The sequence below is a fragment of the Cellulophaga omnivescoria genome (genome assembly GCF_027915275.1).
Taxonomy (GTDB): domain Bacteria; phylum Bacteroidota; class Bacteroidia; order Flavobacteriales; family Flavobacteriaceae; genus Cellulophaga; species Cellulophaga omnivescoria.
In genome coordinates this window covers 1,210,172-1,267,842 of record NZ_CP115819.1, presented here as the reverse complement: position 1 = coordinate 1,267,842, position 57,671 = coordinate 1,210,172, and the positions used below count along the sequence as shown (strand labels likewise).

56 protein-coding genes (2 of these 56 running past the window's edge) are annotated in these 57,671 nt (G+C 32.5%); 17 read left to right on the top strand and 39 right to left on the bottom strand.

The window, feature by feature from the left end:
- From rimK to PBN93_RS05600, 14 genes are all read right to left on the bottom strand, one after another.
- Positions 1 to 888, bottom strand: the 5' portion of a protein-coding gene (rimK, locus tag PBN93_RS05665) for a 30S ribosomal protein S6--L-glutamate ligase (RefSeq protein WP_271081642.1). The gene continues 504 nt to the left of window position 1, outside the view; the window shows 888 of its 1,392 coding nt (coding positions 1-888); its start codon is at positions 886 to 888; its stop codon lies off the left edge, out of view.
- A gap of 71 nt (positions 889 to 959) precedes the next feature.
- Positions 960 to 1,355 carry a hypothetical protein gene (locus PBN93_RS05660; RefSeq protein WP_271081641.1) on the bottom strand — a complete coding sequence of 132 codons (396 nt, stop codon included), beginning with the start codon at positions 1,353 to 1,355 and terminating at the stop codon, positions 960 to 962.
- Positions 1,356 to 1,378: 23 nt separating this feature from the next.
- Positions 1,379 to 2,398, bottom strand: a complete 1,020-nt coding sequence (gene pheS, locus PBN93_RS05655) for a phenylalanine--tRNA ligase subunit alpha (protein ID WP_077405317.1) — start codon at positions 2,396 to 2,398, stop codon at positions 1,379 to 1,381.
- An 81-nt stretch (positions 2,399 to 2,479) separates the two neighbouring features.
- Positions 2,480 to 4,345 carry a SulP family inorganic anion transporter gene (locus PBN93_RS05650; RefSeq protein WP_271081640.1) on the bottom strand — a complete coding sequence of 622 codons (1,866 nt, stop codon included), beginning with the start codon at positions 4,343 to 4,345 and terminating at the stop codon, positions 2,480 to 2,482.
- Positions 4,346 to 4,615: 270 nt separating this feature from the next.
- A complete protein-coding gene (locus tag PBN93_RS05645; protein ID WP_077405148.1) occupies positions 4,616 to 4,891 on the bottom strand; it encodes a hypothetical protein in 276 nt (91 codons plus the stop codon).
- Positions 4,892 to 4,950: 59 nt separating this feature from the next.
- Complete coding sequence (locus PBN93_RS05640; protein WP_271081639.1) at positions 4,951 to 5,703, bottom strand: tetratricopeptide repeat protein; 753 nt, start codon at positions 5,701 to 5,703, stop codon at positions 4,951 to 4,953.
- A gap of 2 nt (positions 5,704 to 5,705) precedes the next feature.
- Positions 5,706 to 7,484 (bottom strand): BatD family protein, encoded by a 1,779-nt coding sequence (locus PBN93_RS05635; protein ID WP_077405142.1) that lies wholly within the window; start codon positions 7,482 to 7,484, stop codon positions 5,706 to 5,708.
- A gap of 8 nt (positions 7,485 to 7,492) precedes the next feature.
- On the bottom strand, positions 7,493 to 8,380 hold the full coding sequence (locus PBN93_RS05630; protein ID WP_077405139.1) for a tetratricopeptide repeat protein: 888 nt from the start codon (positions 8,378 to 8,380) through the stop codon (positions 7,493 to 7,495).
- A complete protein-coding gene (locus tag PBN93_RS05625) occupies positions 8,381 to 9,427 on the bottom strand; it encodes a vWA domain-containing protein (protein WP_077405136.1) in 1,047 nt (348 codons plus the stop codon). It abuts the gene before it with no gap.
- Between the two features lie 15 nt (positions 9,428 to 9,442).
- The gene (locus PBN93_RS05620) at positions 9,443 to 10,441 is read right to left on the bottom strand and encodes a vWA domain-containing protein (RefSeq protein ID WP_077405133.1); all 999 of its coding nucleotides are present in this window, start codon (positions 10,439 to 10,441) and stop codon (positions 9,443 to 9,445) included.
- Positions 10,442 to 12,115, bottom strand: coding sequence for a BatD family protein (locus PBN93_RS05615; RefSeq protein WP_271081638.1), 1,674 nt, complete (start codon positions 12,113 to 12,115; stop codon positions 10,442 to 10,444).
- Positions 12,115 to 12,981 carry a DUF58 domain-containing protein gene (locus tag PBN93_RS05610; RefSeq protein ID WP_013620716.1) on the bottom strand — a complete coding sequence of 289 codons (867 nt, stop codon included), beginning with the start codon at positions 12,979 to 12,981 and terminating at the stop codon, positions 12,115 to 12,117. The genes PBN93_RS05615 and PBN93_RS05610 overlap by 1 nt, the downstream gene beginning before the upstream one ends.
- An 82-nt stretch (positions 12,982 to 13,063) precedes the next feature.
- Positions 13,064 to 14,065, bottom strand: a complete 1,002-nt coding sequence (locus tag PBN93_RS05605) for an AAA family ATPase (RefSeq protein ID WP_077405127.1) — start codon at positions 14,063 to 14,065, stop codon at positions 13,064 to 13,066.
- A 221-nt stretch (positions 14,066 to 14,286) separates the two neighbouring features.
- Positions 14,287 to 14,643 (bottom strand): hypothetical protein, encoded by a 357-nt coding sequence (locus PBN93_RS05600; RefSeq protein ID WP_077405124.1) that lies wholly within the window; start codon positions 14,641 to 14,643, stop codon positions 14,287 to 14,289.
- Positions 14,644 to 14,832: 189 nt separating this feature from the next.
- Between PBN93_RS05600 and PBN93_RS05595 the strand changes: the two genes are divergently transcribed.
- The 7 genes from PBN93_RS05595 (at position 14,833) to PBN93_RS05565 (ending at position 21,789) form a co-directional block, all read left to right on the top strand.
- The gene (locus tag PBN93_RS05595) at positions 14,833 to 15,708 is read left to right on the top strand and encodes an aldo/keto reductase (protein ID WP_077405121.1); all 876 of its coding nucleotides are present in this window, start codon (positions 14,833 to 14,835) and stop codon (positions 15,706 to 15,708) included.
- 16 nt (positions 15,709 to 15,724) lie between these two features.
- Positions 15,725 to 16,483: an SDR family NAD(P)-dependent oxidoreductase gene (locus tag PBN93_RS05590; protein ID WP_077405118.1), complete on the top strand. Its 759-nt coding sequence runs from the start codon at positions 15,725 to 15,727 to the stop codon at positions 16,481 to 16,483.
- A 30-nt stretch (positions 16,484 to 16,513) separates the two neighbouring features.
- Positions 16,514 to 17,650 carry an ATP-binding protein gene (locus PBN93_RS05585; protein ID WP_077405115.1) on the top strand — a complete coding sequence of 379 codons (1,137 nt, stop codon included), beginning with the start codon at positions 16,514 to 16,516 and terminating at the stop codon, positions 17,648 to 17,650.
- Positions 17,651 to 17,756: 106 nt separating this feature from the next.
- A complete protein-coding gene (locus PBN93_RS05580; protein ID WP_077405112.1) occupies positions 17,757 to 18,893 on the top strand; it encodes an SPFH domain-containing protein in 1,137 nt (378 codons plus the stop codon).
- Between the two features lie 57 nt (positions 18,894 to 18,950).
- On the top strand, positions 18,951 to 20,033 hold the full coding sequence (locus PBN93_RS05575) for a DNA helicase PriA (RefSeq protein ID WP_077405109.1): 1,083 nt from the start codon (positions 18,951 to 18,953) through the stop codon (positions 20,031 to 20,033).
- Positions 20,030 to 20,755, top strand: a complete 726-nt coding sequence (locus PBN93_RS05570) for a metallophosphoesterase family protein (RefSeq protein ID WP_077405106.1) — start codon at positions 20,030 to 20,032, stop codon at positions 20,753 to 20,755. Before PBN93_RS05575 ends, PBN93_RS05570 begins: the two co-directional genes overlap by 4 nt.
- 38 nt (positions 20,756 to 20,793) lie before the next feature.
- A complete protein-coding gene (locus tag PBN93_RS05565) occupies positions 20,794 to 21,789 on the top strand; it encodes an acyl-ACP desaturase (protein ID WP_077405103.1) in 996 nt (331 codons plus the stop codon).
- A gap of 74 nt (positions 21,790 to 21,863) precedes the next feature.
- Here PBN93_RS05565 and PBN93_RS05560 read toward each other — a convergent pair whose 3' ends face one another.
- The 6 genes from PBN93_RS05560 to PBN93_RS05535 all read right to left on the bottom strand — a co-directional run bounded on the left by PBN93_RS05560 (position 21,864) and on the right by PBN93_RS05535 (position 27,163).
- Positions 21,864 to 22,463: a hypothetical protein gene (locus tag PBN93_RS05560; protein ID WP_077405100.1), complete on the bottom strand. Its 600-nt coding sequence runs from the start codon at positions 22,461 to 22,463 to the stop codon at positions 21,864 to 21,866.
- A gap of 22 nt (positions 22,464 to 22,485) precedes the next feature.
- Positions 22,486 to 23,403 (bottom strand): OmpA family protein, encoded by a 918-nt coding sequence (locus PBN93_RS05555; protein ID WP_077405097.1) that lies wholly within the window; start codon positions 23,401 to 23,403, stop codon positions 22,486 to 22,488.
- A 383-nt stretch (positions 23,404 to 23,786) separates the two neighbouring features.
- Entirely contained in the window at positions 23,787 to 25,340 is a 1,554-nt protein-coding gene (gene amaB, locus PBN93_RS05550) for an L-piperidine-6-carboxylate dehydrogenase (RefSeq protein ID WP_077405094.1), read from the bottom strand.
- A 114-nt stretch (positions 25,341 to 25,454) separates the two neighbouring features.
- A complete protein-coding gene (locus tag PBN93_RS05545) occupies positions 25,455 to 25,997 on the bottom strand; it encodes a 3-hydroxyanthranilate 3,4-dioxygenase (protein WP_077405090.1) in 543 nt (180 codons plus the stop codon).
- Positions 25,998 to 26,063: 66 nt separating this feature from the next.
- The gene (locus PBN93_RS05540) at positions 26,064 to 26,525 is read right to left on the bottom strand and encodes a CAP domain-containing protein (protein WP_271081637.1); all 462 of its coding nucleotides are present in this window, start codon (positions 26,523 to 26,525) and stop codon (positions 26,064 to 26,066) included.
- A 167-nt stretch (positions 26,526 to 26,692) separates the two neighbouring features.
- Complete coding sequence (locus PBN93_RS05535) at positions 26,693 to 27,163, bottom strand: CAP domain-containing protein (protein ID WP_271081636.1); 471 nt, start codon at positions 27,161 to 27,163, stop codon at positions 26,693 to 26,695.
- A gap of 183 nt (positions 27,164 to 27,346) precedes the next feature.
- Here PBN93_RS05535 and PBN93_RS05530 point away from each other — a divergent pair, with 183 nt between their 5' ends.
- On the top strand, positions 27,347 to 32,857 hold the full coding sequence (locus PBN93_RS05530; RefSeq protein WP_271081635.1) for an alpha-2-macroglobulin family protein: 5,511 nt from the start codon (positions 27,347 to 27,349) through the stop codon (positions 32,855 to 32,857).
- Between the two features lie 71 nt (positions 32,858 to 32,928).
- The gene (locus PBN93_RS05525; protein WP_271081634.1) at positions 32,929 to 33,435 is read left to right on the top strand and encodes a DUF5004 domain-containing protein; all 507 of its coding nucleotides are present in this window, start codon (positions 32,929 to 32,931) and stop codon (positions 33,433 to 33,435) included.
- 67 nt (positions 33,436 to 33,502) lie between these two features.
- On the opposite strand, the gene PBN93_RS05520 is transcribed toward PBN93_RS05525, so the two are convergent.
- Entirely contained in the window at positions 33,503 to 34,012 is a 510-nt protein-coding gene (locus tag PBN93_RS05520) for a CvpA family protein (protein WP_271081633.1), read from the bottom strand.
- Positions 34,013 to 34,106: 94 nt separating this feature from the next.
- Here PBN93_RS05520 and PBN93_RS05515 point away from each other — a divergent pair, with 94 nt between their 5' ends.
- Together PBN93_RS05515 and pbpC are read left to right on the top strand one after the other, a co-directional pair.
- Positions 34,107 to 34,463, top strand: a complete 357-nt coding sequence (locus PBN93_RS05515; RefSeq protein WP_013620696.1) for a hypothetical protein — start codon at positions 34,107 to 34,109, stop codon at positions 34,461 to 34,463.
- A gap of 23 nt (positions 34,464 to 34,486) precedes the next feature.
- Complete coding sequence (gene pbpC, locus PBN93_RS05510; RefSeq protein ID WP_271081632.1) at positions 34,487 to 36,859, top strand: penicillin-binding protein 1C; 2,373 nt, start codon at positions 34,487 to 34,489, stop codon at positions 36,857 to 36,859.
- 35 nt (positions 36,860 to 36,894) lie between these two features.
- On the opposite strand, the gene PBN93_RS05505 is transcribed toward pbpC, so the two are convergent.
- From PBN93_RS05505 to PBN93_RS05495, 3 genes are all read right to left on the bottom strand, one after another.
- Positions 36,895 to 37,743, bottom strand: coding sequence for a hypothetical protein (locus PBN93_RS05505; RefSeq protein ID WP_271081631.1), 849 nt, complete (start codon positions 37,741 to 37,743; stop codon positions 36,895 to 36,897).
- A gap of 12 nt (positions 37,744 to 37,755) precedes the next feature.
- Positions 37,756 to 38,424: a hypothetical protein gene (locus tag PBN93_RS05500; RefSeq protein WP_077405066.1), complete on the bottom strand. Its 669-nt coding sequence runs from the start codon at positions 38,422 to 38,424 to the stop codon at positions 37,756 to 37,758.
- A gap of 133 nt (positions 38,425 to 38,557) precedes the next feature.
- Complete coding sequence (locus tag PBN93_RS05495; RefSeq protein WP_077405063.1) at positions 38,558 to 38,932, bottom strand: nuclear transport factor 2 family protein; 375 nt, start codon at positions 38,930 to 38,932, stop codon at positions 38,558 to 38,560.
- Positions 38,933 to 39,035: 103 nt separating this feature from the next.
- Between PBN93_RS05495 and PBN93_RS05490 the strand changes: the two genes are divergently transcribed.
- Entirely contained in the window at positions 39,036 to 39,665 is a 630-nt protein-coding gene (locus PBN93_RS05490; protein WP_271081630.1) for a 2OG-Fe(II) oxygenase, read from the top strand.
- A gap of 14 nt (positions 39,666 to 39,679) precedes the next feature.
- Here the strand turns inward: PBN93_RS05490 and PBN93_RS05485 are convergent, their stop codons facing one another.
- From PBN93_RS05485 to PBN93_RS05445, 9 genes are all read right to left on the bottom strand, one after another.
- Complete coding sequence (locus PBN93_RS05485; protein WP_271081629.1) at positions 39,680 to 40,150, bottom strand: hypothetical protein; 471 nt, start codon at positions 40,148 to 40,150, stop codon at positions 39,680 to 39,682.
- Positions 40,151 to 40,192: 42 nt separating this feature from the next.
- Positions 40,193 to 40,741 (bottom strand): hypothetical protein, encoded by a 549-nt coding sequence (locus PBN93_RS05480; RefSeq protein ID WP_077405054.1) that lies wholly within the window; start codon positions 40,739 to 40,741, stop codon positions 40,193 to 40,195.
- 286 nt (positions 40,742 to 41,027) lie between these two features.
- Positions 41,028 to 41,606 (bottom strand): hypothetical protein, encoded by a 579-nt coding sequence (locus PBN93_RS05475; protein WP_077405051.1) that lies wholly within the window; start codon positions 41,604 to 41,606, stop codon positions 41,028 to 41,030.
- 22 nt (positions 41,607 to 41,628) lie between these two features.
- Positions 41,629 to 42,012, bottom strand: a complete 384-nt coding sequence (locus PBN93_RS05470; protein WP_077405048.1) for a DUF3037 domain-containing protein — start codon at positions 42,010 to 42,012, stop codon at positions 41,629 to 41,631.
- Positions 42,002 to 42,781: a HipA family kinase gene (locus tag PBN93_RS05465; protein ID WP_271081628.1), complete on the bottom strand. Its 780-nt coding sequence runs from the start codon at positions 42,779 to 42,781 to the stop codon at positions 42,002 to 42,004. The genes PBN93_RS05470 and PBN93_RS05465 overlap by 11 nt, the downstream gene beginning before the upstream one ends.
- Before the next feature lie 43 nt (positions 42,782 to 42,824).
- Positions 42,825 to 43,406 carry a hypothetical protein gene (locus PBN93_RS05460; protein ID WP_077405042.1) on the bottom strand — a complete coding sequence of 194 codons (582 nt, stop codon included), beginning with the start codon at positions 43,404 to 43,406 and terminating at the stop codon, positions 42,825 to 42,827.
- Positions 43,407 to 43,418: 12 nt separating this feature from the next.
- Positions 43,419 to 43,835, bottom strand: coding sequence for an MFS transporter (locus tag PBN93_RS05455; protein ID WP_077405039.1), 417 nt, complete (start codon positions 43,833 to 43,835; stop codon positions 43,419 to 43,421).
- Between the two features lie 53 nt (positions 43,836 to 43,888).
- Complete coding sequence (locus PBN93_RS05450) at positions 43,889 to 44,476, bottom strand: hypothetical protein (RefSeq protein ID WP_077405037.1); 588 nt, start codon at positions 44,474 to 44,476, stop codon at positions 43,889 to 43,891.
- Positions 44,477 to 44,675: 199 nt separating this feature from the next.
- Complete coding sequence (locus tag PBN93_RS05445; protein WP_077405035.1) at positions 44,676 to 45,677, bottom strand: NAD(P)H-dependent glycerol-3-phosphate dehydrogenase; 1,002 nt, start codon at positions 45,675 to 45,677, stop codon at positions 44,676 to 44,678.
- A gap of 252 nt (positions 45,678 to 45,929) precedes the next feature.
- On the opposite strand from PBN93_RS05445, the gene PBN93_RS05440 reads away from it, so the two are divergent.
- A complete protein-coding gene (locus PBN93_RS05440) occupies positions 45,930 to 46,850 on the top strand; it encodes a nicotinic acid mononucleotide adenyltransferase (protein WP_077405032.1) in 921 nt (306 codons plus the stop codon).
- A gap of 74 nt (positions 46,851 to 46,924) precedes the next feature.
- On the opposite strand, the gene mqo is transcribed toward PBN93_RS05440, so the two are convergent.
- On the bottom strand, positions 46,925 to 48,406 hold the full coding sequence (mqo, locus tag PBN93_RS05435) for a malate dehydrogenase (quinone) (RefSeq protein WP_077405029.1): 1,482 nt from the start codon (positions 48,404 to 48,406) through the stop codon (positions 46,925 to 46,927).
- Positions 48,407 to 48,560: 154 nt separating this feature from the next.
- On the opposite strand from mqo, the gene PBN93_RS05430 reads away from it, so the two are divergent.
- Positions 48,561 to 50,129, top strand: a complete 1,569-nt coding sequence (locus PBN93_RS05430) for a SulP family inorganic anion transporter (protein ID WP_077405026.1) — start codon at positions 48,561 to 48,563, stop codon at positions 50,127 to 50,129.
- A 1-nt stretch (position 50,130) separates the two neighbouring features.
- Here the strand turns inward: PBN93_RS05430 and PBN93_RS05425 are convergent, their stop codons facing one another.
- Together PBN93_RS05425 and PBN93_RS05420 are read right to left on the bottom strand one after the other, a co-directional pair.
- Positions 50,131 to 51,192 (bottom strand): aldose epimerase family protein, encoded by a 1,062-nt coding sequence (locus PBN93_RS05425; protein ID WP_077405023.1) that lies wholly within the window; start codon positions 51,190 to 51,192, stop codon positions 50,131 to 50,133.
- Between the two features lie 21 nt (positions 51,193 to 51,213).
- The gene (locus tag PBN93_RS05420) at positions 51,214 to 51,978 is read right to left on the bottom strand and encodes an exodeoxyribonuclease III (protein WP_077405019.1); all 765 of its coding nucleotides are present in this window, start codon (positions 51,976 to 51,978) and stop codon (positions 51,214 to 51,216) included.
- A 125-nt stretch (positions 51,979 to 52,103) separates the two neighbouring features.
- Here PBN93_RS05420 and PBN93_RS05415 point away from each other — a divergent pair, with 125 nt between their 5' ends.
- Positions 52,104 to 52,622 (top strand): hypothetical protein, encoded by a 519-nt coding sequence (locus PBN93_RS05415; RefSeq protein ID WP_077405016.1) that lies wholly within the window; start codon positions 52,104 to 52,106, stop codon positions 52,620 to 52,622.
- A 77-nt stretch (positions 52,623 to 52,699) separates the two neighbouring features.
- On the opposite strand, the gene PBN93_RS05410 is transcribed toward PBN93_RS05415, so the two are convergent.
- The gene (locus PBN93_RS05410; RefSeq protein ID WP_077405013.1) at positions 52,700 to 54,241 is read right to left on the bottom strand and encodes a glycine--tRNA ligase; all 1,542 of its coding nucleotides are present in this window, start codon (positions 54,239 to 54,241) and stop codon (positions 52,700 to 52,702) included.
- Positions 54,242 to 54,277: 36 nt separating this feature from the next.
- Entirely contained in the window at positions 54,278 to 55,174 is an 897-nt protein-coding gene (locus tag PBN93_RS05405; protein ID WP_077405010.1) for a coiled-coil domain-containing protein, read from the bottom strand.
- A 49-nt stretch (positions 55,175 to 55,223) separates the two neighbouring features.
- Between PBN93_RS05405 and PBN93_RS05400 the strand changes: the two genes are divergently transcribed.
- Both PBN93_RS05400 and PBN93_RS05395 read left to right on the top strand, forming a co-directional pair.
- Positions 55,224 to 55,904 carry a ComF family protein gene (locus PBN93_RS05400; RefSeq protein ID WP_333780839.1) on the top strand — a complete coding sequence of 227 codons (681 nt, stop codon included), beginning with the start codon at positions 55,224 to 55,226 and terminating at the stop codon, positions 55,902 to 55,904.
- Between the two features lie 47 nt (positions 55,905 to 55,951).
- Positions 55,952 to 57,562 (top strand): Ig-like domain-containing protein, encoded by a 1,611-nt coding sequence (locus tag PBN93_RS05395; RefSeq protein WP_077405005.1) that lies wholly within the window; start codon positions 55,952 to 55,954, stop codon positions 57,560 to 57,562.
- On the opposite strand, the gene PBN93_RS05390 is transcribed toward PBN93_RS05395, so the two are convergent.
- A protein-coding gene (locus PBN93_RS05390) for a nitrilase family protein (protein WP_077405001.1) crosses the window boundary here: on the bottom strand, positions 57,552 to 57,671 show its 3' end. 657 nt of this gene lie beyond the right edge of the window; the window shows 120 of its 777 coding nt (coding positions 658-777); the start codon falls outside the window, past its right edge; it ends in the stop codon at positions 57,552 to 57,554. The genes PBN93_RS05395 and PBN93_RS05390 overlap by 11 nt on opposite strands.

Sequence of the window (57,671 nt, the reverse complement as noted above, 5' to 3'; positions counted from 1 at the left end):
GTCTTTGGTATCCATAGGAGATTTTGCAAAACCAGTAATAGGTATGTCAATATCGTTTTTAGAAAATAACTGAGAAGCAAACAACTTATCTCTAGACTGTGTAATTGCTTCTGCGGTGTTTAAACAATACACACCAAGATTATCAAACTGCCTAATTAAAGCACAACCATAAAACGTAACTGATGGCTTAATTCTAGGGATTACCGCATCAAACTTATTTAAAACATTACCACCTCTGTAACGTATTTGCGGCGATTTTGTATCTAGTTTCATGTAAGCGTTTTCTACATTTAAAAAAACTACTTCATGACCTCTAGCTTCACCAGCCTCTATTATTCTTTTGTTGCTATATAAATTAGGGTTACTAGCTAATAAAGCAATTGTTAAACCAGATTTTTCGGCCATATGAGATGCGTACTTTTCTTGAACTTCTTCTTCAGAAAAATTTTGCATACAATAGCTTTCTGCAGGATTTACAATATAACGCTGGTTTATAGCTTCGCGCCCTAATAACATGCGGTATTCCATAGTGTCTCTGTTGGCCAGCGTAAGCTCTACACTATGTATATTATTACCTAACTTAATGGTAGTTTTTACCACTAAACGCTCTTCAGAAATACCAACAGAGCTTTTTACAGTTCTGCGGTCTACCAAAGGAGCCTCACAAGTAATTGTTACACTTCTGTTTTCTTGTATTGGGTTTACCTCAAATTTTACCCATTCTTCTAAACCTTTGTTGTATACTTTTACATTATTGGCTTGTATAGATGATGTTTTTGCGCCAGAATCTACACGTGCTTTTATAGCAGGTATTCCTAGTTCTTCAAAAACGCACCATTCTTCTCCGCCAATAACTTGTAATCCTTCAAATTTAGTAGTGTTGCTCATAGGTAAAATCTTAATTTTAAAAAGTGCGAATGTAGCTTAAAAATAAATAAGCTTATGTTTCCTTAAGGCTATTATTTTGCTAAAATTCCGTCTTTTTCTATTAACGGTATTGTGGTTAAATTTGCCTTAGTTACTGTGTTTTTTTCAAAAATAAAACGCTTTTCAAAAAGCTTATTATCAGCAAAAAAAGTTACAAAAAACTCGTTATTTAACTGTAAAACATCTTCTTGTACCATTTCTACTTTAGCATAAGATTTACCATCTAATTTGGTAATAGAATGTCTCATAGTTGAGGTAAGTTTTTCACCATCGTACCCTTTAGAAACAACAAGTACCATTTCTATGGTTTCTGCTCTATTGTTAATTACATAAACATTCCATTCTTTATCTAAAAACTCTTTGTTAAACTCGTGTATAATAGCAACGTGTACATCTTTAACAACTGGTATTATGATGTCTTTTTTCATCTATTTATAACTTTAAGTTGTTTTTACAAAGCACTTTTAAATTGCTCTAAAAAGCGAACATCATTTTCACTTAACAAACGAATATCTGTAATTTGGTGTAATAACATAGCAATACGGTCTATACCAACACCAAAGGCAAAGCCCGAGTATTCTTCTGGGTCTATACCACAATTTTTAAGTACATTAGGATCTACCATACCACATCCGCCAATTTCTAACCAGCCGGTTCCTTTGGTAATTTTATAGTCAGACTCTGTTTCTAAGCCCCAATACACATCTACTTCGGCACTAGGCTCTGTAAATGGAAAATATGATGGACGTAAACGAATTTTAGATTTTCCGAAAAGCTCTGTCGTAAAAAATTGTAATGTTTGCTTTAAATCTGCAAACGAAACATCTTTATCTATATACAAACCTTCTATTTGGTGAAAAAAGCAGTGAGAACGAGCAGAAATTGCTTCGTTTCTGTATACTCTACCCGGAGAAATTGTACGTATTGGTGGCTTGTTATTTTCCATATACCTTACCTGTACAGATGAGGTATGCGTACGCAACAAAACATCTGGGTTGGTTTGTATAAAAAAGGTGTCTTGCATATCTCTTGCCGGATGATACTCTGGCAAGTTAAGTGCAGTAAAGTTATGCCAATCGTCTTCAATTTCTGGCCCTTCAGAAACATTAAAGCCTATTCTAGAGAAAATCTCTATAATTTGGTTTTTTACAATAGATATTGGATGTCTTGCACCAATAGACATCGGCTGTCCTGGTCGTGTTAAGTCACCATAAACACTATCGCTAACTGTTGTGCTAGCTAAAGCATCTTTTAAGGAGTTTACTTTTTCTGTAGCAGCATTTTTAAGCTGGTTTATAGTTTGTCCAAACTCCTTTTTTTGTTCGTTTGGGACATTTTTAAACTCGGCAAAAAAGTCATTTAACAATCCTTTTTTACCTAAATATTTTATTCTAAAACTTTCTATTGCTTCTAAGTCTGTTGATGTAAACTCGTTAACTATGGCAATATGTTTTTTTATTTCATCTATCATAACACAAAAAAATCCAATACGCGGCAAATTTAGCAATTATTCCCGTATTGGATTGTATTAATTAATGTTTTGTAGTCACATTTAATAGGTGTCTTTTACATTTTCTTTAACCCAAGCAACAGCGTCATCAAAATTAGAGAACAAATGCTCTGTTGGTATAAGGTCTGGTATAATGTCTATACGCTCCATCATATACCTAGGTTGTTGTAATAGATTTACAAAAAGTACGTTTACATTATTTTTTTTAAGATCTACCAAAACATCTTCCATAGCATACAGGCCAGACTGGTCCATATATTGCATTTTACCGGTTCTAATAATTACCGTACTTGCTGTACTAGGTATTTGTGATGCCAGCTGTTGAAACTCGCTAGTAGAGCCAAAAAATAACGGACCTTTTATATGTTTTATAAAAACTTCTTCTTTTAAGTTTTTAGGAAAGTTATCTTCATCTTTCCAAGCTTTTTCTTCCAAAAGCGATTTAACATCTGAACGTTTGGCGGTTAAATCGCCTATTTTTTTCATAAACATTAATGATGCAATAACAAGGCCTATTCCTACGGCATATACTAAGTTCCATACGGATGATAGCACTAAAACTACAAGCATTATTATAACTTCTGAACTAACTTTTAATGGCCCTATTTTTAGGTCGCGTGGTAAACTAGGAATAGCTTTTAGTCCTTTATAGTCCATAACCCCAATACCAACAGTAATTAAAATACCTGCTAATACCGCAGCTGGAATTTGAGATGCTACCGGCCCTAATGCCAACAAAACAACTAAAAGTACTATACCGGCAACCATACCAGATATTTTGGTTTTACCGCCAGAATTAATATTTACAACTGTACGTATGGTTGCACCAGCACCTGGTATACCATTAAAAATTGCAGCAATGGTATTACCAATACCTTGACCAATTAATTCTTTATTTGGCTTGTGCTTAGTTTTGGTCATATTATCTGCAACAACAGATGTAAGTAAAGAATCTATTGCGCCCAAAAGAGCTAATGTTAAAGCCGTAAATACATACGGTGTTAAAGATGTTAGACTAAACTCTGTAAAAATAGCCATATTTGGCATTGGCATTCCTGTTGGAATTTCTTCAATAGGTCTGTAAGGTAATTTAAAGACATAAGCTACGCCAGAAACAGCTAGTAGAGCCACTAGCGTACTTGGTATGGCTGTTGTAATGCGTTTAAAGCCATAAATAATAATAATTGTGGCAATTGCTAATGCTAATTCTAGCCAATTAATAAACTGTAAAGCTCTAGGTAAAACTTTTATAGCTCCAATAACACCAGAAGCTTTTTTGCCTGCCAAGGTTTTGGCTTCATTAAATGTATCGTCATTTGTTATAGCATTAGCTTTGGTGATGGTTTGTTTAAAATGATCTAAAACCAAAATATCTTCACCAGCTTCATCTTTTAATATATTTTGCAGTATAACTTCTTTTGCTTGTGGTTTAAATTGATTTACAAAGTCTTTATCCTCTTTAGGATAGTAACCAATAGCTGGAAGTATTTGAGTAACTAATATTATAACCCCAATTGCGGTCATAAAGCCAGAAACAACAGGGTAAGGTATGTATTTTATGTATTTTCCCATACCTAATAGGCCAAGGCTAATTTGCATTAATCCGGCTAAAATAAATACAGATAAAATATAGGGTAGAGCTTTTTCTACATTACCATCATGAATAGCAATAATACTAGCAATAACTACCATACTTACTGCTGTCATAGGAGCTGTTGGACCAGAAATTTGCGTGCTAGTGCCACCAAATAGGGCAGCAAAAAAACTAATAAAAATAGCCCCGTATAAACCTGCAGCGGGACCAAGACCAGAGCTAACTCCAAATGCTAATGCCAAAGGCAGAGCAACAATACCAGCGGTAATACCACCAAAAATATCTCCTTTTATATTAGAGAAAAGATTTTTCATAGATTTAAGTTAATTTCTTAGAACAATTGAATAATTAAAAATTGAACTAAGTATTTATATAATATACAATTAAATTGATAGAACTACTAAATGTAGTTTTGTTGTCATTTTAGATAAAAAAAATGATAAACTACTTATAAATATACGTGTTAAAGCAAATTTATAAATGATAAATTTAATGTTCTAAAATGAGAATTAGAATTAAAAGTAATGTTTTACTTTTTTAGTTTAGCGCATTGTAGTACATAAGCACTAAAATATAACCCAGTGTTAACTTAACTCTGGCGGCGGTAAAAGTAGATTAAAATGTGGTTTAGTGTAATTTTTATAGTAGTAACTAGGTATAGCTAAAGGCTTGAAAGGATTTGTAAATGTCCAGTTATTGTTTGAAACTATAATTTCTAATGATTTACATTCTTCATCCTCTGCAGATTTGTATGTAACTGATAATTCTATATTGTCATCTACATACAAAAGAACGGTTGGGGTAATGATAAAACCAACTACTAAAATTGCTAAAAACAGTGAGAAAAATTTTCTAAACATTTTAAATTATTGGTGTGATAAATGTATTAAACTGAAATTTAAATTAAGTTGTAATACGTTTATTTAATTTCTTTTATTTCTTCAGATGAAATCCACCCAGTTTTACCATCAGCCAATTTTATTTTAGAGTAGTCTTTTAATTGCTCTAATACAAATACTTTTGTGCCTTCATGTAATCTAAATACCTCTTTGCCTTTGCTATTTGGTTCTGCTACCACTAAAGATTCTTCATTAAAAACAATTGCTGGTCTGTTTTTAATAAAATCATTATAATTTAAGTAAGCAGCAATTACAGTTGCTATAGCTAAAAGTAAAAAGGTTATACTTAGTATAAAAGAAATCCTTTTTTTAGTAGAATAAATAAAAAACTTAAAGGCTATATAGCTAATAACAAATAAAACTACAAGCATAACACTTATATAAGCCCATTGGTCAAAATTAAAATAACCAACAATTTTATTGTAAATACTTTTTAGTGTAGTAACCGGTAAAGGGTTAATAACATCTAAAGTCATATTTTTAGCATAACTTAAGTTGTTTTTTATTTCGCTATCATTTGGTTTAAGTAATAATGCTTTTTCATAATAATAAATACTAGGAGCAACTTTATTTAGTTTGTAATAAGCGTTTCCTAAGTTGTAATATAGTTCCGCAGAATGTTTGCCGTTTTCTATTATTTGTAAATAATCTTTTATAGCGGCATCATATTTTCCATTATTATAAGCATCTGTGGCTTTTTTAAATAGATCGTTGTTTTGAGAATACCCAAAAAACGAAATACATAAAACAAGTATAAATATTATTTTTCTCATAATTATAGTTGTTTATCCATTTGCGAAATTACTTCACTTGCCTTGTTATAATCTTGCTGCATTTGTACATTAGAAAACGGACTATAGCGTGCCATTTCACAGTTTTTTAAGAGTGAAATAAAACCTTCTATTGTACCATTATCTATCTCTTTCTCATTTAGTAATTCTGTTATTTTATCTTTACTAAAATCAGATGTTTCAATTTTTAACTTAGCTTTTAAATAATTATGTAATGCTTTTTCTAAAGCAATGTAAAAAGCATCTTTTTTACCTAAAGTTTTCTTTGCTGCAGATAAGTATTTACGAGCTAATTTATTTGCTTTTCTAACCTTATTGCCAACAACGTCAGAAGCCATAGCTTCTCTTTTACGGCCAAGTAATATTGCAATAGGAATTAATAGTATTGGTAATAGTAACCATAAATAAAAAGCTGTAGACTTAAAAAAATAAGTACTTGCAATAGGTGTTAAATTTGTTTTTGTTTTTATAAAATTAAACTGCTTGCCTTTTGTTTCTACAACTTGCTTGTTGGTTGTAGTAGGGTTTTTAGCAGCGGTTTCTTCTGTATTTGTTGGGCCTTCTACTACATTTATAACTAGTTCATCTGAGTTAAGGGTGTGGTATTTGTTTGTTTTTGGGTTAAAATAACTAAATGCAATACTTGGTATTGGGTATTTGCCTCTATATTCTGGTACTATGGTATAACTGTCACTAATTTTACCTTCCATACCTGTGTACGAGGTTGTTACTTTTTCATCATGCTCTGGATCATAAACCTCTAAAGAACCAGGTAAGTTTAAGGTAGGAATATCAAATAGTTTTAAGTTTCCTTTTCCGCTAATTTCTACTTTAGCTTGTAAGGATTCTGCTGCGTTTAAATGAGTTTTACTTGTGGTAACAAAGAAATTAAAATCTCCTACAGCTCCAGTAAAACTTGCTGGTTTTCCTTGTTCTGGTAAAGATTTAACATTTATATATCTGTTACCGGCAGATACTCTTAAATTAGCTTGTGCGTAAATTGGTCCGCCAAAAAAGTCTCTTCTTTGTGTAGGTACTTGCACACCAACATCTAAAGTAAGTGGTTCTAATATAAGTTTGCCTGTTTTTTGAGGATATAGTACAACACGTTTTAGTATCACAGATCTGTACTCCTCTCCTTTATAAGTATCTTCTTTAGTGGTGTATCTTTTTACAGGAATATCTTGACTCCAAAAATTATTATATTTAGGATTATCTACAGCCTGAAAACCAGAAACTTCTATAGAAGGACTAACATACATTTTATAAACAACGGTTATTGCCTCGTTTAAATAAGGATTTGGTTTGCTTATTTCTGCAACTAAATGTAGGTTTTCTTGCGCAATATCACTAGGAGATGGCGGTGCGTTAGGGTTTACAACAGCATCTGTTACCGTAATAGTTTTGGCATCCGATTTGTATTCCTGGTCATCTATAGTAATTTTTGCAGGTTCTATAGTGATACTTCCTTTAGTAGTGGGTTGTAAAATATATGAGTATGATAATGAAAATTTACGTTTACCATTATTCCAAGATCTACTAATGGATGTTGCTGGGCCCATAAGTACCGTAAACCCATTAAAGTTAGGTGCAACAAAGTTATCACCTTGTTTATTAGTTGTAAATTCTACTTTTAAGCGCTCGTTTAAGCCTAGTTTTTCTTTACTAAGTTTTACAGAAAACGTAACTTTTTCTTCTTGTGCAGCTACACTACTAAGCGTAAAAAAAGTTAGAATATATAATATGTATAGTTTCGTTTTCATGTGTTTAATTACCAATCTTTTTCGTTCTTTACTTTAGCGCCTTTTACTTTTTGGGCATCCATTTTTTCTTGAACTTTTTTCTCCTCATTCTCCATAGCTTTTAATAGGTTTTTTACCTGTTGCTTAGAGAGCTGATTAGGCCTTGGTTGCTGTTGTTGGTCTTGCGGCTTTTTATCTCCTTTATCATTTGGCTTTTTTTGGTCTTTTTTATCGTCACCTTTGCCGTCCTTATCATCTTTATTTTCTTTGTCTCCTTCGTCCCCTTTATTCTTTTTGTCTTCGCCGTCTTTTTTGTCCTTATCTTTTCCTTGGTCGTCTTTTTTATCGTCTCCGTCCCCTTCGTTCTTTTCTTTGTCTTCGTTTTTATCTTTTTGGTCTTCCTTATTGTCTTTTTGGTCGTCCTTGTTTTGGTCGTTTTTCTTTTGCTCGTCTTGTTGTTTTTTTAGTAGCTCTTTAGCTAAGGCAAAATTGTACCTGGTTTCTTCATCAGAAGGATTATTTCTAAGAGCTTCTTTGTATGCTTCTACCGCCTTTTCATACTCTTTGTTTTTCATGAAAACATTACCCATATTGTGGTATGCCTTATGTTTATCTGCTTTGGTGCTAGCTAACTCGCCAGCTTGCTTAAACCTGCCAAAAGCTTCACTATACGTTTCTTTATTGTAATAAGCACTCCCTAAATTATATGGAGCAACGGCATTTTCTGAACTTTTAGAAATTGCTTTACGGTAATTTGCTTCTGCTTGTGAAAAATTATTTTCAGATAGTTCTTTATTAGCCTCCCAAGTTAAATTTTTAGAGGTGTTTAATGCTTTTTCTTTTTCTTTAACGTCTGCATCATCTTGTGCATAAGTAAAGCATCCTATTAAAAAAACAATGTATACTAGCTTTTTCATTTATTCTACTTCTTTTTCGTTAAACAAATTAAGTTTTTGAAGCCATTTTGTTTTTCGGTCTAAAAGAAAAATATCTATGAATAAAAAGAACAATCCTGCACCAATAAACCATTGAAATTGGTCTTTGTACTCAGAAAATTGTTTGGCTTCAAACTCTGTTTTATCCATTTTATTTAATTCTTCTTTAATAATAGTTACAGCATCATTAGTATTTGTGCCATCTATAAATTGGCCATTACCTTCATCTGCAATATCTTCTAAAACGCTTTTGTTAAGTTTTGTAATTACAACTTCTCCTTGTAAGTCTTTTTTAAGACTTTGTAAAACTCCATTACGCTTTATAGGTATTGGAGCTCCTTTTTCTGTGCCAACCCCAATGGTAAATATTTTTATGCCTTGGTCTACTGCTTTTTCTACTGCACCTTCTGTAGCACCTTCAGAGTGGTCTTCTCCGTCTGATATAATAAATAACACTCTGTTTGTTTGTTCATCATCATCATAATACGTAGAAGCTAAATCTAACGCTTGGTTAATGGCTGTACCTTGAGATGATAGCATATTGGTGTTTAAACCTTGTAAAAACATTTTTGCCGCACCATAATCTGTAGTAATTGGTAATTGCGGGTACGCTTGCCCTGCGTAAGCAATAATACCAATACGGTCACTACCAAGCTGAGCAATAATTTCTGAAACAATGCGCTTTGCTTTATCTAACCTACTAGGAGCAATGTCTTCTGCAAGCATACTTTTAGATACATCAACAGCAAAAACAATATCTACACCTTCTCTTTTTACGGTTTCAAGTTTTGTGCCAATTTTAGGGTTTGCCAATCCAACTATTAAAAGTGTTAATCCTAAAATAAATACACAGAATTTTAAAATTGATTTAAAGGTAGATTTAGTAGGTGTTAAGCGCTTTAGTAAGTGTATATCAGCAAATTTCTTTTGTGCTCTTTTTTTCCAGATTAAAAGCAGCACAAAGAAGATCACCATTACAGGAATGATGAACAGTAAATAGAAATATATTTTTTCGTCTATTTGTATCATTTGTCTTTCTTAATCTTAGATAAAACTTCTAAATAAAGTGTTTCGCATTACCCATTCTAGTAAAAGTAAAATACCAGCCAAAAGTATTAATGGTCTAAACTTTTCTTCAAAATTGGTATATTTAATTTCTTCTATGTCGGTTTTTTCTAACTTATTAATTTCATCATAAATAGCTGCAAGCTTTTCATTGTCTGTAGCTCTAAAATATTGTCCGCCTGTTACTGTAGCAATTTCTTCCAGCAATTTTTCATCAATTTCTACTTGCCTCATACCATACCTGTAAGTACGGTCTGGGTTAAAGCCAATTGGCGTTAATGCATTTCCATTGGTACCTAAACCAATGGTATAGGTTTTAATTTTGTATTCTACTGCTAAATCTGCTGCAGTTTTTGGCTCTATAAAGCCAGAGTTGTTAACCCCATCTGTAAGTAAAATAATTACTTTACTTTTAGACTTGCTGTCTTTTAAACGGTTTACAGCAGTTGCTAAACCCATACCAATTGCTGTGCCATCTTCTAACTGGCCGTGCGTTATTTGGCGTAATGATGATAGTACAATAGACTTGTCACTAGTAATAGGTGTTTTTGTGTAACTCTCACCAGCATAGGCAACCAGGCCAATACGGTCATTAGGCCTTTTTTTTATAAAATCTGCGGCAACTTTTTTTAATGCTGTTAGTCTGTTTGGTTTTAAATCTCTGGCAAGCATACTAGAAGATACATCTATTGCCATAACAATATCTATACCTTTTGTAGTTTTAGTCCTGGTAGATACATCTTTGGTTTGTGGGCGTGCTAAGGCAGTAATTATTGCGGCTAATGCTAATAAGCGAAAAATAAAGAGTAAAGGCTTTAGTTTAGACAATATACTAGTGTCTGTAAAGCCTTGTGTGCTAGATATTTTTAATGCTGCAGTTTCTTGCTTATGTTTAAAAAAATACCATAGCGCAGCCAGTGGTAGCAGTAATAGCAACCAAAAAAGCTGAGGGTTTGCAAAAGTGATATTTTCTAGCATTTATTCTTTTTTATCTTCTTTAACTTCAATTGAATTAAATATACGATTAGCAATTTCCTGTGCATACTCGTCATCTGCTAAGTAGGTTACCAGTATTTGTTGCTGAAAACCTTTGCCTCCAAAACAAATTATTGCATACTCTCCATTTACCAATTCTTTAGAATTTGGCATTTTAAACTTACCAGAACCATATATTTTTAAACCTTTGGTGTCTGATGAAAAAGTGCTAAACTCTTCTTGCTTTGTGGTAATGTTTTTAGTTCCAGAAGCTTCAAATTCAGCCAATATTTTTTCTGCTACTTGGTTAAAGTTTGGCTCTGTTTCTGGGTTAGCAAACGTAGCAGATGAAACACTTACTCCAAATAATGTTTTGTTACTTTTATAAGTAAACAATTGCAGTTCTTTAACGTTTGCTTGTGCCTCTGGAGGTAATTTAACTTCTTGCCTAATTAAAACCTCTGGTGTTTCTATTTGTATTGGTGGGTAGCCATAAGAGCTTTGTACCCAATCGTTCTCTAATAATTCTTTTACCGGATGTCCAAAAGCTGTGTCCTTTACTGTTTTAAAACCGTATATTTTAATTAAGACACCTAAACCAATTAATAAAGCACCTACAAAAGTGGCAATGGCAATAATCCATTTTTTCTTTTCTTTTTTTCGCGCTAATTCTTCTAGGTATTCTTCATTTTTAAGCAGTTCTTCCTCTGTAGGCTCTGGTAACGCCTCATGTGTTTTTTCTACAATCTGAGTTATTGCCACGCGGTCTTGCTCTGCAATAGAAGTTTCTGGTTTCTTTTTGGCAAATTTTACTAAATCTGCAGTTTGTAAAACACGTTTAAATTGTGATATAGTATCGTTGTCTAACTTTAATTGCCCTGCATCTTTTAAAAGTTCTAGCTTGGTAATAAGTTGGTCTGTAGTGCTTTCTAAGGCAGATATTTTTACATCTTCTTCTAAATAAGAACGTACAATAGTGGTAAGCTCAGAGTAATACTCCTTATACTCATCTTGTATAATGTACTTAGAATTTTCTAGTTTTTTAAGTTCTATAATTGCTCGGTCATATGGTGGTAATAGCGCTATTTTTTCTTCGTCAGTTAATGGTTTTTTACGTAAAATAAACCAGTAAATTAAACCGATAACCACTAGTAAACTAGCTACAATAATACCAACTAGCAACCAAGGGAATGAAGAAGCTTTTTCTACCTCCATAAGTGGTTTAATATCGTACATTTTTTGGGCAAAAGTATCTACCTTAACAGTACCAACATTAACCCTTAAAGAATCTGTAAAAAAAGCTTTACCATTAATTTCTATGCGTTGTATAGGAATTGTATAAGCACCAGAATCAAACTGAGTAAGGGCATAAGAACGCTGTAATGTAATGCGGTCTTTATACTTTGTGGTATCTATTTCTAAGGCTTCAACCATTTCTAATGGAGAAAAAGTTTGATCTTCAGGAAATAGTACTTGTGCTGTAGAGTCCGCATCTACCAATATGGTATACTTTATTTGCTCACCAATTCTAATAGCAGTAGTATCTATATCTGCTGTTATTTTAGGTTGGTTTTGGGCATAACTATAGTACGAGCCAAAAATAAGGCACGCCAAAACACATATTATTTGTAATAATGTGTTACTAGAATTTGTTATTTGCTTGTTACTAATTGTCATTATCCTCTTCGCTTAAAATAGCCTAATAGCTTTTTAACATAACTTTCGTCTACTCTACAACTTAGTGTTCCGCAGCCCGATTTTGTGAATGTTTCTTTAAAGTAAGTTACTTTATCTTGGTAGTACTTACCATAAGCTAACCTTACTTTTTTAGATTGTGTGTTTATAAGTTTTATGGCGCCAGTTTCTGCATCTTGCATTTGCACCATACCTATGTTTGGTATAGTTTCTTCACGTTCATCAAAAATACGTATGCCTGTAACATCATGTTTTTTACCTGTAATGCGTAATGTTTGTAAATAATCATCAGTAATAAAGTCAGACAACACAAATACTATGGCTTTCTTTTTCATTACATTGGTTAAATACTTTAGGGCTTCAGATAAATTTGTTTTAGTGCTTTTTGGTGTAAATTCTAACAGCTCTCTAATAATACGCAATGCGTGACTTTTTCCTTTTTTTGGAGGAATAAAAAGTTCTACTTCATCAGAAAAAAGAATTAAACCAACTTTGTCATTGTTTTGGAGTGCAGAAAAAGCAAGTGTAGCAGATATTTCTGTAATAATATCTTTTTTAAACTGATTGGTTGTACCAAAGTTTTCAGAGCCACTTACATCTACCATAAGCATCATCGTAAGCTCTCTTTCTTCCTCAAAAACTTTAATGTAAGGTTCGTTATAACGTGCGGTAACGTTCCAGTCTATAGCACGTACATCATCGCCAAATTGGTATTGGCGCACCTCACTAAACGTCATACCACGTCCTTTAAACGTAGAATGGTACTCTCCGCCAAATATATGGTTAGAGAGACGTCTAGTTTTTATCTCAATTTTTCGTACTTTTTTAAGTAATTCTTTAGTATCCATTTTTCAGTTTGCAGTGTACATTATTAGATTGTAGTTTTTGTTTGTAAAAAAACAGAACCACGACATATAACTGACGACTGATTTAAGGCACTTCTACTTCGTTTACAATCTTATTAATTATTTCTTCAGAAGTAATGTTTTCTGCTTCAGCCTCATAAGTTATTCCAATTCTATGTCTTAACACATCATGAACAACGGCTCTAACATCTTCAGGAATAACATACCCTCTACGTTTAATAAAAGCATAACATTTAGCTGCTGTAGCTAAGTTTATACTACCACGAGGAGACGCTCCAAAACTTATAAGTGGTTTTAAATTTTCTAGATTGTATTTTTCTGGGTAACGTGTGGCAAATATGATGTCTAAGATGTATTTTTCAATCTTTTCATCCATATATACTTCTTTTACAGCTTTTTGTGCATTTAATATTTGCTGTACAGTAACCACAGGTTTAACCTCATCATAAGAACCTTTTAAGTTTTGACGCATAATTAACTGCTCCTCATTAATTTTAGGATAGTCTATTACTGTTTTTAACATAAAACGGTCTACTTGTGCCTCTGGTAGTGGGTACGTACCTTCTTGCTCAACAGGGTTTTGAGTAGCCATTACTAAAAAAGGTTTTTCTAAAACAAAGGTTTCGTCTCCAATAGTTACTTGTTTTTCTTGCATAGCTTCTAACAAAGCCGACTGAACTTTTGCTGGGGCTCTGTTAATTTCATCAGCCAAAACAAAGTTTGCAAATATTGGACCTTTTTTAATAGAGAAATCATTCTCTTTAATATTGTATATCATTGTACCTACAACATCTGCAGGTAATAAATCTGGTGTAAATTGTATTCTGCTAAAGTCTCCGCGGACTGCCTTAGATAAAGTGTTAATTGCTAATGTTTTAGCTAGCCCAGGTACACCTTCTAATAATATGTGTCCTCGTCCTAGTAATCCAATTAGTAGACGTTCTACCATATGCTTTTGACCCACAATTACTTTGTTCATCTCTAGCATTAGTAGATCTATAAAAGCACTTTCTTGAGCAATTTTCTCGTTAACCGCACTAATATCTACTGTAGTATTTTCTTCCATAAGCCATTAAAATTGTTCTGCAAAATATAAAAGTATTTAATAAGATGCAAAATCTTAATTTATTTACGGTTCTGCTGTTAATAATAGGTTAAATGTTGTATAACGCTACTATTATTATGAACTATTTAAGGAATTTATTTTTAATTTTCACATAGTGTTATGAAAACCAGATGCTAGCACCCAAAAGAAGGTTTTTTTGAATGTACTTAAAAAGTTGAAAATTATTTCATTTTTTCTTTAGCTTCAAGAGTAATCGGTTTTATAAATATACTATAAACCTCATCTGGAGATAAATTTAAGTTGTAAGTAGCTAGTTTTTTTCTAAAAGCATCGCTCTTTTCAACCTTGTTATCTCCTAATTCATTTAGAATATAATAATAACTACTTTTATTTAAAACTTTTGATAGTGTAAGGTCAAATTTTTTATAATCAAAAAGGGTATAGGCTAGTAACGAGGAATCCCATTCTTTGTATTCTGTAGTTTGCTTTATTAATTTAACCTCCTTTATTTTTTCTTTGTTTTGGGTGTAATTAGAGGTAGAATATAGAAAAAATAATATAAGTAGTATTTTTTTCATTTTGTAAAAGTTTAATTAAACAGAATAATGTTTATGAGTTTATTCTTTGGTCACTTATGTTTATTTTTTTTGGGTTTAGGTGTAGGAAATAATCTATATAAAAATAAGACAAATTAAATGTATAATATTTATAAAAAAATGTTATTTATATAGTGTTAGTTTAGTTGTTTTTTTATTTTCACAACTATTATGAAAGCAACACAAAATTATTCCAGAATTATTGCCGGAACAATGACCTGGGGAAACTGGGGAAAAAACTTATCTACAACACAAATAGACAAACTAATACACCATTGTTTAAGTGTAGGCATAACTACGTTTGACCACGCAGATATTTATGGCGGCTATACCAATGAGGCTATGTTTGGTAAGGCCTTTGTTAATAGCGGAGTGTCTAGAGAACATATGCAACTTATTACCAAATGTGGAATACAACACGTTTGTGAAGCCAGAGACAATAAAATAGGGCATTACCAGTATAATAAAGATTATATTGTAAGCTCTGTTCATCAATCTTTAAAAAATTTAAAAACAGATTATATAGATTTTTTATTGTTGCATAGGCCTAGTCCTTTAATGCATCCGCTAGAAATATCAGAGGCTATTTATCAATTAAAAAAAGAAGGGAAGATTATAGATTTTGGAGTGTCTAACTTTACACCTTCTCAAATTAAAATGATAGAGACTGCGGTTCCTGTTGTTGGTAATCAGGTAGAGTTTTCATTAACACAAAATAACGTGATGTATGATGGTACTTTAGATGATTGTATTACTAATAAAAGAATGGCAATGGCTTGGAGTTCTTTGGGGTCTTATTTTAAAGAGAAAAATGACCAAACATCTCGTATAAAAGAGGCTTTAAGTTTATTAATTAAAAAGTACAATGCAACAGAAGATCAGTTATTGTTGGCTTGGGTTTTAAAGCATCCGTCAATGGTTTTTCCTGTGGTTGGTACTGCTACTCCAGAACGTATAGCGGCATCTTTTAAGGCTCTAGATATTAAATTAGAATTAGAAGATTGGTTTGTGTTGTTAAAAGCTAGTCAGGGGCATCCTGTACCTTAGAAAAATTAGATATAAAATGAATAAAAATAAAATTGCTTTAATAACTGGTGCTACAAGTGGTATTGGTATGGCAACCGCTAAAATATTTGCTAAAAATAATATAGACCTAGTGCTATGTGGTCGTAGGCAAGAGCGTTTAGATATGCTTAAAAATGAGTTAGAAAAAGAGGTTGCCGTGCACACATTAAATTTTGATGTGCGCAATAAAACAGCCGTTTTAGAACAAATTAATAGCTTGCCGCCAGAGTTTTTAGATGTAGATATTTTAATTAATAATGCGGGTAATGCACACGGTTTAGAGCCCATACAAGATGGTAATTTAGACGATTGGGACGCAATGCTAGATATTAATGTTAAAGGGTTATTGTATGTGTCTAAAGCTGTAATTCCTAATATGATAGCTAAAAAGTCTGGGCACATTATAAATATTGGTTCTACAGCTGGTAAAGAGGTATACCCAAATGGCAACGTGTATTGTGCTAGTAAGCACGCTGTAGATGCAATAAACCAAGGCATGCGTATAGATTTGAATCCGTATAATATTAGAATTGGTGCTGTAAATCCAGGAATGGTAGAGACCGAGTTTAGTGAGGTGAGATTTAAAGGAGATACTGCAAAAGCAGCAAAAGTTTACCAAGGTTTTAAGCCATTACAAGCCTTAGATATAGCAGATATTATACATTTTGTGGTTACTAGACCGTACCACGTAAATATTGCAGATTTAGTAGTTATGAGCACAGCGCAAGCAAGTAGTACAATTGTTAATAAAAACTGATTTTCTATTTTGTAACTAACATTTTTTAAAATGATAAATAAGCGACTTTTAGTTAAAAACCTTCTGGCTCATAATGACGAGAATAGTTTTTATGACAAAAAGCGCTTTATAGATATTGGTCAAAAAGAAGGAAAAGCAAAATTTTTAAAACACGTTTGCGCTTTAGCAAATAGCAATCCTAATAACAATTCCTTTATTGTTATTGGTGTAGAAGATGAAGATAATAAAATAGTTGGAGTAGATTTTTTTGATGATAGTAAAATACAAAATCTAGTAAATGCGTATTTAGATAACCCTCCTTTAATCTCTTATGAAAATATACCATTTCCTCAGCTCCCAGAGGGTAAAGTTGTAGGTTTAGTAACCATAAAATCTAACGGTAAAGTATGTGCGCTACGTAAAAATATTTGGAAATATTATGGTGGCTCTGTTTTTTTTAGAGAGGGTAGTATAAGCTTGCCTAAAGCATATGGTATAGAGTTAAAAGATCTAAATTCTAATGCTGTTGCAACTATAGAAAAACACGCCAAAAATAACATAGAACTTACTTTAGATGGTGTTATAGATTTTATAAATAATAGGCATAAAGACTTAATAAGTAATTATAAAGTTTTTAAAGAGCAATTTGTGGTTTGTTGGGCAGGAAACCAAAAAAAAGTAAAAGATAAAACGTATTATTCTAGGGTAGATATAGAGCTAATTAACGAGCAAGTAAAACTATTTTACTCCAATTTAGATGAAATAACTATAGCCTATAATGATGATTCATTTACCACCACAGAGTATGTACAATTAGGTTTGGGCAAACAACAAAAGTATTATCCGTTTGAAAAAGTAATTTTAAACTTTAATGATAACGGAAAGTATTTTATACAAAGTAATTTAATATTTAACCCTCCACAATATAACAAAAAGTCATTATACCATACCTATAATGCTACTAATGCTTTGGTAGATAAACTAGAAAAGAAACAAAAATTAACAAAGCAAGAAGATGCAGATTTACAACAGCTACCAGATATTTATTTAATTTGTTATTTAAACGATTTTCCTGAAGCTATTACACAAATGGAACGCGTAAAACCATTTGTAAAAGAATACAATAAAAATGTGTATAGGTCTTTAAAAGAGGCTTTTAGGATATTAAGAAAAGTAAAGTATAATTAAGTATAGCTAGTTATCATGATAAATTTAATAGCTTTTTAAACTTTTTTAGTTTGATGATAGCCTTAAAAACACTATCTTTTTTCAGTAAAATTAAAACACTACCACAATGGGAATATTTGATGAAATTAAAAAGAAATTAAGTCACGAATTTATAGATATAATAGAATGGTTAGATAATACTGACGATACTATTGTGCACCGTTTTGAGCGTTACCAAAACGAAATTAAAAATAACGCAAAACTAATTGTTAGAGAAGGGCAAGTTGCAGTATTTGTAAATGAAGGGCAACTAGCAGATGTTTTTAATCCCGGGACATATACTTTAAACACTCAAAACTTACCAATTTTAACGACATTAAAAGGTTGGAAGTATGGTTTTAATAGTCCGTTTAAAGCAGAGGTTTATTTTGTAAACACACGCTTATTTACAGATGAAAAATGGGGAACTAAAAACCCAATTATGCTTAGTGACGCACGCTTTGGGTTAACAGAAATTAGAGCATTTGGTACGTATAGTTTTAGAATAGAAGATGCAGGTAAATTTGTAGTAGATGTTGTAGGTACAGATGGTAATTTTACAAACTACGAAGTTAATGAGCACCTTAAAAGTTTAATAGTTACACGTTTTACAGATACTGTTGGTGAAGCTAATTTGCCAATAGAATTGTATGCTGCTAACACAACAGAACTATCTGATACTTGCCAAGAGGTTATGCAGCCAGAGTTTGGGCGCATAGGGATATTATTAGAAAAATTCTACATAGAAAATGTGTCTATGCCAGAAGAGCTTAAAAAAGAAATTTTTGAGTACAGTAGGTTAGACAAGTTAGACTTAAATAAATTAACCCAATTTAAAACAGCAAAAGCAATTGAGGCCGCAGCCAAAAATGATGGCGGTACAGCAGGTGCAGGTATGGGAATGGGTATGGGTTTTGTAATGGCACAGCAAATGGGCGGAATGATGAACCCGCAAATGATGCAGCAACAACCAGCAGTGCAACCACAAGGCGCAGCAGTACCGCCACCAATGCCAACCCAGGTACAGTACTTTTACGCAGCTAACGGTCAGCAAATGGGCCCAGTTACTTTTGATAAGCTAAAAGAGCTTTTTGCCAATAGAACCATTAATAAAGATTCATTAGTTTGGAAACAAGGTATGGCAAATTGGTCTGCTTTACAAGATGTAGAAGAATTAAAAGTATTTTTAGGTGGTAACACACCTCCTCCTTTACCAACGGTATAATACGCTAATCTTCATCAACCTAAAAAAAGTTTTACCCTTTAGTTAGGGGTAATTTTTATGGAAGAATTAAAACAATCTGAACAAAAGAAATCTTGTGCCAATTGTGGTGCAGAGTTAAAATACAAACCCGGCTCACAGCAATTAAGCTGTGGGTATTGCGGGTATGAAGAGTTTATAGAACAAGCTAAAAGTAGTTTTGAAGAGCTAGAACTAGAGCATTATTTAAAAGCTGTTGGAGATAATGCTTATACAGAAACTATAGATTTACTGCATTGTAAAAACTGTGGTGCAAATCAGCATATAGAAGAAAATTACAAATCTTTACACTGTGTGTATTGCAGTGAGCCACTAATTATAGAAGATGTAGAAAAAGAAGGCTGGATTTTACCAAGTGCTGTAGTGCCTTTTCAAATAGATGCTAAAAAGGCAAGAAGCATTTTTAAAAATTGGGTAAATGGTATTTGGTTTGCACCAGATAAACTAAAAAAAGCAGCTTTAGACCCAGAGGGTATTCGTGGGTTGTATATGCCTCATTGGACTTTTGATGCTAATATGACTGCAGATTATATAGGTAAAAGAGGTGAGTATTATTATGTAACCAGAACATATAAAACTAAAAACGGAACAAGTACAAGGCAAGAGCGCAGAACAAGGTGGTATCCTGCTTCTGGTAGTGTTAATGGTTTTGTAGATGATATTTTGATAAATGCATCTGAAAAGAAACAAAGAGAAATACCCGCCAAAGTTGCTTTTTGGAATTTTAAGGAATTAAAACCGTACAACTCTGGTTTTTTAGCTGGTTTTGTTACGGAAAAATACACCATATCATTAAAAGATGGGCACCATCAATCCTTTGAAAAAGCTAAAGAAATTGCCTACAATTGGATTCGTAGAGATATTGGTGGAGATACACAGCAAATATCTTCCACAGATATTAAACTTAAAGATGAAACTTTTAAGCATATTTTGTTGCCAATTTATATAAGCGCCTATAATTATAATGGAAAAGAATATAGGTTTTACGTAAACGGACAAACAGGAAAAATTAGTGGTACCAGACCATATTCATTCTGGAAAATATTCTTTTTAGTACTTTTTGTAGTGCTAATAATTGCATTATTTATATTATTTACCCAATGAGAAAATTAGTAATAGGAGACATACACTCTGGCTTAAAAGCATTAAAACAATTGTTACAAAAAGCAGAGGTTACTACTAGTGATCATCTTATTTTTTTAGGAGATTATGTAGATGGTTGGAGTGAGGCAGTAGAGACCATTAGCTACTTAATAACACTAAACAAAACACACAACTGTACTTTTATTAGGGGTAACCATGATGAGCTTTGCTTAAACTGGTTAAAAACAGACGAACATAATGATACCTGGGTTTTACACGGCGGACAGGCTACACAGAGTTCATATTTGGGTATAGATAGTAAAACTAAAAATGAGCATATTTCATTTTTAGAAAATTTAGAGAATTATTATTTAGATGAAGAAAATAGACTTTTTCTGCACGCAGGGTTTACCAATTTAAAGGGAGTAGATTATGAGTATTTTAAAAAAAATTTTTATTGGGATAGAACTCTTTGGGAACTTGCTTTAGCTGTAGATCGTACTTTGCCAAAAGAAGACAATAAATACCCAAAGCGGTTATTAAAATATAACGAAATTTATATTGGGCATACTCCAGTCACACGTATAGGAAAAACAGTCCCCCAAAATGCTGCAAATGTATATAATATAGATACTGGAGCTGCTTTTAAAGGACCTTTATCTATGTTAAATGTAGATACAAAAGAAGTATGGCAAAGTGATCCTGTGACTACTTTTTATCCTACAGAAAAAGGAAGGAATTAAAAATTATTGTCGACCTTTGTGAAAACAACTTGTATTATATGTCTGCACACAACATAAGATTAGAAGTAATGAAAGCCATTGAGGGCAAAGTAGAAGGTTTTATAGATAGCTACTTAGTTCCTATTGAAAAAATATGGCAACCAACAGATTTTTTACCAGACTCTCAGAGCGATAACTTTTTTAACGAAGTAGAACAAATTAGAGAAGAAGCAAAAGAGTTGGGCTATGATTTTTGGGTTACTCTAGTTGCAGATACTATAACAGAAGAAGCATTGCCAACCTATGAGTCTTGGTTAATGGATGTGGAAGGTGTAGACCAACATGATGGTCCGGAAAATGGATGGGCCAAATGGGTTAGAAACTGGACCGCAGAAGAAAACAGACACGGTGATGTGCTAAATAAATATTTGTACTTATCTGGAAGAGTAAATATGCGTGAGGTAGAAATTACAACACAGCATTTAATTGCAGATGGTTTTGATATTGGTACAGACAGAGATCCGTATAAAAATTTTGTATATACTTCATTTCAGGAGTTAGCTACAAATATTTCTCATAAGAGAGTTGGGCAAATGGCCAAGAAAAAAGGAAACACTTTACTTGGTAAAATGTGTAATATTATTGCGGGTGACGAAATGCGCCATCACCTAGCCTATAGAGAGTTTGTAAAAGTTATTATGGATCAGGACCCTAACGGAATGATTTTAGCTTTTGCAGATATGATGAAACGTAAAATTGTTATGCCAGCGCACTTTTTACGTGAGTCTGGCGGTAGCATAGGTACTGCTTTTGAAACTTTTAGTAATTGCGCACAAAGGTTAGGTGTGTATACAGCTCAAGATTATATAGAAATCCTTAGTAAACTTAATGGTTATTGGGATATTGAAAATTTAAGAGGTTTAAATGATTCTGCAGAAAAAGCGAGAGATTATTTAACCAAACTACCTTCTAGATTACAACGTATATCGGACCGTATGAAAATTGATGATGACCAGTATCACTTTAAATGGGTACAAGCAAATGGTATGCTTTAATACTGTTTTTATACATAAAACAAAACCCCAATTCTTATAAGGAATTGGGGTTTTTTGCTTGGTTGTTGATGTAATTATAGTTTACCGTGTTTGTGCTCACTTTGCCATTTTTGCAAATCGGCCCATTTGCCTTCATAGCACATTTTTGCTTGCATAGGCCATGAAGATGGGTCGTGTATTCTATAACGCTCTCCACCAGAGTTTAAAACTTCTTGGCACTTAGCTACTGTAGCTTCAGATAATGCTTTCCAAGTTTTAATATCAAAAGAATGAAATAATCCTTCTATTTTAGGGCCAATTCCTTCTACTAATTTTAAATCGTCTTGTTTTACTTTTTTACCAAATATAGCTTTGGCTGCAGCAGCATCAAAAGCAATACCGGTCTCTTGCACAGGAGTAGGTGCCATTGCAGCTACAGGAGGAGTAACAACAGCTTTTGCTGCTTCTTTGGCTTGTGCTTTACAAGCGTCTAAATCTGATTTTAGTTGTGTATTTTTAGCTGCTAGTTCATCCTTATCTGTTGCTAATTTGTTGTTTTTGTCTTTCCATATTTGTAAATCTTCAGAGTTATCTATTACCTCTTTGTTACCTTTTCCTAGTAAGTAGCCCAGAATTGCACAAATTAAGCCTACTAAAGCAGGTATAATCCAGCACCAGATGTTTGTGTTTTCCATGTTTAATTTAGTTTTATGTGTTTTACTTTAAAGTTATTACTGTTCTTCTATTTTGCGCTTTGCCTTCTTCTGTATCATTGGTTGCAATTGGCTCATCTGGGCCTTTAGAAGATGTATTTATTTTAGACGGAGAAATTCCGTTGTTTACTAGGTATTCTTTGGCAAATTCAGCTCTTTTTAATCCAAGACCAATATTAGTTGTTCTATCGCCAGTGTTGTCTGTATGGCCAACTACATTACACATAGCACCTTCTACTTTGTCCAAATACATAGATATGTCTGCTATTTTTTGTCTTTGTTCTGTAGTTAAATTTATAGAAGCTTGTCCTGTTTTAAAATGAAGAACCAATGGATTAGATTTTATTTTTAAATAAAGAGCATCCATTTCTGCGGTGTTGTCTTCTGCAATAACAGCGTCATAAGCCACTGGACCAAGGTAAATACTATCTTTAGGTACCATTGAATTCATTAATTGTCCAGAAATATTTAATTTAGAAGATGGCACACCACTAGCAACAATATAATTTTTAATGGTATTTGCTCTGGCTATGCCTAAGTTAGGGTAAGCAGAATTGTTTTCTTCGTTATCTGTATAATAGCCTGTAATGGTAACAGCGTTTTTAGAGTCTTTATCTAAATACTGTTGTACAGCAGCTACACCTTTATTTACATTTTCTGATAAAGGTTGTTGGTATGCAAATTCTGATGTTTTAAAATTGAAATTATCATTGTTTTCAAATTCAAAACCATTTCCTTTTAAAGAAAAAGGATAAGCAGTTGCTTTTGGTTCAATTGGTGTTTGTTCCTCTTTATTAGTTTCCGTTACAGAACTAGAATCTGTAGTTGCAAATCCGCAACAAGTACAGCACGTAATAAAAAAGTAAGTTCCTACTAGAATAGTGATAATTATTCCTAGCAGATACATTAGTTTTTTTGTCATAATGGTCTGGTTTTTTTGTGTTTACGCTACAATGTAAAAAAAAATTATTTAAAATGTTAAAAATGTTAAAGAAATACGCATTCTTAAACTTTTTTTAATGAATTTTTTACTTTTTGCGTTTGCACTTACCAGTTATGTACTAAAACCTACCAAATATACATTGTTTGCTTATGAATATATAATTCTGTAAAAAAACCAGAAATATTAATATTACTTTTATAATATCATAGTAGGAAAAAAACCCTGTTCTCCCGTAAAGTACGGCATTGAATTTGGGTTTTTTTCATTTTATTATTAGTTAGTTAGCTGTGTGTAAATTTTAGGTACAAAAAAGCCGCTGTATACATTTGTAAACAGCGGCTTTATATTTTTATGTTTTTCTGTTATAAATTAAATTTAATCCCTTGAGCAAGAGGTAGTTCTGTTGTGTAGTTAATTGTGTTTGTTTGTCTTCTCATATAAACTTTCCAAGCATCAGAACCAGATTCACGTCCTCCGCCAGTTTCTTTTTCACCTCCAAATGCACCACCAATTTCTGCGCCAGACGTACCTATGTTTACATTTGCTATACCACAATCAGATCCTTGTACAGATAAAAAGTGTTCTGCCTCGCGTAAATTGTTTGTCATTATAGCAGAAGACAAACCTTGTGCAACACCGTTTTGCATTTCTAGGGCATTTTCTACACCGCCAGAATATTTTAACAAGTATAAAATAGGAGCAAACGTTTCATGTTGTACAATCTCAAAAGAGTTTTTGGCTTCTGCAATTGCTGGTTTAACATAACAACCACTTTCATAACCTTCTCCATCTAAAACACCGCCTTCTACTACAATGTTGCCACCTTCTTTAACAACTTTGTCTAAAGCATCTTGATACATTTTTACTGCATCTTTATCTATAATTGGTCCTACGTGATTGTTTTCATCTAGTGGGTTACCAATACGTAATTGTTTGTAAGCACTTACAACTGCATCTTTTACTTTATCGTAAATAGAGTCGTGTATAATTAATCTACGTGTAGATGTACAACGTTGGCCTGCTGTACCTACGGCACCAAATACGGCACCAATAACAGTCATTTTTATATCTGCATCTGGTGTAACTATAATTGCATTGTTACCTCCTAACTCCAATAAAGACTTTCCTAAACGACCAGCTACTTCTTTAGCAACAATTTTACCCATTCTGGTAGATCCTGTAGCCGATACTAAAGGAATGCGAGTATCTTTTGTCATCATTTCACCAACTTTATAGTCGCCATTTATTAGGTTGCAAATACCTTCTGGCAAGTTATTGGCAGCAAAAACCTCTGCAGCAATATTTTGGCAAGCTACACCACACATAGGCGTTTTTTCACTAGGTTTCCACACACAAACATCTCCACAAATCCAAGCTAAGGCAGTATTCCAAGCCCAAACGGCAACCGGAAAATTAAACGCAGATATAATGCCAACTACGCCAAGTGGGTGGTATTGCTCATACATTCTATGTCCTGGACGCTCGGAGTGCATTGTTAGTCCGTGTAATTGTCTAGACAACCCAACTGCAAAGTCGCATATGTCTATCATTTCCTGTACTTCCCCTAAGCCTTCCTGGTAACTTTTTCCCATTTCATAGGAAACAAGTTTTCCAAGCGCTTCTTTTTTTTCTCTTAATTTTTCTCCAAACTGGCGTACAATTTCTCCTCGTTGTGGAGCTGGCATTGTTCTCCATGTTTTAAATGCAGAAGTAGCAGTTTTCATTACAATATTGTAATCTTCTTTTGTGGTAGCTTTTACTTTACCAATAAGTTTACCGTCTACTGGAGAATAACTTTCTATAATGTCTCCGTTAGAGAAATTATTAGAGCCGGTAGAAGTTCCTTCATTAATATCTTTAAGGCCCAATTCTTTTAAGGCGCTTTCTATTCCAAAAGATGTTGCTATTTTTGACATTTTTATAACTTTTATATTAAAAATTGTTATGTTTCACACAAAGTTACAAATAAATGTGCTTTGTTTAACAAAACTAGGTAATGGTTTATGATAGGTGTTTATACGCTCGGTAAATTATTCTTCATCTGCGGTATACCTACTATCCACAGGCATTACAGTGCCACAATTATCACAAGTACGATGTTCTTTAGAACCGTAAAATATTTTAAAATGACTTAAAAAGTCTTTCTCTATATCGTTAAGGGTAAAATAAGCTTCGTAAAGTTTATGGTTGCAATTATCACAATACCAAAGTAGACCATCGTCTACTCCAAGATTATTTCTTTTACGTTCTATAACTAAGCCAATAGAGTCTTTGTGCCGAACAGGAGAATGCGGTACTTTTGCTGGGTGTAAATACATATCACCAGGCCCCAATTGCATTGTTTTCTTTTTGCCATCTTCTTGTATATGTACTTCTATGGTGCCTTCTAACTGATAAAAAAGTTCTTCTGTTTCGTTATAATGGTAGTCTTTTCTGGCGTTTGGGCCTGCTACAATCATAACTATATAATCACCTGCATCTTTATATAAATTTTTGTTGCCAACAGGTGGTTTTAAGGTGTCTCTGTTTTCAGAAATCCATTTGTTTAAATTAAAGGGTGCTCTTATAGCCATAATTCTTTTCTTTATTTACGCAAAATGCTTATCAAATTTAAGAAAAGAAAATAGTTTATCCGTTTGTTATTTGTATAAGATTTGGGTGGCGTAGTGTTCGCCTTGTTTGTTAGTAAGTATACACAATCCTGTATATTCAAAATCTGTTTCTATATTGTCTCTATGCTTTGGGCTGTTTAGCCATCCATTAAGTATTTGTGATGCTGTACTGTATTGGTTTGCTACATTTTCTGCTACCAAACTAGCGTTGGTTTCTAATGATAAACTTTCTGCTCTTTGTATAAAATTATCATGGTTAATAGAATTGATTTCTATCATATAAATATTATGCTCTTTTGCATACCTATATGCGTTGTTACTTATTTGTAATTTTTTTAAGCCAATATTAGTTCGGTGGTTATTAATTAAGGCAAATAATTCAGCTTCCATTTTGGTTGCGGCAACCTCTTCATAAAGTTCATCTGCACCATCAGTTTTATTACAGCTTATAAAAAATATAAGCAAAAGAGGAATTAGGGGAAATTTCATCTTATACATAACAATCAATCTTCATTTAAAATTTAGATGTTGCAAAAATATAGGTATAAGTAATTGTGTTAGTGTTAAATACTATGTATGATGAAATAAAAACGGTAAAAAGTATATTTATAGATTAAATACAATTATACGTGTTAACTGTACTTGTAATTGATAATTTACTTGTAAAAAAGTTGTGTGTAATAGTAATCTCCGTCTTGTTTATGCATTACGCTAATACCTGTGTGGGTGTAATCTCCTTCTAAATTAGCCTTGTGTCCTTCACTTTGCAACCAACTATTTAGTGTTTGTTGTGCGGTTGTGTAGCTGTTAGCTATGTTTTCTGAAATGTAATTGGCGCCAGTTTCTTCTGATATAGCTTTTGCTCTTTCCTGAAAATTAGCGTGACCAAGATCATTAGTATTAGCCATATATTTGCTATGTGTAGCAGCATATTTTTTAGCTATATCACTCTTTTTTAGAGGTAACAAGCCTAAAGATTCTCTATGTGCATTAACTTTTAAAAACAAGTCATTTTCTATTTCTGCGTTGTTTAATGTGCTAATTTCTTCTTCTAAGTTGTCTTTAGTACAACTGGTTATAATTAAAGGTAAAAGCACTAATAATAAGTAATATAGCTTTTTTAACATGGTTAGTGTAAAACAGGTTTTAGTTAGGTTGGTTTAATTTATGGTTAATATAAATAAAAAGTAACAACAAATGGACAAATAAATACGTTCTTGTTAAAGAATTTGTTTTTAACAAGATATTACCCAGTTTTCAGGGAGTATTCTATGTATTTTAAACTGTACTTTTACCAAAACTAATTTTTTATGAAAACCAAATCAATCTTTCTTGTATTATGTTTAGCCCTTTTTTTTGGATGTAAAAAGAAAGCAACTGTTGTAGATGAAGGGTCTGCTGCAAAATATGCAGAATACGTATCTGGCTATACACAAGGCATTATTTCTACTAAAGCACCTGTAAAAATTGTTTTAAGTAAGCCTGTAGCAGAGTGGGCAAACGGAAAAGATTTAAGTTCTAGTGTTTTAAATGTTTCTCCTAGTGTATCAGGAAAAATAAAAGCAATAAATGAAAATACTCTAGTTTTTACTCCGTCTAAGGCATTTAAACAAAATACAGAGTATACGTTTTTAGTAAACTTAAAAGAAATTTATAAAGATATTCCTGGTGAATTAGAAGAGTTTGCTTTTTCTGTTAACACAATAAAACAAGAGTTTAGTGTAACATTAAGTCCTATGCAAGCATATTCTAAAGAATATCAATACATAGACTTACAGTTAAGATCTGCAGATATATTAACCTTAGAAACCGTAAAAAAATTAACTTCTGCTACATATAAAGGTAAAAAGTTACCTTTTAAATATGGTAATAATCCAAAAAGTGGAACACAGTTTCAGCTTAAGTTAGATAGTATAAAGAGGTACAGTGAAGATGAAAAATTAGAGTTGGTATATGATGGAAATTCTTTTGATATAGATACAAAAGGAAAAATAGAAGTTGTAATTCCTGGTAAAAATAATTTTTCAATATTAAATGTAGATGTAAGGCAAACAGGAAGTCCTGCCGTAAAAATCAATTTTTCAGACCCATTAAAAAAAGGTCAAAATTTAAAAGGTTTGGTTGTATTAGAGAATGATGCAAACCCTAAATTTTCTATAAAGGGAAATACGCTTTATTTGTACCCTTCACAAAACCATACTGGATCCTTATTATTAGAGGTTTTTGATGGTATAAAAAGGGGTGATGGTGTAAAACTTAAGAAAAAATATACAGAGCATATAGCTTTTGAGCAAATTAAACCACAGGTTAGAGCGTTGTCTAACGGTGTTATTTTGCCATCATCTACCAACTTAAAAGTAAATTTTGAGGCCGTAAACTTAAAAGCTGTAGATGTTAAGGTATTTCGTATTTATGAAAACAATGTACTTCAGTTTTTACAAGTAACAGAGTTAGGTGGTAACAACCAATTACGTAGAGTTGCAAGGCCAATTGCAAGTAAAAAACTAAAGCTAATAGATGAGCTTACCGTTAATAATGGTAAATGGCAAGCACACGCATTAGACTTAACAAATTTAATAACACCAGAAAAGGGTGCTATTTACAGAGTAGAGTTTTCTTTTAAACCACAATATAGTTTGTACACTTGTAGTGATGGAACAAACTTTAGTCCTTTTGATGAAGAGGAAAATAATGATGATTTTGATGAAGAAACAGAAAGTAGCTATTGGGATAATTCTGAAAGTTACTACAACAATGATTATAGCTGGAGTGAAAGAGAAAATCCTTGTCACACATCATACTATGTAAATAAAAAAGTAGGAATTAATGTTTTGGCAACAGATATTGGAGTAACGGTAAAAAAAGGTGTCAATAAAAATTACTTTGTAGCTACTACAGATCTTGTAACTGCCAAACCAATAGTAGGTGCTAAAGTTACTTTTTATAACTACCAGCAACAAGAGTTAGGAACGGTAACAACAAATGCAGAAGGAGTATCTTTTTATGATGCTAAGCATTTAGCATTTTTTGCAGTAGCAGAATTTAAAGGCCAAAAAACATATGTAAAACTTAATGATGGTAACGCCTTGTCAGTAAGTAAGTTTAAGGTTTCAGGAGTGAAGCTACAAAAAGGTATTAAGGGCTATATTTTTGGAGAACGTGGTGTTTGGCGTCCAGGAGATATGTTGCACTTGTCTTTTGTTTTAAATGATAATGCAAATAAATTACCAGCAAATCATCCTGTAAAATTAGAATTGTTAGACCCATATAATGATGTGGTTCATAGAGAGGTAAAAACTGTAGGTGTAAATAATTTTTATAGTTTTCCTATACAGACAGATGAAGACGCTATGACGGGAGACTGGTTGGCAAAAGTATCTGTTGGTGGAGCACAGTTTACAAAAACTATTAAAATTGAAACCATAAAACCGAATCGTTTAAAAATTAAAAACAATTTTGGAGAAGATATACTTAATGGCAAACAACCTATAAAAGGCACAATGGAAGTTAAGTGGTTGCACGGTGCAATTGCAAAAAATTTAAACACAGATATTGCTGCTAAATTTAATGCAGTAGAAACCAAATTTAAAAATTATCCAGGTTATATTTTTGATGATCCAAGTAGAGGTTTTTCTGCAGAAGAACAAATGGTTTATAATGGCAAAATAGATGCAGAAGGTAAAGCTAATTTTTCTATCAATCCACAATTAGAGAGTAACCCTCCGGGTATGTTAAAGGCATCTTTTGTAACTAAAGTATACGAAAACGGCGGAGATTTTAGCACAGATGTTTTTAGTAAAGATTATTCTCCTTATGACACGTACATTGGTCTTAATGTACCAAAAGGAGACAAGTCTAAAGGAATGCTGTTAACAGATGTTAAACATAATTTTGAAGTGGTTTCTGTAGATCAAAACGGAAAACCTAAGGCAGTTAAAAACCTAAAAGTAGCCATTTATAAAATTCAGTGGCGTTGGTGGTGGGAGACATCAGAAGATAACTTAACGCATTATGGTAATAGTGGTTACAGAAATAAGGTTTTTGAAACAACAATTAGCACAAACTCTAAAGGAAAAGGAAATTTTGAATTTGAATTAAAATACCCAGACTGGGGAAGATACTTAGTTAGAGTAGAAGATGAAAATGGCGGGCACGCAACAGGCAAAGCTGTTTATATAGATTGGCCGGGCTGGGCAGGGAAGTCTAAAAAGAACGATCCGTCTGCTGCTACTATGTTGTTATTTTCGTCTGATAAAGAAAAATACAATGTTGGAGAAAAAGCAACATTTACTTTTCCTAGCTCAGAAAACGGAAGAGCTTTAGTTACCGTAGAAAATGGTAATGAAGTGTTACAATCTCTTTGGGTAGAAACTCAAAAAGGAGAAACTAAGTTTACAATACCAATGACAAAGGAATTTACACCAAATGTGTTTATTCATATTTCTTTATTACAACCACACGCCTCTACGCAAAACGATTTGCCAATACGTATGTATGGTGTAATTCCAATCTCTGTAGAAAATAAAGAAACAAAATTAGAACCAGAAATTGAAATGCCAGATGTGCTTAGGCCAGAAGAAACAATTAGTGTTAAAGTAAGCGAAAAAGAAGGCAAAGCAATGACGTATACTATTGCTATTGTAGATGAAGGTTTGTTAGATTTAACTAGGTTTAAAACACCTAACCCTTGGGGAACTTTTTATGCGGATGAAGCATTAGGAGTAAAAACCTGGGATGTTTATGATGATGTTATTGGTGCTTTTGGCGGCAGAATAAATCAGGTATTTGCTATTGGTGGTGATGATGAACTTGCTGGGGCTAAAAACAAAAAAGCAAATAGGTTTGAGCCTATGGTGGTACATTTAGGCCCTTTTAAATTAGAAAAAGGACAAACTAAAGCCCATAAAATTAAAATACCAAAGTACGTAGGTTCTGTTAGAACAATGGTTGTTGCTGCAGATGCAGATAAGGAAGCATATGGTAGTGAAGAAAAAACAACGCCAGTGCGTAAACCCTTAATGATTTTAGCGTCATTACCACGTAAAATAACTCCGGGAGAATCTGTAATATTACCAGTTACTGTTTTTGCTATGGAGAAAAAGGTTAAAAATGTAACAGTAAAAATTAAGGATAACAAGGCGTTTACTATTGAAGCTGGCAATACCAAATCGTTAAGGTTTACTACTCCAGACGAGAAAATGGCGTATTTTGTTCTTAAAGTATCGGACTTTAAAGGTATTGGTAAAGTAATAGTAGAGGCTTCTGGTAATGGAGAAAAAGCATCTTTTGAGATTCCAATAGATGTGGTAAATCCTAATCCTGTTACTGCAGAGGCAACCAATTATGTATTAGATCCTAACAGTAGTAAAAATATTAGTTTAGAAACTTTTGGTGTAGCTGGTACAAATACGGCATCAATAGAACTATCTACATTACCACCAATGAATTTTAACGGAAGAATGCAATACTTAATTCGTTACCCACACGGTTGTGTAGAGCAAACTACATCTGGTGCTTTTCCTCAGTTATTTTTAGCAGATATTTTTGATATGCCTAAATCGAAAAAAGAAGAAGTGCAGAAAAACGTAGAAATGGCTATAAATCGTTTAGCTGGTTTCCAAAAATCTAACGGAGGTTTATCATACTGGCCAGGTCAAGGTAGTGCCAACGATTGGGGAACAACCTATGCTGGACATTTTATGTTAGAAGCAGAAAAAAGAGGATATGCATTACCAATAGGATTTAAATCTAAATGGATAACTTATCAAAAGAATGTAGCAAAACAGTACAGAACCAGTGGTAGATACACCTTATTACCGCAAGCATACCGTTTATATACACTAGCATTAGCTGGTAACGCAGATGTTGCCTCTATGAACAGGTTACAAGAAACAAAAGACCTCTCTAACCAATCTAAATTAAGACTAGCAGCTGCTTATGCCCTTATTGGGCAAAAATCTGTAGCTACCAAGTTAATGAACAGTGCTACTTTAGATTTTACCAATGTTAAACATAATTATGGAACGTATGGTTCTGTAGAGCGCAATAAGGCTATGGCTTTAGAAACTATGTCTATAATGGAAAACAAAAAAGCGTCTCAGCAGTTGGCAAAAGAAATTGCAGAAGCTTTAAATAGTAATACCTATATGAGTACACAAAGTACAGCATATAGCTTATTAGCAATGGCTAAATTTGCAGATATGGTTGGTGGTAAAGGTATAAATGCAACACTAAAAGTTAACGGTAATAAAGACAATGTTAGTACAAGTAAAACATTGGCTAACAGGGCACTTTCTATTAAAAATGGAAGTAACTCTTTGCAAATAAAAAATAATGAGGATAATACACTTTATGTAACTTTGGTTAACAGTGGTAAGTTGCCTGTGGGTGAAGAAAAAACAGTGCAGAATAACTTAAGTGTAAATGTTGTCTACAAATCTAGAAATGGTAGTTCTATAGATGCATCACAAATACAACAAGGAACAGACTTTGTTGCTGAGGTTGTACTAAAAAATACTACCAATAGTAAAATTGAAGACGTAGCATTAACTGAAATTTTTCCTAGTGGATGGGAAATTGTAAATACACGTTTTACAGATTTTGGCAATTTTGCAGCAAATAATGTAACCTATACAGATTTACGTGATGATAGAGCTAATTTTTATTTTGACTTAAAAGAAAATGAAACTAAAAGCTTTAGAGTTTTATTAAACGCATCATACCTAGGAACATATTATTTGCCTGGTGTGCAAGCAGAAGCTATGTATGATAATGATTACTTAGTACGTACAAAAGGACGTTGGGTAGAGGTTGTAAAATAAACACAACTTCTACGCAACCTTTTTTAAATTTTTGGTTCTAATTAGTATATAATAATTATAAAATTAGAATTATGAAATTTAAATTAGCTTGTATTGGTTTACTTGGTGTTTTATTCTTGAATTGTTCTTCAGATGATGATCTTGTTTGCGCAGAAGATTATACAGGAGAATTAACAGCGGTAGAAAGTGTGTTGCAAGGTACTTGGGTATTAACGGCGGTAGAATCTAGTGTAGCAGTAGATTTAACAGATGATGAAGAAGATAACCCTATAAAAGATATTTTTGCACAAAGTACAGATTGCCAAAATGATGCTGAATACAATTTTATGACGGACAGAAGTTTTACGTTTAAACAAGGTTTAACAGCTGCAAATTGTGAGCAAAAGAGTGATATTTTAGGAACTTGGCAATTTACTGGTAATACTTTAAATTTTTCTAGTGCGTGTACAATTTTTAGTTCGCAAATTAATTTAAATGATGACGAAACAGCTTTCTCTGTAGAAAGTCTGTTAAATATTAGAGACATAAATAATCAATTGGTTGAAGCTGAGGTAACATATACCTACACTAAAAATTAATTATAACCAACAAAACTTAGGGCGTCTAAGTTTACTTAGGCGCTTTTTATGCATAAAAAAGTAGCTTTTAAAGGGTTTCTGTAGGGTGTTCTTGTGTTTCTTCTAAAACAAAAGCAAAAACTAACTCGCCAATAGTTTTTATAGGCGTATAAAGTGTAGAGCTTTCTATGGTTTCTTGCTTAACAATTTGTAGTTTGTTGTTTGCTTGGTCTAAAAATAAGAGAAGTGCTCCTATAATAACAGCAACTTTTAGAGCGCCAAATAAGCCGCCAGCTATTCTATTTAAAGTGCCAAGCATAACAGCTTTAGCAACTTTGGTAAGCAGTTTACCAATTAAATTAATAATAAGTACCACCACAATAAAAGTTAAGATGGAAGATGCAATGTGTATGGTGCTTTGGTCCCATTGCCATTTTTCAGTAAGGTAATTGCCAATAATGTAAGAGAAATGTATAGCAGCATATATACCAGCAACTAATGCAATTAAAGAGGCTATTTCTATTAAAAGTCCGTTTTTAATGCCTTTATAAAGTCCAAAAATTAGTAGTATGCCAAGTATAATGTCTAAAAAATTCATTCTCAAGTGTTTTTACAAATATAGGATATTGATTTGTACCTTTACATCTTATTAAAAAACAGAATAAAACAACATAAATTTTGTAACTATAACAATGTCAAGAGATACCGAATTAAAAGAGAGATGGGATGTTTTAGTAGAAAAATTATCTGCCCAATTTGCAGATGGTGATACACTAGAGCTAGATGCAATTATATACTTGGTAGGCATACAAGAGTTAGGTAAACCACACGCTAAATATAAAAAAGACGAAAAAATAAATTTAATGCATATTGCCATTTGTAGGTTACTAGAGCCTTATGGTTATTATGAGTTTGAAATGTTTGATGAAGACGGATGGCCACATTATAAAATAAAAGAAGAGTTGCCAACATTAAAAGCAGGTGAACAAAGTGTTTTAATGAAAGAAGCTTTGGTAAATTATTTTGTAGAAAAACAATACATAGACTAAAAATAGTAAAATGTAGTTTTAATATGGGTTTTGTAAGCAAACTTAAAAATACGGTAATTGGTAAATTTTTACGCAACAACCCTAAAAAAAGCATAGTAGTAACAGTACTACTTATTGCGTATTATTTTTGCTTGCCAAAACAACTATTTAATGTGCCAACAGCTACTGTTGTAGAAAGTGAAGAAGGGATGCTTTTAGGAGCCCAAATTGCTAGCGATGGTCAGTGGCGTTTTCCTAAAGTAGATAGTATACCTAAAAAATTTGAGCATTGTTTACTACAGTTTGAAGATGCACACTTTTACAAGCATTTTGGTTTTAATCCTGTTTCTATAGCTAAAGCTGTTGGGCAAAATATAAAAGCAGGTAAAACAGTACGTGGTGGTAGCACCATAACACAACAAGTAATACGTTTAGCACGTAAAGGCAAAAGCAGGTCTTATGCAGAAAAATTTATAGAGCTTATATGGGCAACACGCCTAGAATTTAGGTATAGCAAAGAAGAAATACTAAAAATGTATGCTAGTAATGCGCCTTATGGCGGTAACGTTGTGGGCTTAGAGGTTGCATCTTGGCGTTATTTTGGATTAAAATCGCATCAACTATCTTGGGCAGAAACTGCAACACTAGCTGTTTTACCAAACGCACCTAGTTTAATATATCCAGGTAAAAACCAACAGCGTTTATTAGTTAAAAGAAATACTTTATTGCGTAAACTTTTAGATAAAGGCATTATAAATAAAACTACCTACAATTTAGCCCTGCTAGAAGAGTTGCCACAAAAGCCGTATGCATTACCACAAAATGCACAACATTTGGTTACGCACTTATCCAAAAAACATAAAGGTGAGCGTATTGTAAGTAGTATAAAAGCTCCTTTACAAGAAAGTGTAAATGCATTGGTACAAAAACACTACTTACACTTAAAACAGAATGAAGTTTATAATGCAGCTGTTCTAGTTTTAGACGTTAATACACGTAAAGTTTTGGCGTATGTAGGTAACACAAAAACAGATAAAAGTCATCAAAAAGATGTAGATATGGTACAAGCAAACCGCAGTACGGGCAGTACCATAAAACCATTATTGTATACCGCAATGTTAGATGCTGGTGAGCTATTACCCAATATGTTGGTTGCAGATATACCTACACAAATTGCTGGGTACACACCTCAAAATTTTAATGAAGACTTTAGTGGCGCTGTAGAGGCTAAAAAGGCATTAGCAAGATCACTAAATATACCAGCTGTTAGGTTGTTACAATCATACGGATTGCAAAAATTTAGAGACCAGTTAAATCTGTTTCATCTAAAAGGTATTAACAAATCTGCAGATCATTACGGGTTAACATTAATTTTAGGAGGTGCAGAAAGTAGCCTTTGGGACTTGTGTAAAACTTATGCATCTATGGCATCTACGGTAAACCATTTTAATACAACATCTAGCGAGTATTTTACAAATGAATTTGCAGAACCAGTTTTAAAAGCAAACGAAACTGTAGATTTTGGAAAAAAATCTACAGAAAAAACAATTTTTGATGCAGCAAGTATGTACCTTACTTTTGAAGCAATGAAAGAGGTAAACCGACCAGAAGGACAGGAGTCCTGGGAGTTTTATGACTCGTCTAAACCAATTGCTTGGAAAACAGGTACTAGTTTTGGTAATAAAGATGCGTGGGCAATTGGAGCAACTAAAAATTACGTGGTTGGTGTTTGGGTTGGTAATGCAGATGGTGAAGGTAGACCAAATGTAACAGGTGTTACCAGTGCAGCACCAATTTTATTTGACGTTTTTAATGTTTTACCTAAAACAAGTTGGTTTTTAAAACCTTTGGATGAGTTTACAGAAATAGATGTATGTAGTAATAGCGGTTACTTAGCAACACCAAATTGCCCAATAAAAAAAATAAGTATACCTGCTAAACAAAATTATGTAGAGGCTTGCCCTTACCATAAATTAGTGCATTTAGATGCCAAGCAGCAGTTTCAGGTTAATACTTCATGTGAGTTGTTAGAGAATATGGTAACCAAGCCTTGGTTTGTTTTGCCTCCTATACAAGAGTTTTACTATAAAAAAACCAACGTTACGTACAAAACATTACCAGATTTTAGAAACGACTGTAAAACTGAAAATGCAAGGGTAATGGAGTTTATTTATCCTAAAAGTGGAGCAAAAATTACTCTACCAAAAAACTTTGATGGCGAAACCAATGAGCTGGTTTTAAAAATAGCACACTCTAAATCTAAAACAAAAGTATTTTGGTATGTAGATGATAGGTTTGTAAAGCAAACAGATACCTTTCATGAAATAGCTATTTTGCCAAAACCTGGTGTGCATAAAATTACCGTTGTAGATGAGGTTGGTAATGATGCTGTTATTTGGATAACAATACTAGAGTAGCTGTAACTATAACTACCCTAGTATTAAATTATATTTTATGGTAAAAGAACACTTGCTATTTTAAATGTGTGTTCTTTTAAAGCTTGCTCGCTTTCTATTAAAATTTCTATAGTCCAGTTTGGCTGTGCTTCTTCCTTTAAGCTTATGCTAAGTTTGTGAGCTCCATACCTACTACTTCCGTAATTCATTTTTTTACCTTCTTCATTGTAAATAAATATATCTACAATTTTTTCTTTAGGATCTTCTACGTAAAAAGACAACGCATTTTTTTCGCCAAAGCCACCAAAACCTTCAAAAAACTGCTTAAAAGCATCAACAGTTTCTGCCATACCTTCTGCAATTACGCCAGATTCTTTAAGTTCTTTTAGCTTTTTTTGGTATTCTTTTTCATCTTTTTCTTTTAGTTTATCTAAAGCCGCCTTGTCTACCAATGTAACCTTAACATCTTTATACTTTTTGCTTAATAAGTTTTTGTTATAGTAATTAAGCGGGTTTTTAACAATAACTTTTCCGCCATTAGCTTCTGTAGGGCTAAAGTATTTTAGTACGCCTTCAATATTTATTAAATTAATTGCTTTACGTGTTGGGGCTTCAAGTTTAATTTTTAATTCATTGTTATTGCTATAATCATCTCCAAAAAAGCTTTCTTTTTTTTGTAAAGTACTGCCATCATCTGCAGATGCGCTTGTGATAGACTTTATTTTTACCTGGTTAAATTCATCTACTTTAACACCTTTAATTAAGGCGGTTAATTCTACAAAACTTTTGTCAGAATCTAAATGTCGTTCTTCTTTAATGTCATTTACAAATAAATTTACATCCTGCGCTAATATTAGTTTACTACATAGCCCTAATGCTATACAAATAAGAACTTTTTTTGTCATTTGTTGTTGTTTTTAAAATTGAATAGTTGAAAAATAAATAGTTTTTTTATAGCCAGCAGAATATAGTTTGTTTCTTATTTTTTTATACTGCTGCACGTGTGTTGGTGTATAAATAAAATAGGTAGGAATTTCTTGACTGTCTACAGTTAAAAATAGAGGCACTAATGCTTCAGCTTTATTCTCTAATGGTAGTTTGTGCATTACCTTATACTCGCATTTAAATCCTTTGGCTTCGCACTGCTTTGTTATTTCGCTAATAGCAATAATAGCATCTACCCTAAGTTTGCCCGTTACACTAATTTCCGGAACATTTAAAAATAGCTCGTTGTTAATGTTGGTTTTAAAAGTAAGATTGTCTTTTTCTAAGCTTAAATCTTGATACTGAAAAAACAAGCCCTCGTCTAACAAATTGTTTACTTTTTTTGTGCCCATTGCACTCCTAATTAAAATAATTGGCGCAATAATTACAAAAATTACGATGGCTAAAATTAGCCCAATTATTGAAGAAATAATAGCACGACCACTAAAGCAACTTTTAAAAATTAAGTCCCAATAATTAGCAATAGAGTTGGTTTGAAAACAATAGGTAACAATTTTAATAATGTTTCCAGAGTTAATAAAAAAATTGATAAGCAAAATAATAACACCTGCTACTAGCAAGAGTACTCTAATTCCGTCCATAAGGTTATAAATTTGGTTAAGGTTATTTGTTTTAAGTATACACTTAAAACTGGTTAAAACTTATAACGGAGCTATTTTTGTAAAAGTACTTTTAGATAGTTTTTTTTAGCTATTGTACATAAAATAATGCACATTAGTACATAGTATTTTTGTTTTTAGACGTTTTTGGTATTTGTTGTATGGCATCCCAATGCTCTATAATTTTACCATTTTGGTCAAATCTAAAAAAATCCATAGTAACATACTCATCATTACCAGGCCACGTTTGGTGCGTGTGCAAAGCCACCAGATTACCCTCTGTTATAGCCCTAACAAACTCAATGGTTTTGTTTGGGTATTCTGTTTGCATGCGCTCAAAATATGCTATAAAACCCTCTTTACCATTCTCAACATCTGGGTTGTGTTGTATGTACTCTTCACCAACATATAATTCTACGGCTTTTTTAGGATTTCCTAAATATGCAGTTTTGTAAAATGCAATTGCTTTTTCTTTTAAATTAAGACTCATATTAGCTTTTTACTTTAAAGGTACTATTTTTTAAATTTAACATTTTTAGCTTTGTTTTACGTGTTGTTTTTTAATCTATATTTGCCGCCTTTTTTAAAGGAAATTGAATACTGAAATACAAATAGAGAAGTGGCTCTCCTGGGTAGATGAGCTTTCTTGTAACGATTATGTAGTAATTGATGATTTTTTAGATACAAGCACGTATTTAGAAGTTAGAAAATTCTTTTTATCTAAGCTAAATTATTTTGCACAAGCTGGTATTGGTGCGCTAGATAAAAACGTGGTACATACCGAAATTAGAGGAGACCATACTTTTTGGTTAAACAAAGAGAGAGATATTGAAATTACTGTCTTTTGGAAAATTGTAGACCAAGCGGTGCAGATATTTAATAGGTATTGTTTTTTAAGTTTATCTGGGTACGAGTTTCATTTTGCAAACTATCCTCCTGGCGGACATTATACCAAACATTTAGACCAATTTAAAAACAGAAATAACCGTACCATTTCTTTTATTGTGTATTTAAATGAAGGTTGGCAGAAAGGTGATGGTGGCGAGTTGGAGATTTTTAAACCAGATAATAGCTCGTTTTTAGTAGAGCCATTAGCAGGTAGGTGTGTGTTGTTTAAGAGTGATGTTGTACCGCACGCTGTACTAAAATCATATAAAAACAGATACAGTCTAACAGGTTGGTTGTTGCAAACCCCAGCTAAGTTAGGGCAGTTTTTAGGGTAATAAAAAGCTAGTGTTTAGACACTAGTTTGTTTACTACGCATTGCCATATTTCTTAGGTCTATAAGAGTTTGTTCTGCGTCTTTAGTCTCAAAAGAAAGTAAAGATCTATTGTTCATTATAAGGTATTTTTCTTGACTTCTGTCTTCGTTTTGCATTTCTACAACGGTGTATTTAGATCTTTTTAAATGAAAAGACTTTGGATACCCTATTTTATCAAAAGGGTAGTGTTTAGCAGCTCTAAACTTCTTTTTTAAAACAAGTTTATCTCCAATAACACGCGCATCACATATATACATAAATTGGTATACAATAAACCCAATTAACGCTATAAATACTGCAGCAGCTATAATCATACCCATATGAAACTCCTGCTCTTGGGTAACTTTTGCTAAAATTGGAATCATTATGAGTACTACAAATGTACCCAAGTACAATCCAAGGTTGGTCCAGTTAGATGATAATTTAATTTCTGTGTTACTTGACATTTTTTTCTTTTAAAGATATGGAATTTTCTGGTTGATGCAATTTTAATGTTGGTAGCAGTGGCCTACGCCTTTCACTTTTCTTTTACAATAATTACCGGATTTAGTAAGAGCACCACAAATATTTGTTACATAACTTTTAGGTGAATTATGCCTGTCTGAATAAGAAGATTTATTTTGTGAGGAATGAGAAGAAGAGTTATTATTGGTTTTCTTTTTTAATGAGTTAACTAACTTAGTTTTTAAAATATCATCTTCTTTTACATAACCAATTTTATTATTGTAAATAGCTTTGTAATACTTACCATATTCATAATATTCTATTAGATAAAGCTGCTCTTTTTGGTTTATAGTTTCTAGTATTTCTGTTTTTTCACTTGGAAGTTTAAACAAGTTAGAATCTCTTTTTAGTAACGCTTTAGTGGCATTCTCTAGTTGGTTTTGTATTGCAATTTCGTTTTCAATTAAAAGAAGACTATTATTAATTGAATCTATTTGGTTTTCAATAGTTTTCTTTTTTAGAACTAGATATTTTCTTTTATGAATTAGGTCTTCTTTTTTTGTATATAATTGGTTTATGTTCTGAGAAAACATAAGACTTGATATTAAGCTTATTAGGGTTAACATAATTGTTTTTTTCATGTCAAGAACTTTATGATTAGTACTTAATAACCCAATTTACTCCCTTCCTCCTTATCAAAAAAACAGATTTCCGTAATTGGTATTTAATAATGTATAGTTTGCAGTTTTTTAAGGGTAATTGGTAGGTGTGTATTTGTGTGTAGCATTGTAGGTGGCTCTAAAACAAACAAAAACCTTTACTTTTTAGAGGTTTGTCTAAATAGTAAAGGCTTGGTTTTTTATGGTAAAAAGGTAAAAGTTACTCTGTTTCTTCTACTTCTTTTATAGAGTAAATAATTTTATCTAAATCGTCTTTATATAAATTTTCATTACTTGCCAACGTCCAACTGTTTGCCTGGTAATATCTTGTTTTACCTTTAAAAATACCTATAGAGTAAAATATGTCTACGCCGTTAATTGTTCCTCTTAAATGCGTGGTAATTGCTTGCATATTATTAACTACGGTGTCTTTTGTATTAAACATTTCTGCGTTTGTAAGCTGTGTTTTATAATCGTCTAGTGTCATTTTTTTATAATCTTCTAGCGTATTTTTATACCCTATATTTTCTTCTTTTTCATAATATTCAATAGCAGTATCTACTTCCTCAAAAGATTCTTCTATTACTGCTATGTAAAATTCTCTTCTTTCATTTTGGTATTGTAGGCTTGCATCATCATTTAAGTCATTGGTTTTGGTTAAAAAAGAAGGTAAAACAACTGAAAATCTGTTTTTAACGTTAACTGTCTCATAAGTGGTTTCTATATTGCAAGACTGCACTATAACTGCCGTTACCAATAGTAAAAAAATGCTTTTTGTGTGTTGCTTAATGTTAGTCATTTTTATAGGGTTTTGTTGGGTGCTACAGTACGTAAGTAGCAAATAATTTTTCTAAGGTTTCTTCTGGGTTGTTGCACAAACCAGGGTGTGTTTTAGAGCTTTGTATAACGGTACTTCTAGAGGCTGCCAACCACCTAAATCTATCAGATAGTTCTAGCTTACCAATTGGGCCACCTGCCGGTTCTCCTTTACAAACCAGTTCCCAGGCTTTTAGGTAATCTTGCAGTAAATTATAATCTAGCTCCTTACAAAAAGCCTCTAGTTTAGTGCGATCTATATGGTATTTTACGCCTAAAAATTTTTTTCGTTTACTAAATAAAATAACGCCAATATTAAAAAATTCTTCGCGTTCTACTTTTGGTACAATGCGTATAACGGCATATTCAAACGTAACTTTATCTTGCATCTTTAGCTTCTTTTATTAGTGCATCTACCATACCCAATTTTGCATTTAAATATGTGGTGTAAGCAGCTCTCATTTGCGCAGGAGTTAAAGAATCGGTTTGGTTTATTAGCCAATCTTCTGGTATGCTATTGGTAATATTTTTTATAACTTGTGGTGTAATTTTACTTGTAATTTCTTGTTTTGCAAAGTCTAATTCTGTTGCTTGCGGTAGCAGTACGTGGTCTTTAATTAACGGAAAAGTTCTGGTTAGGTGGTTCTCCCACAAAGGCCAGTTATGATGAAAATAAAAGCTAGCACCATTGTCTATAATCCACAATTCTTGGTTCCAAATAAGTAAGTTGGTGTTTTTTGCAGTACGGTCTATATTGCTAATTATACTATCTAATAGCACCACTTTAGAAGCGGTTTTGGCATCTACGGTAGTTACTAACGGATCAAAAGTTATAGCGCTAGATAAATAGTGTAATCCTAGGTTTAGACCAACGCTAAATTTTAGTAAATCCTGAATTTCTTCGTCTGGTTCTGTTTTACTAAAAGAGTCGTCTAGGTTTGCAAGCACCAGTTCTGGTACTTTTAGTCCAATAGTACGTGCAAGCTCGCCACCAATAAACTCGGCAATTAGAGCTTTAGTGCCTTGGCCAGCGCCTCTAAATTTTAAAACATAAAGGAAATCATCATCTGCCTTAACTATAGCAGGCAAAGAGCCACCTTCTCGTAAAGGTTGTACATACTGTACAACGTTTACGGTTCTTATGTCTAGTTTGTTCATAAACTCTAAGGTACTAAAATTTAAAAGTTATGTAGTATATTAATTACTTACTTAATAAGCGTACCAACTGTGGTCTGTACAAGTTGTCTTTTTCGTTTAAGTTTATGGTTTTTTGTGCAAAATTAAAGTTTACAAAAAGCTCGGCATTTTCTTCATCGTCCTCTAAAAATATTTTAAATCTGCTACTGCCATTTTTGTAATCTACAGCATTTTGATTAAGATTAGCGCAAGTAAAAATTTGTTCTTGTTTTAACGTATTGTCTTTAGCAGGTAAATTATATTTTTTACGCATAAAGCTTAATAATCTGTTGCTTTGCTCGCCAATAGATGTAAATTTAATACCATTATCTACAAACATATTTTTTGGCTCACCATTAACAAAACCTGCTTTAATATCCTTTTTTAAAGAAACCAACATACCAATAGTATCATTATCTACAGTAGCTTTAATAGTGTATTGGTAATAGCCTTTATCTTCTTTGGTGTTTGTAATAGTAAACGGAAAATCTATAAAACCATCTACGGCGTATAGGTTAGATAAATTGCTCACTTTTTGTTCCTGTTCTGTTTTACAACCAACAATAGTTAGTAAAATAAGGGCTGTAATGGTTAGTGTTTTTTTCATATTTAGTTTAAATTATTTTATGCGTACACTTTCAAAATCGTTTTTCATTTTATCTAAAGTGGGACTTAAAAATACCATATACAGTATAATTAAAAGCCCAAAAAACATAAAGTCTGGTTTTATAAATAGAATGATAAAAGCAGCACCTTCTAAAATTGCCCATCTTATAATTGATGCAGTTTGGTACACACCAAATTTGTCTTCTAAGTTTTTAATATTTTTAGCTTGTTTTAGGGTGTTTTTAAACACAAAATTACTAGCAAAAACAGCAATTAATGGTAATGCTAAAAATACAACTGAAGACGCATCTAAAGCAGGTACAGTAAAACTTTTTAAGGCCGTAATATCTCCTAAAGTAAAATAAATAGCAACAATCCCAAAGGTTATAGCTAAGTGAATAATTTTTAATGTTTTTATTTTCTGATCCATAGTTTTATGTTACTGTTTCTATGTTATTTCAATCCTTTAAAATATTAGCCACTTTATTTAGGTAAAAATCTACTAGGGTCTTCTTTGGCCTTACGGTCTTGTTCTTTTTGTTCTGCAGAACGTACATCTGTATTAGTAGCAATTGGTTTTTTTGCTTCTTGTACAACTTTGGGTTCTGTTTCTTTTTTTCCTCCAAAAAACGAGAGTACCATAAGTAGCGCTAGAATTCCCCATACAATACCAACAATAAGGTCTGTAACAGATTTCCCTTTTTTATTTTCAGTATCAATATCTGCCTGTGGATCTTCAGAAACTATATTAGGGTTTTCTTTTAAATAGTAAAGTTTTAGTTGAGGGAAACTAGGTAGTGTAGATAAAGAAATTTCATCTGTATAAGTGCGGCCATTTAAAGTAAAAGTATAATTAAACTTGTACATTTTTACAACTTTTGCCAAAGTGGTTTCTGTATACTCGTTAGATAAGTCTGCAATTACAAACGTGTTTTCATCTAACATTTGTTGGCGTTCCGCAATTTTATCTTTGTCTCCTTCGTAAATATAATCGCTAACACAAGATTTTGCTAGTAAAGAGAATACAATAATAAATACTATTCTGTATAACACAGATTTTACTTTTCTCATAAATTTAGTTGGTGTTTGGTTATTTGTATTGGTTTATTTAATAGGCTTGTTTTATTTTTTTCTACTGGATATAAAAAAACCGAATCAATTTCTTACAATTTATGTTGTTTTTAGAAATACACAAATAAAAAAGCTTGTTTTTAGAGCAATTGCATAGAATTACTATAAAAACAAGCTTTGTAAAATTTAGCCATTGTAGCTAGTCTAGTTTATCTGTTAAGTTATTAAATACTTTTTTAGGATTTTTACCATCGTATAAAATAGCATAAACTGCGTCTATAATAGGAGTTTTGGACTTTTTACTGTGTTTTTCGTTAATTAAATGAGCACTTTTAGTAGCGTAGTAACCTTCGGCAACCATACTCATTTCCATCATAGCACTTTTAACTGTGTATCCTTTGCCAATCATATTACCAAACATTCTGTTTCTACTAAAAACAGAATAGCCAGTAACTAGCAAATCACCAAGGTAGGCAGAATTGTTAATATTACGTTTCATATGGTGTACACGCTTAATAAAACGTTTCATTTCTCTAATAGCATTACTCATAAGCACACTCTGAAAATTGTCTCCGTAGCCCAAACCGTGAGCCATACCAGCAGCAATGGCGTAAATGTTTTTAAGCACGGCAGCATACTCGGTACCAATAATATCGTCAGATGTTTTTGTCTTTATATAATCGCTACTTAAGTTTTTAGCCACCAATTTGGCTTTTTTCTCATCTGCGCAGGCAATAGTTAAGTAAGACAAGCGCTCTAAAGCAACTTCCTCTGCGTGGCAAGGACCGGCAATAACACCAATATTTTCTAATGGTATATTATAGGTTTCATTAAAATGCTCACCTACAATTAATCCTGTTTCTGGTACAATACCTTTTATAGCAGAAAATACAATTTTACCTTCTAAAGAAACTGTTAACTTTTGCAGTTCTGTAACTAAAAAAGCAGAAGGTATTGCAAAAATTACAACATCTGCATTGGCAATAGCTTTGTTAATATCTGCGGTTAATTCTAATTGTTGTGTGTTAAATTCTACTGCGCTTATATAATTAGGGTTGTGACTGTGTTCTTTTATATGTGCAATAGCATCTGTGTTGCGCATATACCAATTTACTGTGCTCACATTTTCTGTAAGCATTTTTACAATTGCAGTAGCCCAGCTACCACCACCCAAAACAGCAAATTTTGTAGTATTCTTCATAAAATATATTTAGAAAATCAAAAGTAGATAAAATTTAATTGAAAGTAGAAAATTAACCCTTGTATAGCTTCAATTTAATAAAACTTTAAAATACAGTAACCAAACGGTTTGTTGCCACTACAAAACTTAATAACTATTAAAAATTGCATAATTACGTTCATATTTAAATATGTAAAATACTGATAATAAATATATTGAGTTTTTTGGCACGCCCTTTGTTTTATACTTGGCAGAACCAATACATTTTTTATTATGAGAACAAAATTACTATTAGGATTATTGTTATTGGGAACCTTAGTTTCATCATGCTATTCTGAAATAATAATAGAAGATGATTTTATAGAACCAGGATTTTCTGTAGAACACGCTATACACAAATATGACCTTTGGTATGTAGATATTAATGCTACACAAGGAAACGGCGAAGTACCTTTTTTACAACGTGCATTTACTATTACATTTAATAATGGCCGTTTGTATGCTAATAATAATATTGTGGGTATTGGTAAAACCGGTGGCGGCTATGGTGTAGATGTTGGTAATTATGATGTTTTTAATGATGGTATACGAGTAAACCATAGTGTAGATGGTAGGTGGCCACTAGAGGTATATGTGGTAAATAGCAATACTCTAGAACTATTAGATGTTGGCACAAACACATCATACTACTTAAGGGGTTACAGGCAAAGCACGTTTGATTATGATTACGTATTTTATGATAATTTAAAATACTTTTTACAGGAATATGATGTTTGGGAAAAAACATACACAAGCCAAGAAGGAGCTATAAATGAATTTGATGCAGAAAACTTTTTACAATTTTTTACAGATGGTAATGCCGATGTTTTTAGGTCATCTATAGATAATAATGGTACCAGACCAAGAAATTTACAGTGGGATTATGAAGGTGATTATAAAGTTTTTGATGTGGAAGGAGATGAAACTTTAAAGCTATTAGAGTTGGATTATGACTTTATGGGTGATGATTATTTTGAGCTTTATGTAATTAATGATAGTACTATAGAATTGTATCATCCAAATTCTGGCACGGTTTATGAATTTACTGGATTAGGATACATACAATATTTAAAAGGTGATGCATCTGCTTCAGATAAAAAAAGAACAAAGTCTACTAACGGTATAAAAACTGTAAAGAGACAGCGTATAAAATAAAAAGAATTTTTAGGTTGGTTATTAGTTGTAAAACCGTCTTAAACAGTAGTATGTTTAAGGCGGTTTTTTTATGTTTATTGGTCTTCTAATTTTAAAATACTAGTAGTATAATTTCTTGTGCTTTTACAAAGTTTTTCATCTGTAATTAGTGAGTGCCCTAAAGACGGAATCATTTCTGTTAGCTTTTTTTGCCAAGCTCTAGATTTTACTTGCATAGGAAAACATTGGTTTAATACAGATAACATAATAGATACAGATGTAGATGCACCCGGTGATGCGCCAAGCAAAGCAGCCAACGTTTTGTTTTTATTGGTAACAATTTCGGTTCCAAATTTAAGCACTCCACCTTCTTTGGCGTCTTTTTTTATAATTTGTACCCTTTGCCCAGCAGTAATAAGTTCCCAGTCCTCAATTTTAGCATTTGGATAGTACTTTTCTAGAGCTTTAAAACGTTCTTCTGGTGATTGTACCACCTGCTCTATAAGGTATTTGGTTAATGATATGTTGTGTAAACCAGCCCTAAGCATAGGAAAAATATTATGAGCATCTATAGACAATGGCAAATCAAAATAAGAACCATTTTTTAAAAACTTAGTAGAAAAACCAGCATACGGACCAAAAAGTAACGAGCGTACGCCATTTAACATTCTAGTATCTAAATGCGGAACAGACATTGGTGGTGCGCCAACTTCTGCCATACCATAAACTTTGGCTTCATGCTGTAAAATAACATCTTGGTTGTTACATTTTAAAAATTGTCCGCTTACTGGAAAACCACCATAACCATCTGCTTCTGGTATATCAGATTTTTCTAATAATTTTAGTGCACCTCCACCAGCACCAATAAACACAAAATTACTTTCTATGGTTTTTTCTTTATCTGTATGTAAATCTTTAACCTCTATTTTCCAAGTGCCATCTTTTTTGTCATCTATATCTTCTACTTGGTGGCCTAAAAACACTTCTACGCCATCACAAGACTGTAAATAGGCAATCATACCTCTGGTTATAGCTCCAAAATTTACGTCTGTACCTATAGACATTCTTGTGGCTCCTATAGTTTGGTTTTTGTTGCGGCCTGTCATCATCAAGGGTACCCATTCTTTAATTTCATCATAATTTTCAGAATGTAACATATCTTTAAAAATAGGATATGCCGTAAGTGCTTTGTGTCTTTTTCTTAAAAAGTTTAGGTTTTCATCACCCCATACAAAACTCATATGGTCTATGTCATTAATAAAAGGATCTTCTGTAGGTAATAAATTGTTTTTTACTAAGTATGCCCAAAGTTGTTTAGATACCTCAAAAGACTCACTAATTTTTAATGCTTTAGAAATATCTATGCCTCCTTGTTCATTTTCTGGTGTGTAGTTTAATTCACAAAAAGCAGAGTGTCCTGTGCCTGCATTGTTCCAAGCATCAGAGCTTTCTGCGCCAACCTTATCTAAGCGTTCATAAATAGCTATTTTTGCATCTGGTAGTAATTGTTTTAATAAAACGCCAAGCGTTGCGCTCATTATACCAGCTCCTATAAGTGTAAAGTCTTGTTTTGCCATTATATAGATGTGTTTACTACAAAGCTAAGAAACGTTTTGTTAGTGAGTTGTGTTAGATTTTTATTAATTAAAGAAGTGTTTTTTAGTTTTACACAGTTTATTTCTATAAGAGCCCAATAAACACTACTTTTGCGCCCTTAATTTTATAGCTAAAATGAAAAAGTATTTAAATTTATTTGATTTTAAGCAGAAGGTAGACTACAAGAATGAAATTTTAGCAGGATTAACAGTTGCAATGACAATGATTCCAGAGTCATTAATGTTTGCAATTCTAGCAGGATTTTCACCTCTAGTAGGATTATATGGTGCTTTTATTATGGGCTTGGTTACAGCCATATTTGGAGGAAGGCCAGGGTTAATTTCTGGTGGAGCTGGGGCAACTGTGGTTGTACTTATGGCCTTAATGAATTCTCACGGATTAGAATACGTTTTTGGGGCAGTTGCTTTGGCAGGTGTTATACAAATGATAATAGGTTTTTTAAAGCTTGGTAAATTTATTCGTTTAGTGCCACAGCCAGTAATGTTTGGGTTTGTTAACGGTTTGGCTATTATTATTTTTATGGCACAAATGGACCAATTTAAAATTGGTGTTGGTGATGCTGCAGTTTGGTTAACAGGTGAAACATTGTATACTATGCTAGGTTTGGTATTGTTTACCATAGCAATAATTGTTTTTGTTCCCAAATTTACAAAAGCTGTTCCAGCATCATTAATAGGTATTATTGTTGTGTTTTTGGTAGTGTATTTCTTTAATATAGAAACAAAGCAAGTTGTAGATATTATAAATCAAGATACATTACCAGGAGAGCCACTAAAGTCGCTTAGTGGTACATTACCTTCTTTTCATATACCAGCAATTCCGTTTACATTAGAAGCCTTTAAAATTATTTTACCTTATGGATTAATAATGGCGGCTGTTGGTTTAACAGAAGGTTTACTTACTTTAAACTTGGTTGATGAAATTACAGGAACAAAAGGAAACAGTAATAGAGAGTGTGTAGCTCAAGGTGGGGCAAACATATTAAACGGTTTTTTTGGCGGTATGGGTGGTTGCCCTATGATTGCACAAACTTTAGTAAACTTATCTGCAGGTTCAAGAGCAAGATTATCTGGTATAATTGCTGCGTTAACTATATTGGTTATTATATTGTTTGGTGCGCCGGTAATAGAGCTTGTGCCTATAGCTGCATTAGTTGGTGTTATGGTAATGGTTTCTGTAGGTACTTTTGAGTGGGCTAGCTTTAAGGCTTTACGAAGAATGCCTAAGCCAGATATTTTTGTAATGATATTGGTTACCTTAATTACCGTGTTTTTACACAATTTAGCGTTAGCTGTTTTAATAGGAGTAATAATTTCTGCATTGGTATTTGCTTGGGAAAGTGCCAAAAGAATTAGAGCCAGAAAGCATATTGATGAAAACGGAGTTAAACATTACGAAATATACGGACCTTTATTTTTTGGATCTACAACGCTGTTTAATGAAAAGTTTGATGTGCAGGATGATCCAGACGAAGTTATTATAGACTTTAAGGAAAGTAGAGTTACTGATATGAGTGGTATTGAGGCTCTAAATAAAATAACAGAACGTTATGCCAAAGTGGGTAAAAAAGTTCATCTACGTCATTTAAGTAAAGACTGCATACGTTTGTTATCTAATGCAGATGACATAATTGATGTGAATGTAATGGAAGACCCAACGTACAAAGTAGTGGCTAATAAGTAAACTATTTTACTGTACTAAATTTATATAAAGTTACGCTGTGGTATTCTTCTTTAGGATGCAATACCACAGTAGGAAACTGAGGCTTGTTAGGGCTGTCTGGATAATGCTGGGTTTCTAAACAAAAAGCTGCTCTAGGATGGTATTTTTTTCCAGACTTACCAACTAAATTTTCATTAATAAAGTTACCAGTATATAATTGCACACCTGGCTCTGTAGTATATACATCCATAATAATACCTGTACTAGGTGCTTTAGCAGTTGCCACTAAGTTTAGAGTTGTATTTTGGTCAATAACAAAATTATGGTCATAACCATTGCCAATAATTAATTGTTTATAATCAGCATCAATATCTCTACCAATTGGTTTTTCTTTTCTAAAATCTAGTGGAGTATCATTAACAGGAGTTAATTCTCCTGTAGGTATACAAGTGTTGTCTATACTTGTAAAAGAAGATGCATTAATTTGTAGTTTGTGGTTTAAAATGTCACCAGTGCCTTCTCCGTTTAAATTAAAATAAGAATGGTTTGTTAGGTTTACTACTGTTGTTTTATCTGTAATAGCCCAATACTTTATTTTAATGGCATTTTTTTCTGTTAGGTGGTATTGTACCTTAACCGCTAAGTTACCAGGGTAACCTTCCTCCATATCTGCAGAAACGTAAGTTAGCTCTAGCGTATCTTCTGTAGGTTGTTTTGCATCCCAAACAACGGCGTCAAAACCAGTAGTGCCACCGTGTAAGTGGTTTTCTCCATTATTAACAGCTAAATTGTAGGTTTTATTGTCTAGTGTAAATTTACCTTTTGCAATTCTGTTAGCATATCTACCCACAATACTACCAAAATAGGCATTAGGATTTGTTTGGTATTCGTGTAAAGACTTATATCCTAAAACAACATCTTTAAAATCATTGTTTTTGTCTTTTACCCATAATGATGCTAAAGTGCCACCATAGTTTGTTATTTGAGCAATAGAACCTTGAGTATTTTTTAAGGTATAAAGAGCTACTCTTTTTCCATTAATTAAGGCTTCAAAATCTTTTGGGTTTAGGAGTTGTGGTGCCATTTTAATAATTGGTTAGGATGTTTAATTTTTTAGTTCTACTAAAATTGGGCAATGGTCACTATGCTTAGCTTCTTTTAATATAACAGCTCTTTTAAGGCGGTTTTCTAAGGTTTTGCTAACCATTCCGTAATCCAATCGCCAACCTTTATTATTGTTTCTTGCGTTAGCTCTGTAGCTCCACCAAGAGTAGTTGTGTGGCTCTGTGTTAAAATATCTAAAACTATCTATAAAACCGCTTTTTATAAAATTTCCAATCCATTCTCGTTCTACAGGTAAAAAGCCAGATACGTTTTTATTACGTACAGGATCATGTATATCTATAGCTTCATGACATATATTATAATCTCCTAATACAACAATATTAGGTTTGTCTTTTTTTAATTCATTAATATATTTCTGAAAGTCATCCATATATTTTAGTTTAAAATCTAGTCTAGCCAAATTTGTACCAGATGGTAGATACATACTCATAATAGAAATATCTCCAAAATCTGCTCTAATATTTCTGCCTTCAAAATCCATATAATCTATACCTGTGCCATAAGTAACATTATCTGGTTCTATTTTAGATAAAATAGCAACACCGCTGTAGCCTTTTTTTTGTGCGCTATACCAATAGTTATAGCTGTAGCCAGCCTCTTCAAACAAAGATAAATCTAACTGCTCTTTAAGGGCTTTTATTTCCTGAAGGCATATAACATCTGGGTCTGTAGCGGTAAGCCAATCTATAAAACCTTTATTAATTGCTGCGCGAATACCGTTAACGTTATAGGATACTATTTTCATTATATGTAATTAAAAGGTTAAAAATAGAAAAAACAAAGGGTTCTATGAAAAATGAATGACAGAGATTCTTACAAAAAGTTCTATTTTTGCCAATTGAAAAATGAGATATAGAAAACACTAACATTATGAAAAAAGGATTATTAGTAGTAGTATTTTTATTGGGAGCCAAAATGGCATTTGCTCAAGCTTACTCTAATTTTGATAAAAACCAAGAAATTAAATTTAACATTGGTATGTTTTTAGCAACAACTTCTGTAGAATTTGGATACGAGTATTTTTTAGGTGATGATACTAGCGTTGGTGCAATTCTTCATTTTGATGGTGACGGTGAAGACTACAATGGTAGCTTTGGTTTTGGACCAAACTTTAGGGCTTACTTTGGAGATTTACCTAGAAGTGGCGCTTTTGCAGAAGCTTTTGGTTTGTATTTAAAGGGAGAAAAAAAATACAATGATATGGGCTCTAGAATTGTTGGAGAATACAGTGGTGTAGCTCTAGGTTTAGGTGGTGGTTACAAGTGGGTAACACGTAGCGAACGTTTTACATTAGAGCTAAATGGTGGTTTTGGTAGAAATATAAATCCTAAAGAATTTCAGGACGATTTTATTTTTAGAGCAGGTTTATCTGTAGGTTACAGATTTTAAAAGCAATTAATTACAATAAAAAAGAGCTCACTACTGGCAAATGCTTTAGTGAGCTCTTTTTGTATAAGTACTTAAAATTATATTTTTTTAAGCCATTCTTTCATAGATACTTCTGCATTAATAATAGATTTTAAATCTGCTATTGCCACACGTTTTTGCTCCATAGTATCTCTGTGACGTATGGTTACTGTTTTGTCTTCTAAAGTTTGGTGATCTACTGTAATACAAAACGGAGTACCGTTGGCATCTTGTCTTCTGTAACGACGACCAACAGCATCTTTTTCATCATATATTACTTTAAAATCCCACTTTAAATCCTCTATAATTTCTTTAGCAACATCTGGTAAGCCATCTTTTTTAACAAGTGGTAAAATAGCAGCTTTTGTTGGTGCTAATACAGCAGGTAGTTTAAGAACAGTTCTTGTAGATCCGTTTTCTAATTCCTCTTCTACAAGAGAATTAGAAAAAACAGCTAAAAACATACGGTCTAAACCTATAGATGTTTCTACCACGTAAGGTACATAGCTCTCGTTAATTTCATGATCAAAATATTGTAATTTTTTACCAGAATGCTTTTCGTGGCTACTTAAATCAAAATCTGTTCTAGAGTGTATACCCTCTAACTCTTTAAAGCCAAACGGGAATTTAAATTCTATATCTGCGGCAGCATCTGCGTAGTGTGCTAATTTATCATGGTCATGAAAACGGTAATTGTCTTCTCCCATACCTAAAGATAAATGCCATTTAATACGGTTTTGTTTCCAAGCCTCATACCATTCTTTTTGTGTGCCAGGGCGCACAAAAAATTGCATTTCCATTTGCTCAAATTCTCTTTGGCGAAAAATAAATTGTCTTGCAACAATCTCGTTTCTAAAAGCTTTTCCTATTTGGGCAATACCAAAAGGAATTTTCATACGTCCAGTTTTTTGCACATTTAGGAAATTTACAAATATACCTTGTGCCGTTTCTGGCCTTAAGTAAAGATCCATAGCACTGTCTGCAGAGGCTCCTAACTTGGTACCAAACATTAAGTTAAACTGCTTAACGTCTGTCCAGTTTTTAGATCCAGATACTGGGCAAACAATATCTAATTCTTCAATTAAACTCTTTACATCTGCTAAATCTTCATTTTCTAAGGATTTTCCCATTCTAGATAAAATAGTATCTATTTTTTCCTGATATCCTAGAACACGTGCATTTGTAGTAACAAATTCTTCTTTGTTAAATGCATCTCCAAAACGCTTAGCAGCTTTGTTTATTTCTTTGTCTATTTTGTTTTCTAATTTGGCACAATAGTCTTCAATTAAAACATCTGCTCTATACCTTTTTTTAGAATCTTTATTGTCTATTAATGGGTCATTAAACGCATCTACGTGTCCAGATGCTTTCCAAACCGTTGGGTGCATAAAAATGGCAGAGTCTATACCAACAATGTTATCGTGCAGTTGCACCATTGCTTTCCACCAATATTGTTTAATATTATTTTTTAATTCTGCTCCGTTTTGTGCGTAGTCATATACAGCACTTAAACCGTCGTATATTTCACTGGATTGAAAAACGTAACCGTATTCTTTAGCGTGAGATATAACTTTTTTAAATTTGTCTTCTTGATTTGCCATATGGCAAAAATAGAACTTTAGTGTTAATAGATTGAATTATTTTAATTCAAATTCTATTGAAGAAAGTAATTTTTCTTCTTCAAAAACATTTAAAGTATACATGCCTGGTTTTAAAGAGCCTGTAGGAAACTTAATATGCTCACAAATTTCTTCGTTAATACCTGTGTAAATAATGTCTACAGCTTTGCTGTATTCATTACCCTTAACATTAATAATATTAGCGTTGTTTGGTATTACTTTTTTGTTAGGATCTAAAAATTGTAGGTACAATCTTTTTTCAATATTAATATCATTAGGGTTGCCACTAATAGTTGTACAAGCTCTTAATTTAGAAATTAAATTTGCTTTGTTGGTATTAATATCTCTACCATTACGCACTCTAAAAGCTAAGGCTTCAGAACTTCTAATTTTTAAATATGTTTTATTTTTTAGCTCTTTATTTAGTTTACTGTTGGCATCTTTTAAGCTTTCTTCGTTTTGTGTTGCAGCAAGTGCTTGAGCCTTGTATTGTTCTGCTCGCTTTTTTGCATTTTGTACTGTTTCACTTAAAACAACGTTGCTATATTTTAAGGCATTGTATTTCATATTAAGACTGTCGTACTTAAGTTGCCACCTGCGTAAATCTCTTTTGTTTTGATCGTATTTTTTACTGTCAAAATTTAATTGTCCAATAGAGTCTAATAATCTAGATACATCACTATTGGCTACATCTAAATCTATTTTATTCACTTCAATTTCTGATGATAAGCTTTCTATATTTGCTTGCATATTGGCAAGCTTGTCAGTAAGCATTTTTTTCTCTCTTTCTAAGTAACTAATATTACTGTTGGACTGTGCATTGCTGTAATAAAAAGCAATTAATATACCCAGTATTACGGCCGCAAGCGCAGCTATAATCACTTTGTATTTTAAATTGTTATCTTGTGAGTCCATCAAAAGTTGGAGGTAATTTTAAGTAGGGTTAAATTTGGGACATTATAAGTTGTCAAATATACTAAATCATATCAATAAAATACTAATGCCCTTGGGGTGTTTTGGATGTAATACACCTTTGCGTAAAGGTGAACGATTAATTTGTACCGTTTGTCGAAATGAATTACCGCTTACCGAGTACAATTTTACCGATGAAAACCCAATAGACCGTATTTTTTATGGGAGAATTAATGTTAAAAAGGTTAATTCTTTCTTATTTTTCACAAAAAATGGGGTGGTAAAAAACATAATTCATCATTTAAAATATAAAAATCAGCAGCAATTAGGGTCCTTTTTTGGACTCTGGTTTGCGCAATCTATTAAAGAACGTTTAGATATTGATATTGTTGTGCCAGTACCTTTACATAAAAAAAAATTAACAAAAAGAGGATACAACCAAGTTAGCTTATTTGGGCAAGAATTGGCATTGCATTTTAATGCTAGTTACCAAGAAAATGTATTGTGTAAAACGGCTAATACTAGAACATTAACAAAAAAGAGCAGATTTTCTAGGTGGAAAGTAAATCAGGATTTATACAAGTTAACAAATAATGAAGATGTAGCGGGAAAAACCATTTTATTGGTAGATGATGTTATAACCACAGGTGCTACAATAGAGGCTTGTGCAACGGCATTAAATAAGGCGCAAAATGTTACAATTTATGTGGCAACAATTGCTGTAGTGCCATAGTTTTATGTTTGTGTAAATTGTTGTTACTTTGCGTTAATAATTTGGTTATGGCAAGACGTATTTTTAGCTTTCTTTTTATAGTGTTGGTTGTGTTTGCATTGGTGCAGTGCGCAAGAAGAGGTACACCGTCTGGCGGACCTAAAGATATTACACCGGCAGAGCTTATTAAGGCTACACCAGCCAATAAGAGCACTAATTTTAAGTTTAAAACCATTAAGTTGGAATTTAATGAGTATATAAAATTAAAAGATATACAAAAGCAACTAATTGTTTCACCGCCTTTAAAATACCAACCAGATATTACACCGCAAGGTTCTGCCAGTAAGTTTATAGAAATTACCCTTAAAGATACACTAAAGCCTAATACTACCTACACATTTAATTTTGGACAAAGTATAGAAGATAACAATGAGGGAAATCCAAGTAGTTTTTTAAGTTATGTTTTTTCTACGGGAGACTACATAGATTCTTTAAGTATATCTGGTGTTGTTAATGATGCTTTTAAACAAAAAGTAGATGAGTATGTTAGTGTAATGTTGTATAAAGTGGATAGTACGTATACAGATTCTACCATTTACAAAGAGCCTCCTTACTACATTACAAATACGTTAGATAGCACCAATATCTTTTCATTAAAAAACCTAAAAGAGGGTAAGTATGCTTTATTTGCTTTAAAAGATGAGGGTAATAATAATAAATTTGATCAGGGAATTGATAAAATTGGTTTTTTAGACCACTATATTAATATACCAACAGATTCTATTTATGTGCTAAATTTGTTTAAAGAAGTAACAGATTTTTCTATGTCTGTGCCAAGTTATGCATCAAAAAATAAAATACTTTTTGGTTATAACGGTAATGGTAGTGATGTAAAAATTATACAAAAAAGTTATCTGCCAGATAGTGTAAAAACTAAGGTTACTAAAGAGTTAGATAAAGACACACTAAATTATTGGATTACTCCTTTTGAGGCCGACTCTTTAATTTTTAATGTAGTTAGTAACAGAAACAAAACATTAGATACGTTTATTGTTAAAACAAGAAAACTTCCTGCAGATTCATTAAAATTTACAGCTGTTTCTAATAAAAAAATTAGTGTAGAAAATCAATTTTGGATTTCTGCTAATACACCAATAAAGACTATAGACACGTCAAAAATAAAAATAGTAGATAAAGATACTTTACCGGTTATTGCGCCAATAAACTTAGATACTATAAAAAATAGGATAAATTTTGATATGGTTGTGCCTTTAGAAAACCAGTATAGCATTACTTTATTGCCAAATGCGGTTACAGATTTTTTTAATGCAGTAAATGATACTATAGAATATAGAGTGTCTTATGTAGACCCTACAGAGAATAGTGTGTTAACAGTAAGCTTAGCAGGGCAAGTTACGTATCCTGTAATTGTACAGTTAATAGATGGCTCTGGTAAAGTTGTAAGAGAGCAATTTGCTATAGAACCAAAATCGTTGGTCTACAAAAATGTAAAACCTGGTGAGTACCAAATTAGAGTTATAGAAGATACTAACGGTAACCAAAAGTGGGATACTGGTAATTATTTAGAAAAAACTTTTCCGGAGAGAGTAAGTTATTCTCCTGCGCTAAACCTAAGAGCCAACTGGGAGGAAACATTGGAGTTTAGCATTACAAGGTAAATGTATCTCTGTCTTCTAAAAACTTTAATTTATTTCTAGTATCAATAATATGCTGCTTGCTAAGGGTAGTTTGTAAAATTTCTTCTGATACAGAAAAACAAATTTTGTT

What these genes read in the sequence shown, in the direction of transcription:
- PBN93_RS05660 (WP_271081641.1), bottom strand. Translation starts at nt 1,355, where the DNA reads ATGAAAAAAGACATCATAATACCAGTTGTTAAAGATGTACACGTTGCT.
- pheS (WP_077405317.1), bottom strand. Translation starts at nt 2,398, where the DNA reads ATGATAGATGAAATAAAAAAACATATTGCCATAGTTAACGAGTTTACA.
- PBN93_RS05650 (WP_271081640.1), bottom strand. Translation starts at nt 4,345, where the DNA reads ATGAAAAATCTTTTCTCTAATATAAAAGGAGATATTTTTGGTGGTATT.
- PBN93_RS05645 (WP_077405148.1), bottom strand. Translation starts at nt 4,891, where the DNA reads ATGTTTAGAAAATTTTTCTCACTGTTTTTAGCAATTTTAGTAGTTGGT.
- PBN93_RS05640 (WP_271081639.1), bottom strand. Translation starts at nt 5,703, where the DNA reads ATGAGAAAAATAATATTTATACTTGTTTTATGTATTTCGTTTTTTGGG.
- PBN93_RS05635 (WP_077405142.1), bottom strand. Translation starts at nt 7,484, where the DNA reads ATGAAAACGAAACTATACATATTATATATTCTAACTTTTTTTACGCTT.
- PBN93_RS05630 (WP_077405139.1), bottom strand. Translation starts at nt 8,380, where the DNA reads ATGAAAAAGCTAGTATACATTGTTTTTTTAATAGGATGCTTTACTTAT.
- PBN93_RS05625 (WP_077405136.1), bottom strand. Translation starts at nt 9,427, where the DNA reads ATGATACAAATAGACGAAAAAATATATTTCTATTTACTGTTCATCATT.
- PBN93_RS05620 (WP_077405133.1), bottom strand. Translation starts at nt 10,441, where the DNA reads ATGCTAGAAAATATCACTTTTGCAAACCCTCAGCTTTTTTGGTTGCTA.
- PBN93_RS05615 (WP_271081638.1), bottom strand. Translation starts at nt 12,115, where the DNA reads ATGACAATTAGTAACAAGCAAATAACAAATTCTAGTAACACATTATTA.
- PBN93_RS05610 (WP_013620716.1), bottom strand. Translation starts at nt 12,981, where the DNA reads ATGGATACTAAAGAATTACTTAAAAAAGTACGAAAAATTGAGATAAAA.
- PBN93_RS05605 (WP_077405127.1), bottom strand. Translation starts at nt 14,065, where the DNA reads ATGGAAGAAAATACTACAGTAGATATTAGTGCGGTTAACGAGAAAATT.
- PBN93_RS05600 (WP_077405124.1), bottom strand. Translation starts at nt 14,643, where the DNA reads ATGAAAAAAATACTACTTATATTATTTTTTCTATATTCTACCTCTAAT.
- PBN93_RS05595 (WP_077405121.1), top strand. Translation starts at nt 14,833, where the DNA reads ATGAAAGCAACACAAAATTATTCCAGAATTATTGCCGGAACAATGACC.
- PBN93_RS05590 (WP_077405118.1), top strand. Translation starts at nt 15,725, where the DNA reads ATGAATAAAAATAAAATTGCTTTAATAACTGGTGCTACAAGTGGTATT.
- PBN93_RS05585 (WP_077405115.1), top strand. Translation starts at nt 16,514, where the DNA reads ATGATAAATAAGCGACTTTTAGTTAAAAACCTTCTGGCTCATAATGAC.
- PBN93_RS05580 (WP_077405112.1), top strand. Translation starts at nt 17,757, where the DNA reads ATGGGAATATTTGATGAAATTAAAAAGAAATTAAGTCACGAATTTATA.
- PBN93_RS05575 (WP_077405109.1), top strand. Translation starts at nt 18,951, where the DNA reads ATGGAAGAATTAAAACAATCTGAACAAAAGAAATCTTGTGCCAATTGT.
- PBN93_RS05570 (WP_077405106.1), top strand. Translation starts at nt 20,030, where the DNA reads ATGAGAAAATTAGTAATAGGAGACATACACTCTGGCTTAAAAGCATTA.
- PBN93_RS05565 (WP_077405103.1), top strand. Translation starts at nt 20,794, where the DNA reads ATGTCTGCACACAACATAAGATTAGAAGTAATGAAAGCCATTGAGGGC.
- PBN93_RS05560 (WP_077405100.1), bottom strand. Translation starts at nt 22,463, where the DNA reads ATGGAAAACACAAACATCTGGTGCTGGATTATACCTGCTTTAGTAGGC.
- PBN93_RS05555 (WP_077405097.1), bottom strand. Translation starts at nt 23,403, where the DNA reads ATGACAAAAAAACTAATGTATCTGCTAGGAATAATTATCACTATTCTA.
- amaB (WP_077405094.1), bottom strand. Translation starts at nt 25,340, where the DNA reads ATGTCAAAAATAGCAACATCTTTTGGAATAGAAAGCGCCTTAAAAGAA.
- PBN93_RS05545 (WP_077405090.1), bottom strand. Translation starts at nt 25,997, where the DNA reads ATGGCTATAAGAGCACCCTTTAATTTAAACAAATGGATTTCTGAAAAC.
- PBN93_RS05540 (WP_271081637.1), bottom strand. Translation starts at nt 26,525, where the DNA reads ATGAAATTTCCCCTAATTCCTCTTTTGCTTATATTTTTTATAAGCTGT.
- PBN93_RS05535 (WP_271081636.1), bottom strand. Translation starts at nt 27,163, where the DNA reads ATGTTAAAAAAGCTATATTACTTATTATTAGTGCTTTTACCTTTAATT.
- PBN93_RS05530 (WP_271081635.1), top strand. Translation starts at nt 27,347, where the DNA reads ATGAAAACCAAATCAATCTTTCTTGTATTATGTTTAGCCCTTTTTTTT.
- PBN93_RS05525 (WP_271081634.1), top strand. Translation starts at nt 32,929, where the DNA reads ATGAAATTTAAATTAGCTTGTATTGGTTTACTTGGTGTTTTATTCTTG.
- PBN93_RS05520 (WP_271081633.1), bottom strand. Translation starts at nt 34,012, where the DNA reads ATGAATTTTTTAGACATTATACTTGGCATACTACTAATTTTTGGACTT.
- PBN93_RS05515 (WP_013620696.1), top strand. Translation starts at nt 34,107, where the DNA reads ATGTCAAGAGATACCGAATTAAAAGAGAGATGGGATGTTTTAGTAGAA.
- pbpC (WP_271081632.1), top strand. Translation starts at nt 34,487, where the DNA reads ATGGGTTTTGTAAGCAAACTTAAAAATACGGTAATTGGTAAATTTTTA.
- PBN93_RS05505 (WP_271081631.1), bottom strand. Translation starts at nt 37,743, where the DNA reads ATGACAAAAAAAGTTCTTATTTGTATAGCATTAGGGCTATGTAGTAAA.
- PBN93_RS05500 (WP_077405066.1), bottom strand. Translation starts at nt 38,424, where the DNA reads ATGGACGGAATTAGAGTACTCTTGCTAGTAGCAGGTGTTATTATTTTG.
- PBN93_RS05495 (WP_077405063.1), bottom strand. Translation starts at nt 38,932, where the DNA reads ATGAGTCTTAATTTAAAAGAAAAAGCAATTGCATTTTACAAAACTGCA.
- PBN93_RS05485 (WP_271081629.1), bottom strand. Translation starts at nt 40,150, where the DNA reads ATGTCAAGTAACACAGAAATTAAATTATCATCTAACTGGACCAACCTT.
- PBN93_RS05480 (WP_077405054.1), bottom strand. Translation starts at nt 40,741, where the DNA reads ATGTTTTCTCAGAACATAAACCAATTATATACAAAAAAAGAAGACCTA.
- PBN93_RS05475 (WP_077405051.1), bottom strand. Translation starts at nt 41,606, where the DNA reads ATGACTAACATTAAGCAACACACAAAAAGCATTTTTTTACTATTGGTA.
- PBN93_RS05470 (WP_077405048.1), bottom strand. Translation starts at nt 42,012, where the DNA reads ATGCAAGATAAAGTTACGTTTGAATATGCCGTTATACGCATTGTACCA.
- PBN93_RS05465 (WP_271081628.1), bottom strand. Translation starts at nt 42,781, where the DNA reads ATGAACAAACTAGACATAAGAACCGTAAACGTTGTACAGTATGTACAA.
- PBN93_RS05460 (WP_077405042.1), bottom strand. Translation starts at nt 43,406, where the DNA reads ATGAAAAAAACACTAACCATTACAGCCCTTATTTTACTAACTATTGTT.
- PBN93_RS05455 (WP_077405039.1), bottom strand. Translation starts at nt 43,835, where the DNA reads ATGGATCAGAAAATAAAAACATTAAAAATTATTCACTTAGCTATAACC.
- PBN93_RS05450 (WP_077405037.1), bottom strand. Translation starts at nt 44,476, where the DNA reads ATGAGAAAAGTAAAATCTGTGTTATACAGAATAGTATTTATTATTGTA.
- PBN93_RS05445 (WP_077405035.1), bottom strand. Translation starts at nt 45,677, where the DNA reads ATGAAGAATACTACAAAATTTGCTGTTTTGGGTGGTGGTAGCTGGGCT.
- PBN93_RS05440 (WP_077405032.1), top strand. Translation starts at nt 45,930, where the DNA reads ATGAGAACAAAATTACTATTAGGATTATTGTTATTGGGAACCTTAGTT.
- mqo (WP_077405029.1), bottom strand. Translation starts at nt 48,406, where the DNA reads ATGGCAAAACAAGACTTTACACTTATAGGAGCTGGTATAATGAGCGCA.
- PBN93_RS05430 (WP_077405026.1), top strand. Translation starts at nt 48,561, where the DNA reads ATGAAAAAGTATTTAAATTTATTTGATTTTAAGCAGAAGGTAGACTAC.
- PBN93_RS05425 (WP_077405023.1), bottom strand. Translation starts at nt 51,192, where the DNA reads ATGGCACCACAACTCCTAAACCCAAAAGATTTTGAAGCCTTAATTAAT.
- PBN93_RS05420 (WP_077405019.1), bottom strand. Translation starts at nt 51,978, where the DNA reads ATGAAAATAGTATCCTATAACGTTAACGGTATTCGCGCAGCAATTAAT.
- PBN93_RS05415 (WP_077405016.1), top strand. Translation starts at nt 52,104, where the DNA reads ATGAAAAAAGGATTATTAGTAGTAGTATTTTTATTGGGAGCCAAAATG.
- PBN93_RS05410 (WP_077405013.1), bottom strand. Translation starts at nt 54,241, where the DNA reads ATGGCAAATCAAGAAGACAAATTTAAAAAAGTTATATCTCACGCTAAA.
- PBN93_RS05405 (WP_077405010.1), bottom strand. Translation starts at nt 55,174, where the DNA reads ATGGACTCACAAGATAACAATTTAAAATACAAAGTGATTATAGCTGCG.
- PBN93_RS05395 (WP_077405005.1), top strand. Translation starts at nt 55,952, where the DNA reads ATGGCAAGACGTATTTTTAGCTTTCTTTTTATAGTGTTGGTTGTGTTT.